This window comes from Paracoccus sp. S4493 (genome assembly GCF_000967735.1).
Taxonomy (GTDB): Bacteria; Pseudomonadota; Alphaproteobacteria; order Rhodobacterales; family Rhodobacteraceae; genus Paracoccus; species Paracoccus marcusii.
Map to the genome: position 1 here is coordinate 1 of NZ_JXYF01000040.1, position 54,673 is coordinate 54,673.

Genomic DNA, 54,673 nt, shown 5'->3' on the forward strand with positions numbered 1-54,673 from the left:
GGGAATGGGGAGCACCTCAGCCATCTCTTGCGTAGAACAGTCCCAAAACCCGACACCCTGATACTGGCCTGCCACGTAAGAAAGCTTCAGCCCGGTCTCATCAAGAATAAATCTCGGTTCAGGAGCTTCGGGTATCTGATCAGGGCAGGCATCTACATTATTCGAAAAATCCAAGACCCAGTCATTACCGTAGGAGTAGCAATCCCGGCTTCTCTCAGGGGAGGCTTTCCAGCCAATTGATGGCTCAGGACCGCTTAACAACACTACTTCAGTCTCGCGGCCATCATTCTTAACGCAAATTGCCCAACTCGCCTCACCGCGAGCTTGCATCGTGACTAATTCTCCAGGGACGAGAACAGCCAGTTTCTTAACTTCACCGCATCCAACAATTTTCATAATTCCACCTGTGCAAATGTCTGCATCTATCAACATTGGCGGGGGTGATGCTGTCAATCGTGATCTTTGGACGACGAACAGCCTGCCACACTTTTGAAGTGAAAAGTGCTTCAAGACCAAGCTGGCGGCGCTGTCGATATGCGGGTGTTCTGTATCTTCCCGGAACTACTCGCGTGCTGCCATTTTATTTGCGAAGCCGAACAGCGCCTCGGATAGATCAACAAATTCGACACCTGCTTCCATCAACTGAGTAGTATTGTAAAAGTTACAACCTTCGAGCATCTTTAGTTCGGAATTCCACGTTAGGTCGCCAAGAGATGCTACCTTACCCAGCCTGGCAAAACACCCAGCTTGTGAATGCGTTGTAGACGTATGAATTTCCGCCACTTCGCCGTGCGCTAGATCATTTCTTACATCTATCGCGGCCGACACTCGAGCAGATAGCACCGACCATTCTTTGCCATTATTGATCGTCGTACTGCTATTCAAAAGCTTTTTGATACGAGAAAATTTACCACCTGCAGAGCTGGTTTTCCAATAGTCTTGGATCGCTTCCCGGACCTCTTTCTCCTCAATGAAAATTGAGACGCTCAATAAGCCCTGTTCGACGCCAGAAAATGATGAGACGGCGAAGCCATAAGCGGCATAAATAGGTTCGAGCCGCTGAAAGATGGCTACTTTCCCCCGCTGCATGGGGGTTAGGTTGTTCGGAATATAGACGGTTCCAGTCACAGGTCATATCCGATCTCAAGAAGAGCAAAGCGCTAGCTGGTTGCAGTCTCTTTGCCGCGTCTTTCCTGGAGATAGATGCGAACCATCTCAGGTCGGGAAGGCTCGGGACTTATCTTGGCTCGCTCCGTGTCGATCCAAGCGAGAAGGTCAGGTTGTAACCGAACACCGACCAGCGTTCCGGTGACAGGCGGCCGTTTTGCAATTTTCATGTTATCACGAGTTGACGCGTCCATGTCGCCGTGTTAACACGAAGGCGGGCCAAATGGAAGGTGAGATTTCCATTCAGCCCTAACCGCAACCCGATCTTTGAAGGAGATCGAGCATGGCTAATCATTGCCATAACACTACCGGCTTGCCTGTCAAATCCCTCAGAAAAATTGCTGGCCTGCCGTGCGGTACCCGCGACCGCCTGGCCCTTTTTGCTGAGTGGACGGGCGCCCCTGTTTTTGATCCCGCACAAGTCGTCGAGAAGACTGAGGATGGCGATACTTTCTCGACCGAGTTCCTGGCCTATTGCTGCGCCACCGGCCTGTCGCTGGACTGGGTGTGGCTTGGTGACGAGCGCAGCCTTGTGATGGGCGCATTCCATGCCGCGCAAGGGGGTGCAGCATGACTGTTAAAACTCTCGACCAGATGCAATTTGATGCAGACCGTCTGGCCCGTCTTCTTGATGCTACTGCAACATGGCATGGCGAGGATCGTGATAAGGCTGTTACGGGCGCACTCCTATCGATCGCCGAAGACATTGCGGTGAGGCTCAATAGCGATCTGGAGAAGGCATCTCTGCTTGATTATGTCGAGCGGGCGCCTGTGATCGGCGGTGCAGCATGAAAACCGAACGCGATTACCGGGACGAGATTGACCGGATTGGCGAGGTCCTGGGTGATGTCGAGTTGCTGGTTTCGGCGCTGTCTGTCGTAGCTGACCAGCTGCAGAACATGTCGGCCCATGGGGAGATGCACACTCTACGGAATGCCGTGGTCGGGATCAGCCGTGCGCTCGATCGTGAGATCCATCGGTGGGATCAACCCTAAGCCTGCGTTGCAGTCCGTAACGGGCCTTATGATTCCGAATCCGTCGCATCAAGTCTCACGCAATCGCTTTTCCCATGATGGGTAGCCTGATGGGGCGGATACGGCCACTCCAACAATAAGGAGCAAAATCAATGATATATAAGGGTGAATGGCGGAGACGAAGGGATTCGAACCCTCGAGACCCTTTCGGGCCTGCACCCTTAGCAGGGGTGTGCCTTCGACCACTCGGCCACGTCTCCGCCGACCCGTATATGGATGTCGCCAAGGGGGGGCAAGGGGCTTTCTGGCCCCTTTTTGCAGATCGCCGCGCGGCGCCTTCCAAGGGTTCGACGGCGCCGGGACGTGGCACGCGACAGTTCGTCCTCTTGGAACTGGGGCTGGAACCCGGAAGGCATTGACGCGATAGTCGGATGACGCAACCGGATGGCAGGACATGACCGAAATCTCTCGTCGCAAGTCGGATCACCTGCGCATCGTCACCGAAGGCCGCGGGGCGCAGGACCGGCTGGACAGTGGGTTCGACCAGGTCCGGTTCATACATCAGGCGCTGCCCGATCTGGACATGGATGCTGTCGATACGGGAACGCGGTTCCTGGGGCGCAGCCTGGGGGCGCCGCTGCTGATCTCGGCCATGACCGGCGGTCCAGAGGAGGCGGAACGCATCAACCTGCACATCGCCGAGGCCTGTGCCCATCACCGCATTGCCCTGTCCGTCGGATCGCAGCGCATCGCGGTCGAGGCGGGCGGCAATGGCGGCCTGGGCGCCAGCCTGCGGGCACGGGCGCCGCAGATTCCGATCTTGGGCAATATCGGCGCGGTCCAGCTGAACTATGGTTTTGGCGTGGCGCAGGCGCAGCGTGCGGTGGACATGATCCAGGCCGACGCGCTGATCCTGCACCTGAACCCGCTGCAGGAGGCGATCCAGGAAGGTGGCGACCGCAATTTTGCGGCCCTGCTGCCACGGATCGAGGAACTTGCCACCAGCCTGCCGGTCCCCCTGGGCGTCAAGGAGGTCGGTGCGGGGCTGTCGGCGCCCGTGGCGCGCCGTCTGATCGACGCGGGCGTGACGATCCTGGACGTCGCCGGCGCCGGCGGCACCAGCTGGGCGCGTGTCGAGGCCGAACGCGGTCCCGACCGCCTGCAGGCGCTGGCGGCACCGTTCCACGACTGGGGCATTCCCACGACCGCGTCGCTGCGCGCCATCGCGCCGATGATGGGTCCGGACCGGGTTCTGATCGGATCGGGCGGGGTGCGTCACGGGCTGGACGTCGCGCGGGCCATCCGCCTTGGCGCGGACCTCGTGGGGCAGGCGGCCCGCGCTCTGCCCGCCGCGCGTCACAGCGCCGAGGCCCTGTCCGATCACCTGTCCGACGTGGTGACCCAGCTGCGCATCGCGATGTTCTGCACGGGATCGGCCGACCTTGCGGCGCTGCGCCGCGCGCCTTTGCTGGTGCTTGGGCCGGGTGGCCAATGGTCGCAAGCAACGGGGATGGAAACCAGCGATGCGGGACTGTAGTCTGCGCGGATCGCCGGTCCGGGGGACAAGATGAGCGCACATGCCCTGCCCAAGGCAGATCTGACCGCCACAAGCCTGATCGTCTCGGGCGGCATCATCGCCGCGTGGCTGGCCCTGCATGTGCATGCGCTGTGGTTTCTGGACGCGGCGGCGCATCCCATCCTGGCGGTCGCGAATTTCTTGGGGCTGACCTGGCTGTCGGTCGGTCTGTTCATCATCGCGCATGACGCGATGCATGGGTCGGTCGTGCCGGGGCGCCCGCGCGCCAATGCGGCGATGGGCCAGCTTGTCCTGTGGCTGTATGCCGGATTTTCGTGGCGCAAGATGATCGTCAAGCACATGGCCCATCATCGCCATGCCGGAACCGACGACGACCCAGATTTCGACCATGGCGGCCCGGTCCGCTGGTACGCCCGCTTCATCGGCACCTATTTCGGCTGGCGCGAGGGGCTGCTGCTGCCCGTCATCGTGACGGTCTATGCGCTGATCCTGGGGGATCGCTGGATGTACGTGGTCTTCTGGCCGTTGCCGTCGATCCTGGCGTCGATCCAGCTGTTCGTGTTCGGCACCTGGCTGCCGCACCGCCCCGGCCACGACGCGTTCCCGGACCGCCATAATGCGCGGTCGTCGCGGATCAGCGACCCCGTGTCGCTGCTGACCTGCTTTCATTTTGGCGGTTATCATCACGAACACCACCTGCACCCGACGGTGCCTTGGTGGCGCCTGCCCAGCACCCGCACCAAGGGGGACACCGCATGACCAATTTCCTGATCGTCGTCGCCACCGTGCTGGTGATGGAGTTGACGGCCTATTCCGTCCACCGCTGGATCATGCACGGCCCCCTGGGCTGGGGCTGGCACAAGTCCCACCACGAGGAACACGACCACGCGCTGGAAAAGAACGACCTGTACGGCCTGGTCTTTGCGGTGATCGCCACGGTGCTGTTCACGGTGGGCTGGATCTGGGCACCGGTCCTGTGGTGGATCGCCTTGGGCATGACCGTCTATGGGCTGATCTATTTCGTCCTGCATGACGGGCTGGTGCATCAGCGCTGGCCGTTCCGCTATGTCCCGCGCAAGGGCTATGCCCGCCGCCTGTATCAGGCCCACCGCCTGCACCATGCGGTCGAGGGGCGCGACCATTGCGTCAGCTTCGGCTTCATCTATGCGCCCCCGGTCGACAAGCTGAAGCAGGACCTTAAGACGTCGGGCGTGCTGCGGGCCGAGGCGCAGGAGCGCACGTGACCCATGACGTGCTGCTGGCAGGGGCGGGCCTTGCGAACGGGCTGATCGCCCTGTCGCTGCGCGCGGCGCGGCCCGACCTGCGCGTGCTGTTGCTGGACCATGCCGCGGGACCGTCAGACGGCCACACCTGGTCCTGCCACGACCCCGACCTGTCGCCGAACTGGCTGGCGCGGCTGAAGCCCCTGCGCCGCGCCAACTGGCCCGACCAGGAGGTGCGCTTTCCCCGCCATGCTCGGCGACTGGCCACCGGTTACGGGTCGCTGGACGGGGCGGCGCTGGCGGATGCGGTGGTCCGGTCGGGCGCCGAGATCCGCTGGAACTGCGACATCGCCCTGCTGGATGCGCAGGGGGCGACACTGTCCTGCGGCACCCGGATCGAGGCGGGCGCGGTCCTGGACGGGCGGGGCGCGCAGCCGTCGCGGCATCTGACCGTGGGTTTCCAGAAATTCGTGGGCGTCGAGATCGAGACCGACCGCCACCACGGCGTGCCCCGCCCGATGATCATGGACGCGACCGTCACCCAGCAGGACGGGTACCGATTCATCTATCTGCTGCCCTTCTCTCCGACGCGCATCCTGATCGAGGACACGCGCTATTCCGATGGCGGCGATCTGGACGACGACGCGCTGGCGGCGGCGTCCCACGACTATGCCCGCCAGCAGGGCTGGACCGGGGCCGAGGTCCGGCGCGAACGCGGCATCCTGCCCATTGCGCTGGCCCATGACGCGGCGGGCTTCTGGGCCGATCACGCGGCGGGGCCCGTTCCCGTGGGACTGCGCGCGGGGTTCTTTCACCCGGTCACCGGCTATTCGCTGCCCTATGCGGCGCAGGTGGCGGACGTGGTGGCGGGCCTATCCGGGCCGCCCGGCACCGACGCGCTGCGCGGCGCCATCCGCGATTACGCGATCGACCGGGCGCGCCGCGACCGCTTTCTGCGCCTTTTGAACCGGATGCTGTTCCGCGGCTGCGCGCCCGACCGGCGCTATACCCTGCTGCAGCGGTTCTACCGCATGCCGCATGGACTGATCGAACGGTTCTATGCCGGCCGGCTGAGCTTGGCGGATCAGCTGCGCATCGTGACCGGCAAGCCTCCCATTCCCCTTGGCACGGCCATCCGCTGCCTGCCCGAACGTCCCCTGCTGAAGGAAAACGCATGAACGCCCATTCGCCCGCGGCCAAGACCGCCATCGTGATCGGCGCAGGCTTTGGCGGGCTGGCCCTGGCCATCCGCCTGCAGTCCGCGGGCATCGCCACCACCCTGGTCGAGGCTCGGGACAAGACCGGCGGGCGCGCCTATGTCTGGCACGATCAGGGCCATGTCTTCGACGCGGGCCCGACCGTCATCACCGACCCCGATGCGCTCAAGGAGCTGTGGGCGCTGACCGGGCAGGACATGGCGCGCGACGTGACGCTGATGCCGGTGTCGCCCTTCTATCGACTGATGTGGCCGGGCGGGAAGGTCTTCGATTACGTGAACGAGGCCGATCAGCTGGAACGCCAGATCGCCCAGTTCAACCCGGACGACCTGGAGGGATACCGCCGCTTCCGTGATTACGCTGAGGAGGTGTACCAGGAGGGCTACGTCAAGCTGGGCACCGTGCCCTTCCTCAAGCTGGGCCAGATGCTCAAGGCCGCGCCCGCGCTGATGAAGCTTGAGGCCTACAAGTCGGTCCATGCCAAGGTCGCGACCTTCATCAAGGACCCCTATCTGCGGCAGGCGTTTTCGTATCACACGCTGCTGGTGGGCGGGAATCCCTTCTCGACCAGCTCGATCTATGCGCTGATCCACGCGCTGGAGCGGCGCGGCGGGGTCTGGTTCGCCAAGGGCGGCACCAACCAGCTGGTCGCAGGCATGGTCGCGCTGTTCGAACGGCTTGGTGGTCAGATGATGCTGAACGCCAAGGTCGCCCGGATCGAGACCGAGGGCGCGCGGACCACGGGCGTCACCCTGGCGGACGGGCGGTCTTTGAGGGCCGACATGGTCGCCAGCAACGGCGACGTCATGCACAACTATCGTGACCTGCTGGGCCACACGGCCCGCGGGCAGAGCCGCGCGAAATCGCTGGACCGCAAGCGCTGGTCCATGTCGCTCTTCGTGCTGCATTTCGGTCTGCGCGAGGCGCCCAAGGACATCGCGCATCACACCATACTGTTCGGCCCCCGCTACAAGGAGCTGGTCAACGAGATCTTCAAGGGGCCCAAACTGGCCGAGGATTTCTCGCTGTACCTGCATTCGCCCTGCACGACCGATCCGGACATGGCGCCTCCGGGCATGTCCACGCATTACGTGCTGGCCCCGGTGCCGCATCTGGGCCGCGCCGAGATCGATTGGGCGGTCGAGGGGCCGCGCTATGCCGACCGCATCCTGGCGTCCCTTGAGGAGCGGCTGATCCCGAACCTGCGCGCCAACCTGACCACCACGCGCATCTTCACGCCCGCCGATTTCGCCAGTGAACTGAACGCCCATCACGGCAGCGCCTTCTCGGTCGAGCCGATCCTGACGCAATCCGCGTGGTTCCGGCCGCACAACCGCGACAAGACGATCCGCAACTTCTATCTGGTCGGCGCGGGCACCCATCCGGGCGCGGGCATTCCGGGCGTCGTGGGCTCGGCCAAGGCCACGGCCCAGGTGATGCTGTCCGACCTGGCAGGCGCATGAGCGATCTGGTCCTGACCTCGACCGAGGCGATCACCCAAGGGTCGCAAAGCTTTGCCACGGCGGCCAAGCTGATGCCGCCGGGCATCCGCGACGACACGGTGATGCTGTATGCCTGGTGCCGCCACGCGGATGACGTGATCGACGGTCAGGCCTTGGGCAGCCGCCCCGAGGCGGTGAACGACCCGCAGGCGCGGCTGGACGGCCTGCGCGCCGACACGCTGGCGGCGTTGCAGGGCGACGGTCCGGTGACCCCGCCCTTTGCCGCGCTGCGCGCGGTGGCGCGGAGGCATGATTTCCCGCAGGCCTGGCCCATGGACCTGATCGAAGGCTTCGCGATGGATGTCGAGGCGCACGACTATCGCACGCTGGATGACGTGCTGGAATATTCCTATCACGTTGCAGGCATCGTCGGCGTGATGATGGCCCGCGTGATGGGCGTGCGCGACGACCCTGTCCTGGACCGCGCCTGCGACCTGGGGCTGGCGTTCCAGCTGACCAACATCGCGCGCGACGTGATCGACGATGCGCGCATCGGGCGGTGCTATCTGCCGGGGGACTGGCTGGACCAGGCGGGCGCGCGGGTCGACGGGCCGGTGCCGTCGCCGGAGCTGTACACCGTGATCCTGCGGCTGCTGGATGCGGCTGAACCCTATTACGCGTCGGCGCGGGTGGGTCTGGCGGATCTGCCGCCGCGCTGCGCCTGGTCCATCGCCGCCGCGTTGCGCATCTATCGCGCCATCGGGCTGCGCATCCGCAAGGGCGGGCCGCAGGCCTATCGCCAGCGGATCAGCACGTCCAAGGCCGCCAAGATCGGCCTGCTGGGCATCGGGGGCTGGGATGTCGCGCGATCACGCCTGCCGGGGGCGGGCGGGTCGCGACAGGGCCTCTGGACCCGGCCGCATCACGTCTAGGCGCGCGCGGCGTAGGGCAGAACCCGTTCCAGCAGGGCCGCGATTTCCGGAGCCTGAAGGCGCTTGCTGCGCAGCATCGCGTCCAGTTGGGCGCGGCTGGCCTCGTAATGACGGGACACGTTCTGCAGGTCTGACACGGCCAGAAGGCCGCGCCGCGGGCCGGGGGCCGCCGCATCGCGACCGGTATCCTTGCCAAGCGCCGCCTGGTCGCCCACGACGTCCAGCAGGTCGTCATAGGACTGGAACACCCGGCCCAGCTGACGGCCAAAGTCGATCATCTGGGTCTGCTCCTCGGCGTCGAACTCCTTGATCACGGCCAGCATCTCCAGCCCGGCGATGAACAGCACTCCGGTCTTCAGGTCCTGTTCCTGTTCGACCCCCGCGCCGTTCTTGGCCGCGTGCAGGTCCAGGTCCTGGCCGGCGCACAGGCCCTGCGGCCCCAGGGACCGCGACAGGATCCGCACCAGCTGCGCCCGCACCGTGCCCGACGCGCCGCGCGCACCGGCCAGCAAGGCCATCGCCTCGGTGATCAGGGCGATGCCGCCCAGCACGGCGCGGCTTTCGCCATGCGCCACATGGGTCGCGGGCTGGCCGCGGCGCAGCCCGGCATCGTCCATGCAGGGCAGGTCGTCGAAGATCAGCGATGCGGCATGCACCATCTCGACCGCGCAGGCGGCGTCGACGATCGTGTCGCAGACCCCGCCCGAGGCCTCTGCCGCAAGCAGCATCAGCATGCCGCGGAAACGCTTGCCCGACGACAGCGCGCCATGGCTCATGGCCGCGCCGAGCGGCTGCGACACGGCACCGAATCCCTGGGCGATCTCCTCAAGTCTGGTCTGCAGAAGGGTGGCGTGGATCGGGTTGACGTCTCGTCTCATCAGTGCCTTCGCGCTTGGGTTCTGACCTGGCGGGAAGGTCAGGCCGGGGCGGCACCCCGTGACCCGTCATCCACCGTCAACAGTCCCCATGTTGGAACGGTTCACGCCCGATTGCGAGCCTTTTCGACGGCGACGCGGGGTCGCGCGGCAATTTGTCCAACAAGGTCAGTGGACCGCCGCGCCGATGGCCGCGCGCAGCCAGGCATCCTTGGCCGGAAACACCCGCGCCGCATCGTGATCGGCCAGGATCGTCCGGCGCGCGGCGCGGCGCAGGTCGGCCGCGTCACCCGGATTGTCAAGCACCCAGGCCATCGCGTCCGCGACCTCGTCCGCGTCGTCCATGTCGACGATCAGGCCGTTCTCCATGTCGCGGACCAGTTCGCGCACCGGGGCGGTGTTCGATCCGATCACCAGGCATCCGGTGGCCATCGCCTCGGACAGGGACCAGGAGGTGACGAAGGGCTCGGTGAAATAGACATGCGCGTGTGAGGCCTGCAGCGTGCGGACATATTCATCGCGCGGGCGCATGGCGTTCACGTGGATGCGGCGGTGATCCAGGTCCAGCTGGTCGATCATCCGCAGCCACCAGCTGTCGCCGCGCGCCAGCGGTCGGCCATAGGACACGCTGTCATTGGCCAGGATCACCGTGTCGAAGTCGTCACGCTGCGCCTGCAGGCGGGCGACGCCGCGCAGGAATTGCGGAAAGCCGCGCAAGGGCTCCATCCCGCGGGTGGCATAGGTGATCACGGGGCGGTCGGCGGGCAGGCGCAGCCAGTCGAAATCGATGCGCGCCTGCGGGTCGGGGCGGTGCAGGTCGCAATCCACCCCATCTGGCATCACGGTGATCTGGCGGCGCAGGACCGGAGGAAAGCGGCTGGCCTGGAACAGCGTCGGGCACCAGCTGGCATCGGCCAGGTCGAATTCGCCGGTGATCGGCAGGTTGCGCATCCGGTCCGAGATCATCACCGCCAGGTCGGCGGGCTTTTCCGCCCGGCGCTTGTCCCAGTTGCGGTCGGTGTAATACCATTCATGATAGGCGACATAGGTGCAGTCGGGCCAGACCAGCTTGACCCCCAGCCCCACGCCCCAGCCCGCATGGGCCACCACGACGTCGGGGACATAGCCTTCGGAATGGCGCATGCGGAACATCAGCTCGGTCGCGCCCCGGCAGTTCTGCGCGGCGTGGTCCAGGATGTGACGCGGATCGCCCGTGGGGATCGTGGTGTCGCGCAGCGCGAATCGGCGGGTGCAGATGCCGTCATGGGCAGGGTCGGCGTCGATGCCGCCATGCATGAAGGTGACGTCCCAGCCCTGGCCCGCCAGCCAACGGCCCAGGAACTCGAACTGGCCGGGGCCGGACAGGTGCAGAAACAGGATGCGCGGCCGCTGCGCCACGGATGTCGCGACCGTCATGACCGGGGAACCGTCTGCCAACCCGTGCAGCCCGCCGCCAGTAGCGGCTGCTGATCGGTGCGGTTCACGATGGCCTGCACGCGGGCATGGGCGACGCCCAGGTCCAGCCGCGCCTTGGTCGCGACCAGGAACGTCGCATCGCCGTCCATGACCGCGTGGACCGCGGGAAACGCCGCCTGCAGCAGGTCGCGGATCGCGGGCAGGGGGCCCGTTCCATGGATCAGCAGGACGCCGCCGTCGCCCGACAGGCGCCGCCCGGCGTGGCGGATGCGCGCCAGCGCGTCCGCACCATGCAGCCAGTCCTCATCCGCCCTGGCGACGATCGCATCCAGCCGCGGCGCATCGGGTGCCGCATCCGACAGCTGCGCTGGCCGGAACGCCGCGCCAAGGTCAAGCGCCTGCATCGCCGCTAGGGGCCAGCCCGCCGCGGGGTGATGCACCGTCAGGCCGGGCACCAGGGCCAGCACCGCAATGGTCAGCGGCAGATGCGCCGGCCCTGTCACCATCACGTGCCGCAGGGCCGATGTCGCGCAGAGCAGCCCAAGGCAGCGACGCGCCCAACCCTCGACCGGCATGGCCGGGTTCAGCGCGTCGATCATGCCCAGGGGGGTGCCGTCGTCGTCCAGCACCTGCACCCGGCGGTCATCCAGCATGCGCAGCGCCGCCCCATCCAGGCGGTGCAGGCCGTGATTGATCGCCCGCGCGCGGGCCCGGACCGGGGCGTCGGTCGCCCGCAGCCAGGCGCGGTGGAAGGGCGTGACCCAGGAAAACGCGTCGCGGTTGTCCAGCAGCTCGACCGCCTGCTGGACAGCGATGGCCAGCGGACCGTCCAGGTCCAAAGACAAGGGCAGGCCGCCGGGCTGCGTCCCGGTAAGGGTCACGCGCCGCGCACGCCAGGCATGGCGCTGGACGGGGCCGGTCTGGAGCCGCGTCTCGGCACGGTTCAGGTGCAGGTCAGACAGTGACGACAGGCGGGGGTTCAGCACGTGGATCAGGTCCGCCCCCCGCCGCAGGGCCAGCAGGCGCACCGGCACGCCAAGGGCGGGGGCACAGACGCATCCGTCGCCGCTGCCCGTCAGCGCATCGCCCAGCAGGCGCATCGCGACACCGGTCAGCGGATCGTCGGCCCGCGCCTCTGCCGGGCGCAGACCAAGTCTGGGGTCATCATGGGTCAGCTGCGCGGTCATCGTGGGGCCCGCGCGGACATTACAGCCGACTAAAGAAGGCGCCGCCCAGGGGCGTGGCGCCATCCGCGGTCAGCAGCGCGTCCATCCGCGGAACGGCGACGCCAAGACCCAGGGCAACCTGGATGCCCCGGACCCCGCGCGGCGCGGACCAGCCGCGCACGGCCAGCATCACCCGCTGCCAGACGGCGGACCCGGTGGCGGTGTCGCGGATGTCGCTGCGCAGATGCGCCGTGTGGATCACCGTGATCCAGCTGGCGGAATGGGTCCGCATCGGTTCGAACGCGAACAGCGCAAAGGCCACCGGCTCGGCCTCCAGCGATACGACGACGGCACCGTGATAACCGCTGTCGTCATGGACCTGTGCCAGCAGGCGCTCCACCTGCGGCTGGTCGAAGGGCAGGTCCGCGAACAGGCTTTCCCGGTGCATCTGTCGGGCCAACGGCACGATCAGGTCGGGCCGGGCCGCGTGCCTGCCGACGGTGACATCGGTGCGGCGCAGCAGGGCGGGGGGCAGGTCGGTATGGAGTGTCATGATCCCAAGCGGCCCAGCCTTGCCGTTGCCGACATGCTGGGCCTGTCCAATGACCGCAGGCCGGTCCTTACGAATACAGCGGGCGGTCGTTGCGGACGTGGCGGGCGGCCAGCGAGCGTCCTTCGCGACCCTTCAGGAACGGGATGGCCGGATCGGTCTCGGTCATCGCCTCGAAATCGGGGAAGATCGCGCGCAGTTCGGACAGCTGGTCCTGGCTGAGAAAAGTCAGCGCCTGACGCCCGGGGAACAGGCTTTCGGCCTCGATCCCCTCGACCGACAGGATCTGGTGGTCTGCGAACATCAGGTGCAGGTACTGGACGCTGCGGGCGTCGCCGTCCACGTCGATGCCGTTCACGCCGATCAGCTGCTTGACCGCGACCAGCACCTCGGGGGCGCCGAACATCGTCTCGGCGATGGCCGAGCGGATGACGACGCGGTGCTGGGGCGAAAAGCGGATGTCGCGCAGGGGCAGACCGTTGCCGAAGGCGCCGGCCGGCACCAGGATCGGCAGCAGCTTGGGGTTCCCCGCCAGATCGACCGCGTCCAGCCTGCGCGAACCGATCCAGGCCAGCGCCTTGGGGCCGTTGCGGGTGATGACCGTGTCGCCCTGGCGCAGGGTCTCGATCGGAACCGCGCCGCGGGGGGTGTCGATCAGCGTGCCGGCGGTGAAGCAGACCGCGTTGATCGCCTCGAAATTGGCAAAGCCCGACCGCGATGCCACCGTCGATCCGTCGCGAAGCGTCATCGTCCCATAGGAGACCGTGCCCTGCAGGATGCGCGGATAGGCCAGGATCGAGCCGATGTCGCTGTCGCTGTAGACGTTGGTGACCAGGTCGGCCTTGCCGTCGCCGTCGGTGTCCATGGTGACGTTGCCGCTGGACAACGTCAGGGTCCAGTCCCCGCGCAGGTTCAGCGTGTCCTGACCCTTGCCGCCGTCCAGTTTGGCGCCGCTGCGCATCTTGTCGGCATCCGACAGGCTGTGGTCCGGCTTCATGTCGAACCACAGGACGTCGTCGCCCTTCCCAAGGTCCACGCGCGCGCCGAACGACTGCTCCAGCTTCAGCGTGTCGTCGCCGTCGCCGGTAGAGATCGTCTCGAAGGTGGTGCGCGACAGATGGGCCATGTCGTCACCGGTGCCCATGTCAACCTGGCCGAAGGCGACGCGGGCGCCCTGGCCGGACAGGTTTCCGCCCTCCAGCGTGTCGTCGCCGCCCTTCATGCTGATGTCGTACACGCTGCGGTTGTCGCCCGGCTCGGTTTGCCGGCTGAACGCCCAGTCCGACAACGTGACGTTCTGGGTTCCCTCCGAGGAGTTGCCCTGAAGAATGGTCGCGCCATCGCCATCATAGCTGCCAAAGATCGTGGCCATGACAGTCATCCCTCTTGAAAACGATTCTTGTTAACCCTGTTTCAATGGCGTTACGCCCGCACCCCGGCGGTTGTCAACAAAATCCACGCGCCCGCACCGCGTGGGCGCGTTTTTCACGACCCGCGTCGCACATCGTGCAACTAATTGATTAACCTATGAACTTTCCGGTTCACATTGCACGTTGTGCAGGGCCGGTCAGGGCTGATCCGACGCGGGGGCCGGAGGCCGGCGTCCGCGTCGAATCTGCAACTGGAGGCTGTAAATTTGTGCGCTGTTAACTGTTTATTTATGGGTCAGCGGAACAGCAGCACGGATCTGCGGGAATCGATCAGCATGCGCGTGGTGACCGATCCGATGATCAACCGGCGGATACGGCTGTGCCCATAGGCCCCCATGACCAGCAGGTCGTGATCCTGCTGTTCGATCCGCGCGATCAGCGCGCTGTCGGCGCTGCCGTCCAGCAGTTCGGCGCGGGCATCGCGGCCGGCGGCGCGCAGGCGCAGGATCGCCTCCTCCAGCTGGACCTGCGCCTCGCGGTTGGCCGGGGCGGCCATCGCCACCTCGATCCGCAGCCCGTCGAAGACCGGGCTGGAGGTCACGTGATCGACCGCCTTCATCGCCGAGGCCCCGCCGTCAAAGGCCAGCATCACGCTGGCGATGGGGCGGAAGGCGCGGGCGGCGACCAGGACCGGCACCTTGGCCGCGCGGACCACGCGTTCAAGGTTCGATCCGGGATGGTCGGCCGCGAAATCGGCGGCCTCTCCGCGCTTGCCGATCACGATCAGGGCGGGGCCTGCGGCCTTGCCGGTCGCATGGGCGATCAGGTCGCCCTGCTCCAGGCGCGTCTCGACCCGCGCGGCGCCGGCGCCCAGGGTCAGGTTGCGCGCATCCTCCAGCAGGGCGCGGCCCTGCGCGTTCGCCAGGCGCGCGCGCTGTTCGTCAAGGCTTGCCAGCTCGTCCAGCAGGGCGCTGCGCGCGCCAAGGCGGATCGTGCCGGACAGGTCCTGCGACGGGGCGGGGGACCTGCGGCCCAGGACGTGCAGCAGCTCGACCGGCATGCCGCTGCGCGCCGCAAGCCAGCCCGCATGTTCGCACACCGAGGCCGCGTAGACCGAGCCGTCCACCAGGGCGATGATCTTGTCGTTCATGTACCGTCTCCCCCTCTAATGCGCCGTCAGCTTGTCCAGGGCGCCGGGCTTGTCATGGATGGCAAGCCGGTCGACCAGCGTCTCAGAGGCGGCGTTCATGCCGATCAGCTGCACCTGCGCGCCGTCGCGCCGGAACTTTAGGATCGCCATGTCCAGCGCCTGCACCGAACTGATGTCCCAGATATGCGCCCCTCTGACGTCGATGGTGACATGATCCAGCGGTTCTGCAAAGTCGAACGCGGCCATGAAGTCCTCGACCGAGGCATAGAACATCTGCCCCTCGACGACATAGGTCCGGCTGCGGCCGTCCGCCGACAGGGTCGAGGTCACGCGGAACAGCTGTGCGATCTTGGCGGCGAAGAAGATCCCCGACAGCAGCACGCCCACCAGCACCCCGATGGCCAGGTTGTGGGTCCAGACGACCGTGGCGACGGTTGCCAGCATCACCACCGACGACGAGCGCGGATGGATGCGCAGGTTGGCCAGCGACGACCAGCTGAAGGTGCCGATGGACACCATGATCATGATCGCGACCAGCGCCGGCATGGGGATGCGGCTGACCAGATCGCCCAGACCCACCACCAGGATCAGCAGCGCCACCCCGGCGGTGAAGGACGACAGCCGACCCCGCCCGCCGGATTTGACGTTGATCATCGACTGTCCGATCATGGCGCAGCCCGCCATGCCCCCGATGAAGCCGGTGGCGGTGTTGGCCAGGCCCTGGCCGATGCATTCCTGGTTGCGGTTGCTGCGCGTGTCGGTCAGCTCGTCCACCAGGTTCTGGGTCATCAGGCTTTCCAGCAGGCCCACGATGGCGACCGCGATGGAATAGGGCAGGATGATCTGCAGCGTCTCCAGCGTCAGCGGGATGTCGGGGATCAGGAACATCGGTAGCGTGTCGGGCAGCGCGCCCATGTCGCCCACCGTACGCACGTCCCATCCGAAGGTCATCGCAAGCCCGGTCAGCACGACGATGGTGACCAGCGGCGACGGGATCGCCTTGGTGATGCGCGGGAACAGGTAGATGATCGCCAGCGACGCCGCGACCAGCACGTAGGTGAACCAGGTCACGCCGGGTGCGGACAGGTCCAGTTCGGGCAGCTGCGCCATGAAGATCAGGATCGCCAGCGCGTTCACGAACCCGGTCATCACCGATTTCGAGACAAAGCGCATGAAGCGTCCCAGACCGGCCAGGCCACAGCCGATCTGGATCAGGCCGGCCAGCACGGTGGCCGCCAGCAGGTATTCAAGCCCGTGATCGCGCACCAGCGTGATCATCAGCACCGCCGTCGCCGCCGTCGCGGCCGAGATCATGCCGGGACGCCCCCCGGTGATCGCGGTGATGACCGCGATCGAGAAGCTGGCATACAGCCCCACCTTGGGGTCCACGCCCGCGATGATGGAAAAGGCGATGGCCTCGGGGATCAGCGCCAGGGCCACGACAAGGCCCGAAAGCAGGTCGGGCCTGATGTTGCCCAGCCATTCGTTCTTGTAGGTCGTCAGTGAAAACATGTGTCATCCGTTCCTGACCGGGCCGTCGTGGCCTGCGGTCCGACAGTCAAGTGTCAAGGTTCGAATTGTCCGGCGGATCGGCGGCCGGAAGAGCCACCCGGAATCTCACCGGGTCCATGCACGTGTCGGGCTGATAGCCGCAAAGAGGCCGCTGGCGCAACCCCCTTGCGGTCGGGGGGCCTCAGCCGCGGGTGCGCAGCAGGCCCATGATGTCCTTGGTCCGCTCCAGGATCGGCATGGCGACGGCCGCCGCGCGGTCGGACCCGTCGGCCAGGATCGCATCGATCTGGGCGGGGTCGGCCATGTATTCGGACATGCGCCGGGTGATGGGCGACAGCGCCTCGACCGCGACCTCGGCCAAAGCGGGCTTGAACGCGCCGAAGCCCTGACCCTCGAACCGGGCCAGGACCTGGTCGGGGGTCTCGTCCGTCAGGGCGGCATAGATGTTGATCAGGTTGCGCGCCTCGGGGCGGTCCTTCAGACCGTCCATCTGGCCGGGCAGGGGGTCGGCATCGGTGCGCGCCTTGCGGATCTTCTGGGCGATGGTGTCGGCGTCGTCGGTCAGGTTGATGCGGCTGGCATCCGACGGATCGGATTTCGACATCTTCTTGGAGCCGTCGCGCAGGGACATGACCTTGGTGGCGACACCTTCGATCAGCGGTTCGGTGATCGGGAAATGGGTGACGCCGTAATCATGGTTGAACTTGGCCGCGATGTCGCGGGTCAGTTCCAGGTGCTGCTTCTGATCCTCTCCGACGGGCACGGCGGTCGCCTGATAGGTCAGGATGTCGGCCGCCATCAGCGCCGGATAGGCCAGAAGGCCCAAGCTGACGTTCTCGGCGTTCTTGCCGGCCTTGTCCTTGAACTGGGTCATCCGGTACATCCAGCCCACGCGCGCGACCGTGTTGAACAGCCACGCCATCTCGGCATGGGCGCTGACCTGGGACTGGTTGAACAGGATCGACTGCGCGGGGTCCACGCCCGACGCCATGAAGGCCGCCGCCGCCTCGCGCGTGCGCGACAGCAGGATCTGGGGGTCCTGCCAGACGGTGATCGCGTGCAGGTCGACGATGCAGTAGATCGTCTGCGCGTCCGGGCCCTGCAGGGCCGCGAACCGCTTGAGCGCGCCAAGGTAGTTGCCAAGCGTCAGCCCGCCCGACGGCTGGATGCCGGAAAAGATGCGCGGGCGGAACTGGGCGTTGATCGGGTCGGACATGAGCGGCCTGCCTTGGAATTTCCTGCCCGCTGGCTTAGCGGTTGACCAGTGCCTTCGCAACCCAAGGAAACCCCATGCGATCAAGCCTGCCTGAATCGCCGCTGAACCCGCTGCCGCCCGTGATCTGGCTGCTGACCGTGCCCGTCATCGCCTCCGAGGCGGTCTTTGCCCTGGGCGGCGCGGGCCTGATCGGCGGGGCCGAGGGCGTGGGCCTGCGCCTGTCCGCGATCCGCATGGCGGCGTTTCCGCCCGAACTGGCACAGCGGGCCTGGACGTTGGGGGCGTTCGATCTGGAACAGATGTACCGGTTCCTCAGCTTCGTGTTCATCCATGTCAACGCCATGCATGCGCTGTTCGTCGTGGTCTTCACGCTGGCTTTGGGGAACATGGTCGCGCAGAACTTCCGCCCCTGGGCGGTGCTGGCGCTGTATTTCGGGTCGGCCATCGGCGGTGCGCTGGTCTATGCCGCGATCATCCAGGCGGTGGGCGCGCGGTCCGCGCCGCTGATCGGCGGCTATCCGGCGGTCTATGGGCTGGTGGGGGCGTTCACCTTCCTGATCTGGACGCGGCTGGCGGCAGAGAACGCGAACCGGATGCGGGCCTTCACGCTGATCGGCATGCTGCTGCTGTTCCAGCTGGTCTTCGGCCTGATCTTCGGCGGCGCGGGCCTGGGCTGGATCGCCGAGATCGCGGGCTTTGGGTTCGGGTTCGCGCTGTCCTTCGTGCTGGTCGACGGGGGCATGGCCCGCGCGCTGGCGCAGCTGCGCCAGCGTTAACCGCGCCGGACGGCGGCGCGCAGCTCCGACGGGCGATAGCCGACGATGACAAAGGCCAGCGCGAAATAAAGCGCGGCGCCGCCAAAGACCAGGATCGCCAGCCCCGCGCCGCGACCCAGGCCCGCGGCTTCCAGCCAGCCGCGGGTCGCCCACAGGACGGCGGCCATCAGCGCCGATGCCAGCAGGATGCGCGGGAACGACCGGCGCAGGCGCGCATCGGCGCGCGCCGCCTGACCCATCGACCGGGTGCCCCACCACAGCTGCGCCACCATGATCCAGGCCGCGATGGTCGTGCCAAGCGCCGCCGCCAGGAACCCGAAGATCGGCATCAGGCCAAAGGCCGCGATGGCGTTCACCACCATCGAGATCAGGGCAAAGCGGAACGGGGTCCTGGTATCTTCGCGCGCGAAATACAGCGGCTGCAGGATCTTCTGCAGCACGAAGGCGGGTAGGCCGAAGGCATAGACGATCAGCGCCGCCGCCGTCTGCTGCGTGTCGAAGGCGGTGAAGGCGCCGCGTTCGAACAGCGTGCTGACCATCGGTTCCGCGATCACCGCGATCGCGAAGGCCGAGGGCAGCGTCAGGAACAGCCCGAACTCCGTGGCGCGGGAATAGGCCGACTGGCCGCCCGCGTGATCCTCGGCCCGGATGCGGCGGGCCAGTTCGGGCAGCAGGACGACCGCGACCGCCGCGCCCACCACGCCTAGAGGCAGCTGGTACAGCCGGTCGGAATAGGACAGCCAGGCGATCGCGCCCTCGAACCGGGATCCGACCTGGCGGCCGACCAGCAGGTTGATCTGCACGACGCCGCCCGCGAAGGCCGCGGGCAGGGCCACCGCGATCAGGCGGCGCATGTCGGGCGTCAGGCGCGGGCGGTGCGGCCAGAACGTGTATCCGGTCCGCCGCGCGTCCCACCAGACCAGCGCCAGCTGCGCGACGCCGGTGACGGGCGTGGCCCAGGCCAGGGTCAGGCCCAGGTCCCATCCCTGCCAGCGCCCCAGTCCCATCGCCACGATGAACAGCAGGTTCAGCAGCACCGGCGCCGCCGCCGCCGCCGTAAAGCGGCCGTTCGCGTTCAAGACGCCAGAGATCATCGAGGCCATCGAGATCAGCAGGATATAGGGGAACGTGATCCGCCCGTATTCGACCGCCAGGTCGAACCGTTCATCGCCCGCGAACCCCGACGCCATCAGCCAGACCAGCCCCGGCATGAAGATCATCGCCACCGCTGACAGCGCCAGCACCGTCATGAACAGTCCCGAGAACGCCTCGCGCGCGAAACGCTGCGCGTCGGCCGGATCGTCCAGCTTCTTCGAGAACATCGGAATGAAGGCGGTGTTGAACGCGCCCTCGGCGAAGAAGCGGCGGAACATGTTGGGCAGGGACAGCGCGATCAGGAACGCCTCGGCCACGGCGCCGGTGCCCAGCCAGGCGGCCATCAGGATGTCGCGCACGAAGCCCGACGCGCGCGAGATCAGCGTCCATAGCCCAACGGAGAGGAACCCCCGCACCAATCCGGATTTCATGCCTGTTCCGCCTCGGCCCGTTTCACGCCGTCGGCGATCGCCGTGCGCAGTTTCTTTTCCAGCCCGTCACGTTTCGCGGGGCTGTGCAGCTTCAGGCCGAACATGTCCTTGACGTAGAAGCTGTCGACCACCTGCGCCCCATAGGTCGCAATGACGGCGCTGACAATCTGGATGTGGTTCGCGGCCAGCGTCCGCGTCAGGTCGTACAGCAGGCCAGGGCGGTCGCGGGTGTCGACCTCGATGATGGTATAGATGTCGCTGCCTTCGTTGTCGAAGGTGATGTGGGTCGGGAACTTGAACTCTCGGTTGCGCTTTTTCGGCTTGTCCCGGCTGGCAAAGGCCTCGCGGGCGACGATCTCTCCGGCCAGGGTGCGCAGGATGGTCTGGCGCAGGCGGGGCAGGCGATCCTCGGCAAAGGGATGCCCCTCCGCGTCCTGGACCCAGAAGACCGCCGTCGCATAGCCGTCCCGCGTGGTATAGGTCCGCGCATCGACCACGTTCGCCCCGGTCAGCGTCAGCGCCCCGGCCAGCCGCGAGAAGATGCCCGGATGGTCCGACAGCACGAAGGCCGCGCGGGTCGCATCCCGGTCGGGATCGGCGCGCAGATCGATGCGGATCTCGTCCGCGCCCAGGCCGGACAGAAGGTCGGCAAAGACGGCCTGGGTCTGGGTCTGCAGGCCCGACCAATAGGCGTCGTAATGGCGCCCCAGTTCGGCGCGGATGGTGCGGGCGTCCCAACCCTTGGCGATCAGCAGGTGGCGCAGCGAGCGTTTCGCCTCGGTCTGGCGACGGTCGCGGTTCAGCTCCTCCAGCCCGTTCTCCAGCGCGGCCGCGGTCTCCTGGTGCAGCTGGCGCAGCAGCGCGGCCTTCCAGTTGTTCCAGGTGCCCGGGCCCACGCCGCGGATGTCGCAGACGGTCAGCACCAGAAGCATGTCCAGCCGCTTGCGGGTCTTCACCGCCTTGGCAAAGTCGCGCAGCGTGCGCGGGTCGCTGATGTCGCGTTTCTGCGCCACGTCGGACATCAGCAGGTGATGGCGCACCAGCCATTCGACCGTGTCGATGTCGTCCTGGGCAAAGCCGAAGCGCGCCGCGATCCGCCGCGCGATACGCGCCCCCAGGATCGAATGATCCTCGGGGCGGCCCTTGCCGATGTCGTGCAGCAGCGTCGCCAGGTACAGCACCCGCCGGTTCACGCCGGCCTGGATGATCTCCGAGGACAGCGGAAGGTCCTCAGGATGTTCGCCGCGCTCGATCTCGGCCAGGGCGGCGACGCATTGGATGGAATGTTCGTCTACGGTATAGTGGTGATACAGGTTGAACTGCATCATCGCGACGACGGGTTCGAATTCCGGGATGAAGGCGGCCAGCACGCCCAGTTCGTTCATGCGCCGCAGCGCGCGTTCGGGGTTCCCGTGCCGCAGCAGCAGGTCCATGAAGATGCGGATCGCCTCGGGGTCGGACTGCACCTTGTCGTCGATGCGGTCCAGGTTCGCGGCCACCAGGCGCAGCGCCTCGGGGTGGATCAGCACGCCGGTGCGCAGGGCCTCCTCGAACAGGCGCAGGATGTTCAGCGGGTCGGCCAGAAAGGTCGCCTCGGTTTCATAGGACAGGCGACCCTGCTGATCGACGAAACCCGCGCGCATCTTGCGCCGCCGACGAAAGATGCGGCCCAGGAAGGGTGCTGCGCGGACATGGCGGGTCTCCAGTTCCGTCAGGAAGACGCGGGTCAGCTCTCCGACGCGGGTGGCGTGGCGGAAATAGTCCTGCATGAAGTACTCGACCGCGCGTCGGGCGGTGGTGTCGACATAGCCCATGCGCCGCGCCACCTCGACCTGCATGTCAAAGGACAGCACGTCCGACGGCCGCCCCGCGATCAGGTGCAGGTGGCTGCGCACCGCCCACAGGAAATCCTCGGCCTGCCAGAAGGCCAGATGCTCGTCGCGGGTGAAGACGCCCAGATCGACCAGCTCGACCGCCCGGTCGACGCGGTGGATGTATTTCGCGATCCAGTACAGCGTCTGCAGGTCGCGCAGGCCGCCCTTGCCCTCCTTGACGTTGGGTTCCAGAACATAGCGCTGGCCGCCCTGACGGGTGTGGCGCGCGGCGCGTTCCTCCAGCTTGGCCTCGATGAATTCGGGGATGGTCCGCTCGAACAGCTCCGCCCACAGGCGGGTGCGCAGCTCCTCGGCCAGGGGGGCGTGGCCCGTGACCAGGCGGTGTTCCACCAGCGAGGTGCGGATCGTCATGTCCGCCGCACCAAGGCGCAGGCAGTCGTCCACGCTGCGGATCGAATGGCCGATCTTCAGCTTCAGGTCCCACAGCATGTACAGCATCGATTCGACGACGCTTTCCGCCCAGGGGGTGATCTTCCACGGGGTTAGGAACAGCAGGTCCACGTCGGAGGAGGGCGCCATCTCGGCCCGGCCATAGCCGCCGACGGCCAGCACGGCCAGGCGCTGCGTCTCGGACGAGGACTGCTGGGGGTGCAGGCGCGTCGTGGCCACGTGGTGGACCGCGGTGACCAGCGCATCCGTCATCATGGCGATGGCACGCACCGTCTCGCGCGCGGCGCGGGGATGGGTGGCAAAGGCGGCCTCGATCGCCTCCATCGTCACGGATCGCGTCAGGGCCAGCATCGCCACGGTCTGCGCGCGGATCTGGCGGGGGTCGGTGGTTCCCGCCAGCTGCCGGTCCAGGCGGGCCAGCAGCTGGTCGGTGTCCAGGTCGGGTCGGGCCGCGACGATGGTCATCGGTCGGTGCGTCCGGCCCCGGTCACGACCCCAGCCCGCGCGAATTGCGCGGTGCGGGGTCCAGCACGACCAGCTGGCCGCCGCGGATGGTGGCGACCGCCAGGCCACGCTGAACGGTGCCATCGCGCTGCAAGCGGAAGACGCCGCCCACGCCGTTGAAGCCCGCCCGCTGCGTCAGGCCCGTGGTGGTCAGCGCGTTGCGCTGTCCATTGCGCACCAGCGAGGAGATCGCCGCGACCCCGTCATAGGCCAGCGAGGCCAGCTGATGGGGCGCCTCGCCATAGGCACCGGCATAGCGGGCCTCGAACTGGCGCTGCAGGGTCTGGTCGGGGATCGCGAACCACCCCTCGGCCAGCTGCGGCATGCCGAGGCGCGACGAGGGTTGGTCCCACCGGGTCAGGCCGATCATCTGCGTGCCGGGCGACCGCACGCCCGCCGCCGCCAGCTGTTCGGTCAGATAGGGCAGGACGGCCTGGTTGTTGGCGGTCATGAAGACCGCGTCGATCGACCCCGACGTCGCGGCCTGGGTGATGCGGGGCACCACGCCGTCGACCCCGGTGATCGAGACCGGGTGGTCGACCCGACCCGCCATGCGGGCGCCGTTGCGGGCGATCGCGGCCTCGATCGCGCGGCCGCCCAGCTGGCCCGCCACGTCGTTCTCGGCCACGACCAGCAGGTTGCGCTTGTTCTGCGTCATTCCGTACCCGACGAGGCGGTCGGCCACGTTCTCGAAGCTGTTGCCCAGGATGAAGACGTTGCCGCCCGCGACTTGGGTGTTGTTGGAAAATGTCAACACGTTGATGTTGCGCGCCTTCATGGCGTTGCCCACCGCGTTGGCGCCGTCGGCGAACAGCGGGCCCAGCACGATCTGCGCGCCCGCCTCGGCGGCGGCGTTGGCCTGGGCCACCGCGCTTTCGGTCGATGCGCCGCTGTCATAGACGCGCAGGTCGATGGTCGCGCCCTGGGCGTCGGCCGCGGCCATGCGGGCCGCGTTCTTCAGGCTGCGGGCCAGCCACTCCAGGTCGTCCGACCCGGTCCCGCCCGGCGCCAGCAGCGCCACGCGCACCGGTTCGGACGGGTCGATCAGGGGGCCCGTCTCGGGGCCGCTGGCCTGCGTGGTTCCGCCGGTCGGCTCGCACGCGGCCAGAAACAGGGCCGATACCACCGTCGCCGCTTTCAAAAGGACATGGCGCAGACCCGCAGGCCGGGTTGTGGCGAAGGCTGACATGTGAAACTTCCCTGCTTTATGTTATGACGCGCGCGGATGGCGGCAGCCTATGTCCTGTCTTTGCAATTGGCAATCAGCGCCGGCCCCGTGCGGGCCGGAACCGGAGGCAGGATGACCGACCGCCGCGACCCCCCGAACCATGGGCAGAACCCCAGGCCGAACCCTATGCCGAACTCTGGGCAGGACCCCGCCCGCCGCCTGGCCGCGCATGTCGAGGCCGCGCGCCTGGACCCCGGCCTGTACCTGGTCGCGACCCCCATCGGGGCGGCCCGCGACATCACGCTGCGCGCGCTGGACGTGCTGAACAGCGCCGACATGCTGGCGGCCGAGGACACGCGCGTGCTGCGCCATCTTCTGGACATCCACGGCGTGCCGCTGCGCGGGCGGCGCATCCTGTCCTATCACGACCACAACGGCGACCGGGCGCGTCCCGCGCTGCTGGCGGCGCTGTCGGACGGGGCCAGCGTGGCGTACTGTTCCGATGCGGGCACGCCGCTGGTGGCCGATCCCGGCTATCGGCTGGCGCTGGACGCGGCAGAGGCCGGGGCGCGGGTCCATGCGCTGCCGGGGCCATCCTCGGCGCTGGCGGCCCTGACGCTGGCGGGGCTGCCTAGCGACCGGTTCCTGTTTCTGGGCTTTCCGCCGCCCACCCAGTCCGCGCGCCAGACCTGGCTGCGCCGCTGGATGGCGGTCGATTCGACGCTGATCCTGTTCGAGAGCCCGCGCCGCGTGTCCCGCACGCTGGAGGATCTGGCCCTGATCGACCCCACCCGCATCACCGTCGTCGCGCGCGAGCTGACCAAGAAGTTCGAGGAGGTGATCCGCGGCACCGCCGCCGACCTGTCCGCCGATCCGCGCATGGCCACGCTGAAGGGCGAGGTGGTGATGGTCCTTGACCGCCCCTCCGCCGTGGAGATGGACGAGGACCGCGTGCGCGCCGTCCTGACTGCGCATATGCGCACCATGTCCGTCAAGGACGCCGCCCGCGAGGCCGCGCAGGAACTGGGCCTGCCGCGCCGCGACGTCTATCAGCTGGCGCTTGGGCTGGCGGATCGTGACTGAGCCGGGCGGCAGGCGCGCGGGCCGGGGCCGCACCGCCGACCTGTCCGGCCGCCTGGCCGAGGAGAGCGTCCTGCGCCTCTATCACCAGCGCGGCGCGCAGGTTCTGGCCACGCGCTGGCGCGGGCAGGGGGCCGAAATCGACCTGATCGTGCAGGACGGTCCCGACCTGGTCTTCGTCGAGGTCAAGGCGTCGCGCAGCCATGCCGACGCCGCCCTGCACCTGCTGCCCGCGCAGATGCGCCGGATCACCCAAGCCGCGCTGGAATATTGCGACCGACAGGGCCTGGGCGAGGTTTCCATGCGCTTCGACGTGGCGTTGGTGGATGCCACCGGTCGGGTGGAACTGATCCCCAATGCCTTCGGCGAGGTCTGAGGCAGGCTTGCATCCGCCCCGGCGGCGGGCCACAACTTGTCCGAAATTCAGGAGGGCCCCATGAGCCTGTATGTCGCCTTGCAGATGGACCCGATCGAGGATGTCTCGATCCACGCCGACAGCACCTTCCGCATCGGCCTGGAGGCCGAGGCCCGCGGCCACCGGCTGTTCCAGTACACCGTCGATCAGCTGCGCTATGACGAAGGGCGCATCGTCGTGCGCGGCCGCCCCGTCACCCTGCGCCGGACCGAAGGCGACCACGTCACCTTCGGCGACTGGACCGAGGTCGAGGCCGGCGATTTCGACGTGATCTGGCTGCGCCAGGACCCGCCCTTCGACATGGGTTACGTGACCTCGACCCATCTGCTGGACCGGGTGCATCCCCAGACGCTGGTGGTCAACGACCCGTTCTGGGTCCGGAACTGCCCCGAAAAGCTGATGGTGCTGGATTTTCCCGACCTGACGCCGCCCACCATGATCGCCCGCGACCCCGCTGCCTTCAAGGCGTTCCGGGCGCGCCACGGAGAGATCATCGTCAAGCCGCTTTACGGCAATGGCGGGGCGGGGGTGTTCCATCTGAAGCCCGGCGACCCGAACCTGTCGGCCCTGCTGGAGACCTTCGCGGGCATCAACCGCGAACCCATGATCGCGCAGAAATACCTGCCCGCCGTGGTCAAGGGCGACAAGCGCATCATCCTGGTCGACGGCGAACCCGTGGGCGCCATCAACCGCGTCCCGCAGGAGGGCGAGGCCCGGTCGAACATGCATGTCGGCGGGCGCGCCGAGAAGATCGGCCTGACCGAGCGCGAATTCGAGATCTGCACCCGCATCGCCCCCGTGCTGCGCGAGAAGGGCCTGATCTTCACCGGCATCGACGTCATCGACGGCTGGCTGACCGAGATCAACGTGACCTCTCCCACCGGCATCCAGGAGCTGGAGCGGTTCGACGGTATCAATGCCGCCGAGGCCATCTGGGAGGCGATCGAGCGGCGCGTGGCCGCCAAGGGCTAACCCCCCGCGACGAAGGGCAGGCGATAGCTGATCGCCTCGGCCAGGTGGCGGGTCAGGACATGGTCCGACCCGTCCAGATCGGCGATGGTGCGCGCGCTGCGCAGGATGCGGTGATAACCGCGCGCCGTCAGGCCCAGCCTTTCCGACGCCTTCAGGATCAGCGCGCGCCCGTCCGCATCGGGCGCGGCGATCGCGTCCAGCAACGGCGGCGGCGCATCGGCATTCACCGTCACGCCGGGATGGTCGCGAAACCGCTTTGCCTGGATTGCGCGGGCCGCCGCGACGCGGGCCGCCACCGTCGCGGACGTGTCGCCCGCCGGCAGGTCCAGGTCGGTCAGGCTGACGCCCGGCACCTCCAGCCGCAGATCGAACCGGTCCATCAGCGGCCCGGAGATCTTGCCCAGATAGCTGTCGCCGCAGACCGGCGCGCGCGAACAGGCCCGGCCCGGATCGGCCAGATAGCCGCAGCGGCACGGGTTGGCCGCCGCGATCAGGAGGAACCGGCTGGGATAGCGGATATGCGCGTTGGCGCGGCTGACGAAGACCTCGCCTGTCTCGACCGGCTGGCGCAGGCTTTCCAGCACCTTGCGGTCGAATTCCGGCAGCTCGTCCAGAAACAGCACGCCGTTATGGGCCAGGCTGATCTCTCCCGGCTTGGCCTTGGGGCCGCCGCCGACGATGGCCGGGGATGACGCGGTGTGGTGCGGGCTTTGAAAGGGCGCGCGGCGCGAGATCTGGCCGTTCTTCAGCAGCCCCGCCACCGAATGCACCATCGAGGTCTCCAGCGCCTCGCGTGCGGTCAGGGGTGGCATCAGGCCGGGAAGGCGTGCCGACAGCATGGATTTGCCCGCGCCGGGGGGACCGACCATCAGCAGATGATGACGCCCCGCGGCGGCGATCTCCAGCGCGCGTTTGGCGCGTTCCTGGCCGCGGACATCGGACAGGCACGGGGGCTGGGGACCGTCGACGACCTGGCCGGGGCGGGCCGGCGCGATGGGCGCGCGGTCGGTCAGGTGATCGACCACGGCGCGCAGCGTGTCGGCGGCCAGAACGGGAACCTGTTCGATCCACGCGGCCTCGGCGCCGCAGGCGCGCGGACAGATCAGCGCGCGGTCGTCATCCGCGGCCGCGACGGCGGCAGGCAGCGCGCCCGCGACCGCGACCAGCCGCCCGTCCAGCGCCAGCTCGCCCAGTGCCACGCAGCGGGCCAGTTCCTCCCGGGGCACGATGTCCAGCGCGGCCAGCACGGCCAGCGCGATGGGCAGGTCGAAATGCGACCCCTCCTTGGGCAGATCGGCAGGCGACAGGTTCACGGTCAGCCGCTTGTTCGGCAGCGCGATGGCCAGCGCGCCAAAGGCCGCACGGACGCGTTCCTTGGCCTCGCTGACGGCCTTGTCGGGCAGACCCACGATGGAGAAGCCGGGCAGGCCTGCCGCCACGGCGCATTGCACCTCGACCAGGCGGGCCTCGATGCCTTCGAAGGCCACGGAATAGGCGATGGCGACCATGTTACCCCTCGGTTGTCCCGGAATGGTTAACGGCAGCGGGCTTAAGGAAGCGTTAACGGGCGCGCTTTCCTTGCGGCAGCGGCGCCGCGTCGCTATCTGGGGCGCAGGACCGATGGGGGTGGCGCATGCAGGGCAGGCGGATATTGCTGATCGTGGGCGGCGGGATCGCGGCCTTCAAGGCGCCGGCGCTGATCCGGCTGCTGCGCGCGGCGGGCGCGTCGGTGACGCCGGTGCTGACAGCTGCGGGCGCGCAGTTCACCACGCCCATGACCCTGTCCGTGCTGGCCGGAGAGCCGGTGCACGACACGCTTTGGGATCAGGGTGCCGAGGCCGAGATCGGCCATATCCAGCTGTCGCGGCAGGCCGATCTGGTCGTCGTGGCCCCGGCTACGGCCGATCTGATGGCCAAGATGGCCCAGGGATCGGCGAATGATCTGGCATCCACCCTGCTGCTGGCGACGGACAAGCGCGTCCTGATCGCACCGGCGATGAACGTGCGGATGTGGCACCACCTCGCGACACAGCGCAACCTGGCCACGCTGCGGGGCGACGGCGTGCTTTTCGTTGGCCCGGACGACGGCGACATGGCCTGCGGCGAATACGGCGCGGGCCGCATGGCCGAACCCGAGGCGATCGTGGTCGCGATCCGTGCGGCCCTGACCGATGGGCCGCTGACGGGGCGGCATGTGATCGTGACGTCCGGTCCCACGCATGAGCCGATCGACCCGGTGCGCTATATCGCCAACCGCTCCAGCGGGGCGCAGGGGGCGGCGATCGCCGCGGCGCTGCGCGATCTGGGCGCGCGGGTCAGCTTCGTGACCGGCCCCGCATCCGTGCCGGCGCCGCAGGGCGTCGACGTGATCGCGGTGGAAACGGCGCAGCAGATGCGGGATGCGGTCGCGGCCGCGCTGCCCGCCGATGCGGCAGTGATGGCGGCGGCGGTGGCCGATTGGCGCGTGCTGAACGGCAGCGACCAGAAGATCAAGAAGACCGGCGACATGCCGACGCTGCAGATGGCCGAGAACCCGGACATCCTGGCCTGGATCAGTCGCGATGCGCGCCGTCCGCGCCTGGTCGTGGGGTTTGCGGCGGAAACGCAGGACGTGACCGCCCATGCGACCGCGAAGCGGCTGCGCAAGGGCTGCGACTGGATCGTGGCGAACGATGTCAGCCCCGCCACGGGCATCATGGGCGGCAGCCACAACACCGTCACGCTGATCACCGAAACCGGGGCCGAGGACTGGCCGCGGATGGACAAGCATGCCGTGGCGGCCCGGTTGGCCGCGCGGATCGCAGAGGTATTGGCATGAGAACCTATCTGGACTGGAACGCCACCACCCCGCTGCGCCCCGAGGTCAAGGCCGCCATCACCGAGGCGCTGGAAATCTCTGGCAACCCGTCATCGGTCCATACCGAGGGGCGGGCCGCCAAGATGGCGCTGGAACGCGCCCGAGAGCAGGTGGCCGTGGCCCTGGGCGCAGACGGGGCCGACGTGGTCTTCACCGCCGGCGCGACCGAGGCCGCGGCGATGGTCCTGGGACAGGGCGGGTTCCACTGCGCCCCCGTGGAACACAGCGCCGTCAAGGTCTGGTGCGAGGCGGACCTTGCCGTTGACGGCGACGGCATCGTCACCGTGACCGACCCCGCACGAACCAGCCTGCAGCTGGCCAACAACGAGACCGGCGTGATGCAGGACCTGCCGCAGGGGCTGCATTCCAGCGACCTGACACAGGCCTTCGGCAAGGTGCCCATGGCGTTCAACTGGCTTGGCGTGACGGCAGGCTTCGTCAGCGCGCACAAGCTGGGCGGGCCGAAGGGAATCGGTGCGCTGATCCTGAAGAAAGGCACCGACCTGCCTCCGCTGATCAAGGGCGGCGGGCAGGAGCAGGGGCGCCGTGCGGGGACCGAGAACCTGATCGGCATCCTGGCCTTTGCCGCCGCCGCCACGGCCGCGCAGCGTGATCTGGACGGCGGGCTGTGGGACGCGGTCCGCGAGCGGCGCGACGCGCTGGAGGCGCGGATCTGCGACATCGCGCCCGGCGCGGTGATCGTCGGAAAGGCCGTGCAGCGCTTGCCGAACACGACATGCCTTCTTACATCGGGGTGGAAGGGCGAAACCCAGGTCATGCAGATGGATCTGGCAGGGTTCGCGATCTCGGCCGGCTCGGCCTGTTCATCGGGCAAGGTCCGGGCCAGCGGCGCCCTGCAGGCGATGGGGTTCGACGATCAGCTTGCGCAATCGGCGATCCGGATCTCGATAAGCCCCGCTGTTGGGGACGATCAGATCAACCGATTTGCGGATGCCTGGGAAAAGGCGTATTCACGCTGGCGCGACAGGAATGGACCGACCGCGGCCATTTGAGGAAAAGGACTGAAGGATGACGGACATCACCGATCTTGACGTGCGCGAAGGCGTAGACCGGGAAACGGTCGAGACTGTCCAGAACATGGGCAGCTACAAATACGGCTGGAACACCGAGATCGAGATGGACTATGCGCCCAAGGGCGTGAACGAGGATATCGTCCGTCTGATCTCGGCCAAGAACCAGGAACCGGAATGGATGACCGAATGGCGGCTGGAAGCCTATCGCCGCTGGGTCACCATGGCAGAGCCGAAATGGGCGATGCTGAACTATCCCGAGATCGACTATCAGGACCAGTACTACTATGCGCGTCCCAAGAGCATGGAGGAGAAGCCCAAGTCGCTGGACGACGTGGACCCCAAGCTGCTGGCGACCTATGACAAGCTGGGCATCCCGCTGCGCGAGCAGATGATCCTGGCGGGCGTCGAAGGCGCCGAGGATGCACCCGCCGAGGGTCGCCGCGTGGCCGTTGACGCCGTCTTCGACAGCGTCAGCCTGGGCACGACCTTCAAGGACGAACTGGCCAAGGCCGGGGTGATCTTCTGTTCGATCAGCGAGGCGATCCGCGAGCATCCCGAGCTGGTGCGCAAGTACCTGGGATCGGTCGTGCCGCAGTCGGACAACTATTTCGCGACGCTGAACAGCGCCGTGTTCTCGGATGGCAGCTTCGTCTACATCCCGCCCGGCGTGAAGTGCCCGATGGAACTGTCGACCTATTTCCGCATCAATGCGGAGAACACCGGCCAGTTCGAACGGACCCTGATCATCGCCGACAAGGGCGCCCATGTCAGCTATCTGGAAGGCTGCACCGCGCCCAAGCGCGACACCAACCAGCTGCATGCGGCCGTCGTTGAGCTGGTCATCCTCGAGGATGCCGAGATCAAGTACTCGACCGTCCAGAACTGGTTCCCCGGCGACGAGGACGGCAAGGGCGGCATCTACAACTTCGTCACCAAGCGCGCCGATTGCCGCGGCGACCGGGCCAAGGTGATGTGGACGCAGGTCGAGACCGGATCGGCGATCACCTGGAAGTACCCGTCCTGCATCCTGCGCGGCAATGAGAGCCAAGGCGAGTTCTATTCGATCGCCATCGCCAACAACTGGCAGCAGGCCGATACCGGCACCAAGATGATCCACCTGGGCAAGAACACGCGCTCGCGGATCGTGTCCAAGGGGATTTCGGCAGGGCAGGCGCAGAATACCTATCGCGGGCTGGTCACCATGCACCCGCGCGCCACGAACAGCCGCAACTATACCCAGTGCGACAGCCTGCTGATCGGCGACAAGTGCGGGGCGCATACCGTGCCCTATATCGAGGTCAAGAACAGCAGCAGCCGCGTGGAACACGAGGCGACGACCAGCAAGGTCGACGACGACCAGCTGTTCTATTGCCGGTCGCGCGGGATGGACGAGGAAGAGGCCGTGGCGCTGGTCGTCAACGGGTTCTGCCGCGAGGTCCTGCAGGCCCTGCCCATGGAATTCGCCATGGAGGCGCAGGCGCTGGTCGCGATCTCGCTGGAAGGCTCGGTGGGCTGATCGATCCGGCCGGGCATTGCTGCCCGGCCACCATAGATGCGGCGCCCCGGTGGCGCCTTTGCCGTTTGAGGGAAATATGCTGAAAATCAACAACCTGCACGTCAAACTTGAGGACGAGGACAAGCAGATCCTGAAGGGTCTGACGCTGGAGGTTCCGGCCGGAGAGGTCCATGCGATCATGGGCCCGAACGGGTCGGGCAAATCCACGCTGTCCTATGTCCTGTCGGGCCGCGACGGCTATGAGGTCACCGACGGCAGCGCCACGCTGGACGGCGAGAGCCTGCTGGACATGGAACCCGAGGAGCGTGCGGCCGCGGGCCTGTTCCTGGCGTTCCAGTACCCGGTCGAGATTCCGGGCGTCGGCAACATGACGTTCCTGCGCACCGCCGTGAACGCGCAGCGCAAGGCGCGCGGCGAGGCCGAGCTGACCGCGGGCGAGTTCCTGAAGGTCGTGCGCGCCAAGGCGGCAGAGCTGCAGATCAGCCCCGACATGCTGAAGCGCCCCGTCAATGTCGGCTTTTCGGGCGGCGAGAAGAAGCGCAACGAGATCCTGCAGATGGCCATGCTGGAGCCCCGCATGTGCATCATGGACGAGACCGATTCAGGTCTGGACGTCGATGCGATGCGCCTTGTCAGCGACGGTGTGAACGCCCTGCGCAGCGAAGGCCGCAGCTTTCTGGTCATCACCCATTATCAGCGCCTGCTGAACCACATCCAGCCGGACGTCGTGCACATCATGTCCAACGGCCGGATCATCAAGTCGGGCGGCCCCGAACTGGCGCTGGAAGTCGAAGAGAACGGCTATGGCGACCTCTTGGCGGAGGCCGGCTGATGTCCGAATCCGCCGTTCAGGAAATCCAGACCCCGCAGGTCACCGGCGCGCCCAAGCCCGCCAATGCGCTGGATGCGCGGCTGGCCGCGACCACGCTGCCCACGGGTGGGTTCACCGCCGCCGCGCGCGCCGATGCGCTGGCACGGCTGCGCGCCATGGGCCTGCCGGGCCCGCGTGACGAATACTGGCGCTATACCGACCCGCGCCCGTTCAACGCGCCCGAGCCGCAGGCGCTGGCTATTGATACGGGCCCGGAATCGCCGCTGTTCACCGCGCGTGACAAGCTGACGTTGGTCTTTGTCGACGGCGCGTTCGACGCCGCGGCATCCGACGACCTGTCGCTGGAAGGGATCGAGATCACCACCCTGGCGCAGGCCGACCGGGCGGGCGATCATTGGTCGGCCGATCTGTACGGGACGCTGGAGCTGGCGGGTCAGACCCCGGTCAAGCGCCCCTTCGCGGCGCTGAACACCGCCGTGGCGGCCGACGGTCTGCTGATCCGCGTGACTGGCAAGCCTTCGCGTCCGGTGCATGTGTTGCATCGCCGCGGGTCGGACGCTGCGGATGCCGTCTGGCATCACGTGATCCGGGTCGAATCGGGTGCCGAACTGACGCTGCTGGAAAGCGGCATGGTCGGCGCGCGGTCGAACGGTATGATCGAGGTCGATCTGCTGCCGGGCGCCGCGCTGCACCACATCGCGGCCAAGCGCGCCATCGATCCCAAGGTCGGCCTGTCGCACCTGTTCGCCCGCGTGGGCGAGGGTGCGGTGCTGAAGAGTTTCGCGCTGGTCGTGAACGGCACCACCATGCGCCACGAGGCCGTCGTGGACATGGTCGGCGACGATGCGGTGGCACATGTCGCCGCGGCGGTGCTGGGCGACGGCGATGTCGGTCCGTTCCACCACGACGACACCGTCTTCGTGACCCATGGCGCGCTGCGCGGCGAAAGCCGGCAGGTGTTCAAGAAGGTCCTGAAGAACGGGGCGACCGGCGTGTTCCAGGGCAAGATCCTGGTCAAGAACGGCGCACAGAAGACCGACGGCTATCAGATCAGCCAGGCCCTGCTGCTGGACGAGGCCAGCCAGTTCCTGGCAAAGCCCGAGCTTGAGATCTATGCCGACGACGTCAAGTGTTCGCACGGGTCCACGACGGGCGCGATCGACCAGGGTGCGTTGTTCTACCTGCGCTCTCGCGGGGTGCCCTATGACCGGGCGATCGTGTTCCTGGTGCTATCGTTCCTGGCCGACGCCCTGGCCGAGGTCGAGGACGAGAGCCTGCGCGAAGAGATCAACGAACGGCTGGATGCGTGGCTGACCGACCGCCCGAACGGATGACCGGTCCGCGCGGCGGGATGGTGCTGCGCGTGCTGGAAAGCTGGTGGGCCCCGCGCCGCGTGGTGCGGGGCCTGTCCGCCATGCCCGACAGCACGCTGCTGGTCGTGCTGATGCTGGCCATGCTGATCACGCTGGTCGGTCAGGCGCCGGGCCTGTCGCGTGCGGCGCAACTGGACCCGTCGATCCCGCTGGACGCGCGGATCGGGGGTGCGGCCCTTGGCACCATGTTCATGATGCCGCTGGTGGCCTATGCCGTGGCAGGGCTGACCGGGCTTCTCAGCCGGGCGACCCCGTGGCGGCTGGACCCGCGCCACGCGCGGCTGGCGCTGTTCTGGGCGCTGCTGGCGGTGGCGCCCGCGACGCTGTTGGGCGGGATGGTGGCGGGGCTGATCGGCCCGTCCCCCGCGCTGACCCTGACCCGCACCGTGGCGGGCGCGGGATTCCTGTTCATCTGGGGCGCCGGGATCGCGGCGCTGGCGAGACGCAAATGACCTTCGACGACTTCAAGGCGCTGACGCGCCAGACCCTGCGCAATCCTGAACAGGCGGCCCGCTGGTTGATCGACCAGGGCTGGCCGATGCAGGTGCGCTGGATGGCACTGGTGCTGGCGGTGTCGCTGTCGGGGCTGCTGGCCTATGCCTCGACCCTGCTGTTCCCGCTGCCTGCGGACGAGGGTGCGGCGGTCTTTTCGATCAGCCGGCAGCCGCTGGTCCTGGCCGGGATGCAGCTGGTCGCGATCGTGGTGGGCGCGGGCCTGATGGCCGGGGTCGGGCGCATGTTCGGCGGCCATGGCCGGTTCGAGGACGCGCTGCTGCTGACCGTCTGGATCGAGGTGATGCTGCTGATCGTGCAGCTGGCCCAGATCGTGCTGTCGCTGGCCCTGCCGGCGCTGGCGGGGATACTGGGGATCATCGCGGTCGCGCTGTTCTTGTGGCTGACGGTGCAGTTCACCAAGGCCCTGCACGGCTTCACCAGCGGCCCCAAGGTGCTGCTGGTCATGTTCGGCACTCTGCTGGTCATGGGATTCGTGCTGTCGTTCTTCATGGCCGCGCTTGGCCTCATGCCGGAGATGCCGCAATGAGCTTTGACGTCAACGCCGTCCGTGCCGATTTTCCGATCCTGTCGACGACGGTCAACGGGCGCCCGCTGGTCTATCTGGACAGCGGCGCCAGCGCGCAAAAGCCGCGCGTCGTGATCGACGCCATCACCCGCGCCTATGAAGGCGAATACGCCAATGTCCATCGCGGCCTGCATTACCTGTCGAACCTTGCGACCGACAATTACGAACGCGTCCGCGGGATCATCGCACGGTTCCTGAACGCGCCCGCGGTCGACGAGGTGATCTTCACCAGCGGCTCGACCGAGGCGCTGAACCTGGTCAGCTATGCCTGGGCCGCCCCGCGCCTGCAGGCCGGCGACGAGATCGTGCTGTCGCTGCTGGAACATCACGCCAATATCGTGCCTTGGCATTTCCTGCGCGAACGCCAGGGCGTCGTGCTGAAATGGGTCGAACCCGATGCGGATGGCAGCCTGCCGCCGGAAAAGGTGCTGGCCGCCATCACGCCGCGCACGCGGATGCTGGCGCTGACGCATATGTCGAACGTGACCGGGACGGTCGTGGACATCGCGGCGATCCGCCGCGGCACCGACCTGCCGATAGTCGTGGACGGGTCGCAGGCTGCGGTCCACATGCCGGTGGACCTGTCGACGCTTGGCGCCGACTTCTATTGCATCACGGGGCACAAGCTTTATGGTCCCTCCGGCTCGGGCGCGATCTGGATCCGCGCCGACCGCCAGGCCGAGATGCGGCCCTTCCTGGGCGGCGGCGACATGATCCGCACCGTCAGCCGCGACGCCGTCACCTATAACGACCCGCCCCTGCGGTTCGAGGCGGGCACGCCCGGCATCGTCAACCAGATCGGACTGGGCGCCGCGCTGGAATACATGATGTCCCTGGGGATGGAGAACATCGCCGCCCATGAGCGCGCGCTGCGCGATCATGCCCGCGACCGCCTGCGCGCGCTGAACTGGCTGCAGGTGCAGGGCGATGCGCCGGGCAAGGGCGCGATCTTCTCCATGACGATGGACGGGGCGCACGCGCATGACATCTCGACCATCCTGGACAAGAAGGGAATCGCGGTCCGTGCGGGCAGCCATTGCGCCATGCCCCTGATGGAGCATCTGGGAATCAATGCCAGCGCCCGTGCCAGCTTTGGGATGTACAACACGCAGGCAGATGTGGACGCGCTGGTCGAAGGATTGATCTTCTGCCGCGAGCTTTTCGCCTGATTCTTGCAAAGATTTCGAGGGGCGTCGAAGAATGCCCGATAAATCTTGCCGGATGGCGGGAATGTCTGCATCCCTGACCCATTATCAGCGATGGGGGCGGGAATGGCCGAGGTTCTGGTTCTGGGTGCGGGTATGGTGGGCGTCAGCACCGGTCTGGCGCTGCAGGCGCGCGGGCATGACGTCACCATCATCGAACGCGGCGTACCGGGGCGCGAGACCAGCTATGGCAATGCCGGCCTGATCCAGACCGAAGCGGTCGAGCCATATGCCATGCCGCTGTCGCCCGGCGCGCTGTTCCAGATCGCCCTGGGGCGCGGCTATGACGTGAAATGGACGCCGCAGGGCCTGCTGTCGCAACTGGGCGCGGTGGCCACCTATGCGTGGAATTCGCGGCCTGCCGCGCACAGGCGGGCATCGGTGACCTGGGGCAAGCTGATCCGCCAGTCGACCGACCGTCACGGCCCGCTGATCGCGGCGGCGGGCGCCGACAACATCATCCGCCGCAACGGCTATATCGAGATCCACCGCACCCCCGCCAAGATGGAGGCCGCCCGCAAGACCGCCGAACGTTTCGCGACCGAGTTCGGCGTGCAGGCGCGGCTGATGAGCGGGGCCGACCTGCGCGCCATGGAGCCCGCGATCCGCATCGAGGTCGAGGGCGCGACCCACTGGTCCGACAGCTGGAACTGCGCGGATCCGGGCGGCCTGGTCGCCAGCTATGCGGCGCTGTTCCAGAAGCGGGGCGGGCGCGTCGTGAACGGCGATGCCGGTGACCTGCACCGCCATGGCGCGGGCTGGCGCGCCGACGAGGTCGAGGCGGAACATGCCGTCATCGCGCTTGGACCCTGGTCGCCGATGCTGACGCAGCGCTTTGGCCTCAAGGTGCCGATGGTGTTCAAGCGCGGCTATCACAAGCATTATCACATGGAGCTGCCGCCCCACCACCCGATCGCCGATTTCGGCAATTCGGTCGTGCTGTCGCCCATGCGCCGCGGTCTGCGCATCGCCACCGCGGCCGAGCTGACGCCCCATCCGCGCCTGTCGCCGCCGCAGCTGAAGCATGGCGAGAAGGCCGCGCGCGAGCTGTTCGACATCGGGGCGGCGGTCGAGGCCGAACCCTGGACCGGACGGCGCCCCTGCATGCCCGACATGCTGCCCGTGGTGGGCCGCGTGCCGGACCAGCCGAACCTGTGGGCGCATTTCGGTCACGGTCACCAGGGCTTTACCCTGGGCCCGGTCACGGCCGAAATCCTGGCGGATGAGCTGTCGGGCGGCGAAGGCTGGGCGGAACTTCAGCCGGGGCGTCTGAAACGCGGTTGAAACCGGGCGGCTGCCATCACATCTTGAGGGCAACTCCGAACGGATCAGGAACCTCATGGGTCACAACAACACCAACGCGCCCGTGATGCGCGTGCTCGAAGTGACCCGCCCCAAGCTGGAGGGCGGGAAACGCTTTGCATTGAAAAGCGAATTCGAACCGGCGGGCGATCAGCCCACGGCCATCGCCGAACTGGTGGCGGGCGTCGGCGCCGGAGAGCGCGACCAGGTGCTGCTGGGGGCCACGGGCACGGGCAAGACCTTCACCATGGCCAAGATCATTGAGGAGACGCAGCGTCCCGCGATCATCTTGGCGCCCAACAAGACGCTGGCGGCCCAGCTTTACGGCGAGTTCAAGGGATTCTTCCCCGACAACGCGGTCGAATACTTCGTCAGCTACTACGACTACTATCAGCCCGAGGCCTATGTGGCCCGCAGCGATACCTATATCGAGAAGGAATCGCAGATCAACGAGGCCATCGACCGGATGCGCCACAGCGCCACGCGGGCGTTGCTGGAACGTGATGACGTGATCATCGTGGCCTCGGTCAGCTGCATCTATGGCATCGGTTCGGTCGAGACCTATTCGGCCATGACCCAGGATATGGTTGTGGGCGAAAGCTATGACCAGCGCGAGTTCCTGGGCCAGCTGGTCGCGCAGCAGTACAAGCGGCTGGACACCAGCTTTCAGCGTGGCAGCTTTCGCGTGCGCGGCGATCTGGTCGAGGTCTGGCCCGCCCACCTTGAGGACCGCGCCTGGCGGTTCGACTTCTTCGGCAACGAGCTGGAGGCGATCACCGAGTTCGATCCGCTGACCGGGGTCAAGACCGACAGCTTCAAGCAGATCCGCATCTATGCCAGCAGCCACTATGTGACGCCGCGCCCGACGCTGCAGCAGGCGATCAAGGGCATCAAGCAGGAATTGGCGATGCGCCTGAAGCAGCTGACCGAGGAGGGCAAGCTGTTGGAGGCGCAACGCCTTGAGCAGCGCACCGCCTTTGACATCGAAATGCTTGAGGCGACCGGCGTCTGCAACGGCATCGAGAATTACAGCCGCTATCTGACCGGGCGCGCGCCCGGAGAGCCGCCCCCCACGCTGTTCGAGTTCATCCCCGACAACGCGATCGTCTTTGCCGACGAAAGCCACGTGTCGGTTCCGCAGATCGGCGGCATGTACCGGGGCGACTTCCGGCGCAAGTTCACCTTGGCGGAACACGGCTTCCGCCTGCCGTCCTGCATGGACAACCGCCCGCTGAAATTCGAGGAATGGGACGCGATGCGGCCCCAGTCCGTGTTCGTTTCGGCCACGCCTGCGCAGTGGGAGATGGACCAGACCGGCGGCGTCTTCACCGAACAGATCATCCGCCCGACGGGCCTTCTGGACCCCAAGATCGAGATCCGCCCGGTCGAGATGCAGGTCGACGACCTGCTGGACGAGGTGCGCCGCGTGACCGCGGCAGGTTACCGCACGCTGGTCACCACGCTGACCAAGCGCATGGCCGAGGATCTGACCGAATACCTGCACGAGCAGGGCATCAAGATCCGCTACATGCACAGCGACATCGACACGATCGAGCGGATCGAGATCCTGCGCGACCTGCGGTTGGGCGCGTTCGACGTGCTGGTGGGCATCAACCTGCTGCGCGAGGGGTTGGACATTCCCGAATGCGGGCTGGTGGCCATTCTGGACGCCGACAAGGAAGGCTTCCTGCGGTCCGAGACGTCGCTGATCCAGACCATCGGCCGGGCGGCGCGAAATTCCGAAGGGCGGGTCATCATGTATGCCGACCGGATCACCGGCAGCATGGAACGCGCCATGGCCGAAACCGAACGGCGTCGCGCCAAGCAGATGGCCTATAACGAGGAGCACGGCATCACGCCCCAGACGGTCCGCAAGAACGTCGAGGATGTGCTGGCTGGCCTGTGGCAGGGCGACACCGACCAGTCGCGCGTGACCACGAAGGTGGACAAGCCGCTGATCGGCGCGAACCTGGCCGCCCATCTGGACGCGATGCGCACCCAGATGCGCAAGGCCGCAGAGAACCTGGAGTTCGAGGAGGCCGCGCGCCTGCGCGACGAGGTCAAGCGGCTGGAGGCAGTGGACCTGGCGATCTCGGACGATCCGATGGCGCGGCAGTCGGTGATCGAGGAGGCGGCCGAGGCCGCCGTCAAGTCATCGGGCCGTTCGACCGCCGGACGGGCCGGTCAGCGGGGCGGCAACAAGCGGTCCAAGCGCGGCCGCTAGCTGCATTCCACCCGGGCGATCCAGCCCTTGGCGTCCAGGAACATGGTCAGGCGCGCGGGATTGTAGTCGCGCGTCATGACGCCCTGGTTGTGCACCTCGCGCTTGCGCAGGTTGGGCGGCAGGCGGACCTCTCCGATGTTGCGTCCGACCAAGGCCTGGTGCTGGGAGAGGTCGCACTGGCGCGCGGGAACGTCATAGGGGCTGCCGGCGCAGGCGCCCAGGGTCAGCATCAGCAGCGACGCGTAAAGGACAGGGTGGCGAAAGGGGGTCATGATCACGTCTCTCTCATGTAACAACGGCGTGTTGGAATGCCAACGTAGGCCATGTTCAGTTGTTCCGGTGGCAAGATGATGAAACATACGGTTTGGGTGGCGATGGTGGCATTCTGGCCCGCCGTCGCGTAATCCTCGACGGGCGAGGAATGGGCCGAACTGCGCGACCGCACCGTGGCGGAATGCACCCGCCTGGCGCAGGACGCGGCGCCCGACGCGGAATTGTCCGTGACCCCGAACGAATTCGGCACCGAGACCCACGCGCTGGCACTGGTCGTCGCGACGCTGCCGGACCTTCCGTCGGAACTGTCGGTCTGCCTGTTGGACAAGCAGACCGGCGCGGCGCAGCTGAGCGTTCCGTTCCAGGATCTGCCCGATACCCTGCAGCCCTGACCCGCGTCGGCATGACCGGGGCAGGGGGCTTGATCCGCCGCCCGGATTTGGCGATACAGCGGACAGTCAATCCGAAGGATCACCCATGCCCGTGCGCATCTATCAGCCCGCCCGCACCGCGATGCAGTCCGGTACCGCCAAAACCAAGGGCTGGGTGCTGGAATTCCCGCCCGCCGACGCGCGCGAGGTCGATCCGCTGATGGGCTGGACCAGCAGCGGCGATACCCAAAGCCAGGTCCGCCTGCGCTTCGACACCCGGAAGCAGGCCGAGGATTACGCCCGCGATCATGGACTGGAATTCGTGGTGCAGGAACCGCACCGCCGCGGCACGAACATCCGCCCCCGCGGCTATGGCGAGAATTTCGCCACCGACCGCCGCGAGCCCTGGAGCCACTGAGGCCGCATCCGCCATCGACACAAATCTTTGCTGACCGCCCCCGGGCGGTCATCTGCATTTGAGGGATATTCCATGACCGTCACGCATCTCGTCACCCATTCCGGCGGCTTTCACGCCGATGAGGTCCTGTCCACGGTCATTCTGACCCGGCTGCACCCGCAGGCGCGGATCATGCGGACGCGCGACGCCGACTGGATCACGCCTGCGGAAGGGCGGATCATCTATGACGTGGGCCGCGATTTCGATGCCGCGCGCATGATCTTCGATCACCATCAGAAATCTCCTCCGCTGCGCGACGAGGGCCAGCCCTACAGTTCCTTTGGACTGATTTGGCGGCAGTTCGGGCGCGACTACCTGGCCGCGCTGCAGGTGCCCGAAGCAGATCTCGGGGCGATCCATGCGGCGATTGACGTCGACCTGGTGCTGCCCATCGACCTGGTCGACAACGGCGCGCTGTCGCCGACGGGGCCCCTGGCCGATCTGTCCCTGCCGATGCTGCTGGAGAGCCTCAAGCCCGTCTTCGATGACCGCAGCCCCGACGCCGACGACCGTGCCTTTGGCGGTGCGGTCGCGATCGCCCGCGCCTTCGTCGAGGCGGCCGTGGCCCGCAAGGCCGCAAAGTATCGCGCCGAGGCCGTCGTGATGGCAGCCATTGCCGCCGCGGGCGACGGCCGGGTGCTGGAACTGCCGATGGGGATGCCGTTTCGCTCCGCCATCACCGCGGCGGGGGCGGACCATCTGCTGTTCGTGATCCATCCGCGGGACACGGACTGGGCGTTAACCGGCATCCGCCGCGATGCGGACGGGTTCGCCCTGCGCGCAGACCTGCCGGCAGCCTGGGCCGGCCTGACCGATTGCGCCTTCGAGGCTGCATCGGGCGTTCCCGGGGCGCGCTTCTGTCACAATGCCCGCTTTATCGCCGTGGCCGCCGATCGCGACGCCGCTTTGCGTCTTGCCGACCTGGCGGTGGCGGCAAGCGACGTGTGACGGCTGACAGCCGGAGCCATCGGACAGCCCTGCGGTCAGGCGACTACAGGGCACGGGATAGAATGCGCAAGCTGCCGACGTGAATACATTGCAGTCATCATCGAAGTTTGGGGAATGTTGTGCCGTCTGCCGGGCACCTGTGTGTTCAACCAAACCTACTCAAGAACTTAGAGAGGTCTGGCTCCGGCGGTAGGGATCGAACCTACGACCAATTGATTAACAGTCAACTGCTCTACCGCTGAGCTACGCCGGAACACGGGGCGGATATAGCAACCTCGGTCAGGGGCGTCCAGTGGCGTTCTGGGGTTTTTTGTCATCCGGTCGAAAAAACCGTTTCGATCGTCAAAACGCCGGGAAAATCAACGGCTCCGATCTGAGACAGGGCGATCAAATGGGCCAGGACGTTGCGCGTGGCGATGGGAAGGACCGGTTTGGGCACCGCATAGATACGGCGCGCGAGGCCCGCCGCGGAATCGGGGCGGACCCGCAGGGCGGCCAGGATCTGGGACGTGCGGTCGCGGCGATGCCGCGCCAGTTCCGCGATCCGGTCCAGCGGGGCCGTGATCGCGGACCCGTGTGTCGGCAGCAGGACGCGCGGCGACAGTGCCGCCAGCCGTTCCAGCGAGCGGAAGTATTCCGCCAAGTCTCCATCGGGCGGAGAGATTAGAGTCGAGGACCAGCCCATCACCAGGTCGCCGCAGAAGATCCGGTCACCCCATTGGAACGACAGGTGCCCCGCCGCATGACCGGGCGTGTGCCACGCAGTCAGCGACCAGTCTGGCGTGGTGATCACCTCTTGGTCACGCAGGTGGCGGTCGGGCGCGAAGGCGTGGTCCAGCCCCTCGCCCCCGCCAAGACCCTCCAGCACCAGGCGGGACATCAGCGGCGACCGCCCTGCCAGCGCATCGCCGAAGGCCAGCACCGGGGCGCCGGTCAGGCGGGACAGGCGTGCGGCTCCAGCGCTGTGGTCGCGATGCGCGTGCGTGATCAGGATATGGCTGATGCGGCCGCGGCCGGCGCGGGCGACGGCGTCGATATGGGCGGGATCGTCGGGGCCGGGGTCGATCACCGCGACATGGCTGTCGCCCAGCAGGAAGGTGGTCGTGCCCGGCCCGGTCAGGGGGGACGGATTCGGGGCCAGGATCTGCAGCGGCTCTTTCGCAGTTGAGGTCATGGGGCTAGCCTAGCGCGCAACGCAGGAGGCCGCCATGTCGAACAATGCCGACGCCACGCAGATGCGCAAGCTGGTCCCGCGGGGCCTCTATGCGCGCGCGGCGCTGATCCTGTTCCTGCCGGTCGTGGTGGTGACGACTGTGGTCAGCGTGATGTTCCTGCAGCGCCATTTCGAGGGCGTGACCCGGCAGATGACCGCCAGCATGTCGCACGAGCTGACCTTCGTCGCGCAACTGATCGACAGTGCCGCGACGCCCGATGCGGCGCGGCGCGCCGGGGTGTCCGTGGCGCGCCCGCTGGAGCTGGAACTGGCGCTGCTGGTCGATCCGCCTACCGAGGATCGGCGGCTGTTCTACGATTTTTCGGGACGGGTGGTGACCGAGGTGCTGCGCGACGCGCTGCCGCAGGTGATCTCGGTCGATCTGGCTAGCAGCGACCGGCGGGTGTCGGTGGCGCTGGACGGGCCGCACGGACCCTATGCGCTGAGCTTCGAGCGGCGGCGGGTCAGCGCGTCGAACCCGCACCAGCTGCTGGTGCTGATGGTGTTCACGTCGGTCCTGATGACGGGGATCGCGATGATCTTCCTGCGCAATCAGCTGCGGCCAATCCGGCGGCTGGCCTATGCGGCCGAGGAATACGGCAAGGGGCGGATCGTGCCCTATCGCCCGTCCGGGGCGGTCGAGCTGCGCAGCGCGGGCACCGCGTTCCTGGACATGCGCAACCGGCTGGAGCGCCAGAACGACCAGCGCAAGCTGATGATGTCTGGAATCAGCCACGACCTGCGCACGCCGCTGACGCGGATGAAGCTGGGGCTGTCGATGATCGGGCCGGACATGCCGCCTGAGCCCGGTGACATCAGCGCGATGGAGGCCGATATCGCGGAGATGAACCGCATGGTCGACGGCTTTCTGGACTATGCCCGCGACGACGCGCAGGACAGCGCGCCCCAGCCCATCGCCGCCGCGGGTTTCCTGGAGGGCCTGGTCGCGGACGCGCAACGCGCCGGCCAGCAGGCCAGCCTGGTCCAGTTCGAGGGCGATCGGGACGGGTTGGCCACCTTCCGCCCCGACATGCTGCGCCGCGCGCTGGAGAACCTGATCGGCAACGCGGTGCGTTACGGCAGCCGGGCCGAAATGGACGCCTCGCTTGGCCCGCGCAGCCTGCGGATCGGGATCGAGGATGACGGCCCCGGCATCCCGGAGGACAGCCTGGACGCGGCCATGCGGCCCTTTACCCGGCTGGATCCGTCGCGGCGCAGGAACAGCGCGCAGGGGGCCGGGCTGGGCCTGGCCATCGCTGCGGACGTGGCGCGCGCGCATGGCGGGCAGCTGCGGCTTGGCCGCGGCCCGCGTCTGGGCGGTCTGCGGGCAGAGATCGTCATTCCGCGCTGACGAAATAGGTGGCATTGTTGCGGTCATATTGAACGCGGGGGGCGACACCCCTAGATTGATCGCATGCAGAGGCCGCGCGTCGCCATGACGGGGCCGCGGCTTCGGGCAGAAAGGACATACCATGACGGAATTCACCACCCAGACCTATCCGGTGCTGCCCCTGCGGGATATCGTCGTCTTCCCGCACATGATCGTTCCCCTGTTCGTCGGACGCGAGAAATCGGTCCGCGCGCTGGAGGCCGTGATGGAATCGGACAGCCCGATCCTGCTGGCCGCCCAGAAGGACGCGGCCATCGACGAGCCGACCGAGGAGGGCATCTTCCGCGCCGGTGTTCTGGCCAATGTGCTGCAGTTGCTCAAGCTGCCGGACGGCACCGTGAAGGTGCTGGTCGAGGGCCGCGAGCGTGTCGAGATCACCGACTTCGTGCCCCATGACGACCATTTCATGGCCGAGGCCCGCGTCCTGGACGAGACGATGGGCGACGAGGCCACGGTGGCCGCACTGGTGCGCACCGTGACCGAGGAGTTCGAGCGTTACGTCAAGGTCCGCAAGAACATCCCCGAGGAGGTCGTGACCGCCGTGTCCGAGGCGTCCGAGCCCGGCAAGCTGGCCGACCTTGTCGCCGGACACATGGGCATCGACCTGGAGCGCAAGCAGGACCTGCTGGACACGCTGGAGGTCGCGGCACGCCTTGAGAAGATCTATGGCCACATGCAGGGAGAGATGTCTGTCCTGCAGGTCGAGAAGAAGATCAAGTCGCGCGTCAAGACCCAGATGGAGAAGACACAGCGCGAATACTATCTGAACGAGCAGATGAAGGCGATCCAGAAGGAGCTGGGCGACGGCGAGGACGGCCAGAACGAGTTGGCCGAGCTGGAGCAGAAGATCGCCGCCACCAAGTTCAGCAAGGAGGCCCGCGACAAGGCCGACAGCGAGCTGAAGAAGCTGAAGTCGATGTCACCCATGTCGGCCGAGGCGACCGTCAGCCGCAACTACCTGGACTGGCTGCTGTCGCTGCCCTGGGGTGTCAAGTCGCGCACCCGCAAGGATCTTGGCCGCGCCGAGGCGATCTTGGACGCGGACCACTATGGTCTGGACAAGGTCAAGGAGCGGATCGTCGAGTATCTGGCCGTGCAGGCCCGCAGCCAGAAGCTGAAGGGCCCGATCCTGACGCTGGTCGGTCCTCCGGGCGTGGGCAAGACCTCGCTTGGACGGTCCATCGCCAAGGCGACGGGGCGCGAGTTCATCCGCATCAGCCTTGGCGGCGTGCGCGACGAGAGCGAGATCCGCGGTCATCGCCGGACCTATATCGGGTCCATGCCGGGCAAGATCATTCAGGCGCTGAAGAAGGCCAAGACGACCAACCCGCTGATCCTTTTGGATGAGATCGACAAGATGGGCCAGGATTTCCGGGGCGATCCGGCATCCGCTATGCTGGAGGTGCTGGATCCGGAACAGAACTCGACCTTCGTGGACCACTATCTTGAGGTGGAATACGATCTGTCGAACGTGATGTTCGTGACCACGGCAAACAGCTACAACATGCCGGGCCCGCTTCTGGACCGCATGGAGATCATCAGCCTGTCGGGCTATACCGAGGATGAAAAGCGAGAGATCGCCAAGGGCCACCTGCTGTCCAAGCAGATCGCCGCGAACGGTCTGCGCAAGGGCGAGTTCAGCGTCACCGACGAGGCACTGATCCACATGATCCGGTATTACACCCGCGAGGCCGGGGTGCGTTCGCTGGAGCGCGAGATTGCCAAGCTGGCCCGCAAGGCCGTGACCGAGATCCTGAAGGGCAAGGTCAAGTCGGTCGAGGTGACGCCGGAGAAGGTCGAGGAATACCTCGGCGTGCGCCGCCACCGCTATGGCCTGGCCGAGAAGGAGGACCAGGTCGGCGTGGTGACAGGTCTTGCCTGGACCTCGGTCGGGGGCGATCTGCTACAGATCGAGGCGTTGCGTCTGCCGGGCAAGGGTCGCGTCAAGACCACCGGCAAACTGGGCGAGGTGATGAAGGAATCGATCGACGCGGCGTCCAGCTTCGTGCGCTCGATCGCGCCGGATATCGGGGTCAGGCCCCCGGAGTTCGACAAGCGCGACATCCACGTCCACGTCCCCGAGGGCGCCACGCCCAAGGATGGTCCGTCGGCGGGCATCGCCATGGTAACCTCGGTCGTGTCGGTCATGACCGGAATTGCGGTCCGCAAGGACATCGCCATGACCGGCGAGGTGACGCTGCGCGGCAATGTGCTGGCCATTGGCGGGCTGAAGGAGAAGCTGCTGGCGGCCCTGCGTGGCGGCATCAAGACGGTGCTGATCCCGCAGGACAATGAAAAGGATCTGGTCGAGATCCCGGACAACGTCAAACAGGGGTTGACCATCATTCCGGTCAGCAACGTCCGCGAGGTTCTGCGCCACGCCCTGGTGCGCCAACCCAAGGCCATCGAATGGGACGAGGCCGCCGAAGAGGCGGCCGAGGCCGCGCGGCTAGCCAACCATCGCGGCAGCGATGGACAGGGCAGCGCCGTCGCTCACTGACAGGGAGAGGGCCGGGGCGATCCCCGGCCCTTTTTCCATGGCGCGGGCGGGCGTTAACAAAGATTGACGCAACGTCAAATCGCGCTAGGCTGATCCCATCATTGCCTGACGGGGGGGACAGCAATGCCAGCCGAAATCATCGGGGCCGACGGCCCGACGCCCGTGCTGCACGATCCGCATGTGGCGATCGTCGTTCAGAAGCGAGACTTCATCGACCGGGTCGTGGCCGCGACGGGCGCCCGGCGCACCGATGCGCGCCCGATCATCGAGGCGACGCTGGCGCAGCTTGGCATCGTCCTGTCCGCCGGGCACACCCTGGCGGTGCCGCCCCTGGGGCGGGCGCGAATCAATCTGGAGCGTGACGCCCGCGGCGGCGATGTCATCACGCTGCGGCTGCGCCGCCGTGCCCCCCACCGGCCTGATGGCGTGGAAAACAGCTAGGCGAAACGCGCATCGCCCTCTTGCAACCGGCTGCGGCTGGCGGTAATGACCAGCCCGACGGGTGATTAGCTCAGTGGTAGAGCGCTTCGTTCACATCGAAGATGTCAGGGGTTCAAATCCCTTATCACCCACCATTCCTCCCCAGTAATTGCTAGCCAAAACGCCAATCCACACCGGCTTTACGAAGTGCCCCCCGGTTCATTGAACCTACTTTTGCGCGCGCAGCTGGACGAAATCCAGCACCTCTGCGGCATCCGCCAGGTGCTCCGGCGCGAATCGTCCGTAAGTCGAGTAGGTAATCGCGGCATTGCTGTGACCTAGATACTGGGCGACCCGTTCCATCGGCACGCCGCTTGAAACCATTGCCACGGCCGCACTGTGCCGGATCGTGTGAAGCGTCACGTCTTTCAGTCCAGCTCGCGTGACTGCGCCCTCGAAACCCTTGCGCATGCTGGCGATCCTTTCCCCGCCCCATTCCACGACGTAATCCGACAGCGCTGCGGCCTGGGCGGTCTGCAGTGCTGCCATGAGGCCACGGTTGATGGGCACGATTGCTCGGCCTTTCCGCGTCCGCGCATCGTCTAGGCGAAGGTTGATGACGCCACGCTCCAGGTCCACCCGATCCCAAGTCAGATCGAGGATTGCGCCAACCCGGCCAGCAGTCGCGAAAAGCAGGTGAATGGCCAGCGCAATGTGCGGCGCTTCAGTGCTGTCGATCAGCAGCTGAATTTCGTCCTTCCGCAAAAATCGCTCTTTGGGCGTCGGCTTTGCAGGTCGCTCGATGTACGGCGCTGCATCGATGATCCGTGCGCGTTCGGCGAAGGTCATGGCGCTGCGCAGGTGGCCAAGCTCGGTATGAACCGATCCCTGCGAGATGCCCTTGTCCATTCGCATCCTAGCGTACGATCGGCACAGGTCGGTGGTGATCTGGTCTGGCCGGTAGTGCCCGAAATGGGCCAGGACGGCCTTCCCGGTATAGCCCATGGTCTTAGCCGTCGGGCGGTCGCCCAGATCCCTGACATACTCCGCCCATATCGCCGACACGTTCATCCCAGCCTGAGATTGGACGAAATGATGTGCGCGGTAGACGTCTATCGCTTCTGCTTCGGCTTCCGCTCGGGTGCGTGCCGCAAGTTTATGCCGAACTCGTTTGCCTTCGGTGCCGGTCCAGTAGACGCAATATCCGCCGCGAAGTCTTCCGATGCTGATGTCTGGCACGCTTCAAATTCCTCAACTACATCTGCCGGGATACGGTACAGTTTTCCAAACCGGAAATGCTTCAGGTCGCCAGCAGCGCAACGCTTCCGCACTGCATTTGCGCTTACGCCCCATCGCTCGGCAAGGGTTTCGGGCGAGTAGGGCCCGCGGATCGTCTCGTGGCGTCCCATCACTTCTCCTTCTCAATCGACTTATTGGCTTGCTGGGCCTGCCACGCTGCGAACCGACCGGCGGGACGGATCCGCAGCCCGCCGTCTTTGCCCGGCTCGGCCAGCCCGGCATCCATCAGCTCGGCAGCGGCTTTGCGGTTCTTCGCAGGGTGCTTGCCGGTCTTGTTGAGCCTGGCCAGCAGGTTGTTTGCTTCGGGGCTCATGCGACTCGTTCCTTCTCGCTGACGGCATAGCCGCCCCACTGGTCGGCACTGGCATCCGCCACCCCCTCGAAGGTCCTGCTCCTGATCTTCCAGCGGTCCGGCCCTGGCGGCGCGCGGTGGATCGCGCTCCAGGCCTTCCACTCGTCGCTGCCCCGCTCCGGCTCTAGCAGCACGTTTGTCGCCACTAGCTTCGGCAGGCCACGCAGGTAGAAGCCGGTGGCCTTGTAGGCAGGCTCGCCGAACCAGAACGGCTGGACGATCTGCGGGGCAGGGAGGTCGGCCGGCATACGGTCCCGGGCAAGGTCGTTCATCACCGGGTTCTCGATGGCCACCCGCTCGATCGGCGCCTGCCAGCATGCGGTGAACAGGCTGACACCTTCCTCAAACTCTTCACGCATGCTTTCCCAAGTCCGCCCGTTGGGCAGTTTCTTGGGCTCCGTCCACTTCCCCGGTCCCGACATCCAGTGGCGGCCGGACCGGCACAGGCGCGTGCACGGCGGGTGCATGACGGCCATCAGGTCCCAGCCATCGTCAAGGATGTGGCGCACGTCGCCCCGGATATGGCGGTTGCTGCCGTCCTCGGCCGCAAGGAGATCGCAGGACCAGACGTCGTGGCCGCGTGCCGCGAAGGCTCGGCGCATGACGCCGGAGGTTTCGCAGGCGATCAGAATGCGCATACGTCTGGCCTACGAGAAAAGTGACGAAACAATGACAACTCCAAGACAGAAGCGTTTACGTACTCGAATGGCTTGGTGTTCTCCGGTACTGCGACCGCGCAGGCTAAATTGTAGCTGCTGTTTTCGTTCCGAGGTCGCGATGTCTCACACTCACTCTGTTTCAGTTCCCAGCCAAGTTCTGCGCCGCGTCTTAGGCACTGCTGAACTGCATTGTGACGAGAGCGAAGAAGCGCGCATTCTGAGTGCCTCGGATGCGGTTGAATATGAGCGCCAGCGTGAAGACATCGCTGTGTTGCTAGCCATTTTGGAAGTTGCAGGTGTCGGTGAAGAAGATGACGAGTAAGGCTACTCACTGAGGCATCTTGAGCCTTAGAGCTGCCGATGGCTGAATACATGGTCATGCCGCTTTCCTCTGTGTGTTCATTCGCATCACGGCGCCGGTAAGGGCGTCCAGCTGGCCAGCCTTGATCCATCGCGACACGGTGCCGAGGGGGACGCCCAAGGCCCGGTCCAGTGCTGATTGGGACGGCCATTCCTGCCCGCCAATGCGGACTGGCTTGCCCATGCTGTTGTTCGGTCCGCCCGGCTTTGCGCCAAGCCGATCGAGGTTGCCGTGTCGGTCCAGGTGATAGTTGATCGCGCTCTTGGACCTTTTCGCAGATCGGGCGGCTTCCAGCTGGCTGCTGAATTGCCGGTCGCCGATCAGGCAGGGGTTGCCGACCGGCATCACGCCGCGCCGGCGTCTCTCAGCCCGACACATTTCCCGATTGGCAGTCCGGCATGCGTCGCACCGGCAGCCGCGGGCTTTGTAGGCGTAGATCGTGCCGTGCTTAATGGGTCCGGGACGGGGGCTCACAGCAGAACCTCCTGCCGCCCGTCGACGCGGTCCAGCCAGCGGAAGCCAGGGTCGCCCCGGCCATTGCCGCGCGGATCGCGCCTGTCCCATACGAACCACGCGTTGCGCTGCGGAGCCTGACCTTGCCCGGTGAAATCCAGCTTCCAACGCATCAGGTAGCACCAACTGAATGGATTCTCGTCCAGGAGCTGACCAAGCCCGTTGATCTTGCCTGCGGGCCACTCCCAGCCTAGCAGCAGGGCCAGATAGTCCCAGCCCGGCATGTTCAAGGTATGGCGCAGCCAGCGTCCATGGCCGTCACGCGCTGTGATCTCGCTGAACGGTGGATTCGTGATGATGGCGCCGCCGCGACTGCGCAGGCAGCTGTAGAAGTCGGCGGTCCAGCTGTCGGGGCATCCCCGATCCACCAGGTCGGACGCACAGCAGGGCATGCCCATCGCGCGGATCTCTCGCACCAACGCACCATCGCCGCAGGCCGGCTCCCAGACCGCGCCGCACTCGCGGAGTCGCGCTCCATCGACAGAGAACAGCGCCCGGATCGCCTCGGGCTGGGCGGTGGGATAGAAGTCCTCGGCCCGGCGGGACGCCTCCCGCTTGGGGCGGGGCGACAGGGGGGCATCGGCAAGCAGCGGTGCGCCGGCATCTGCCTTGTTCGCCTGGCCGCTGATCGCCCGGAAATAGCTCTTCGCGGAGGGGGCGTTCATGCTGCCTCCAACTGTTCGATGTTGCCACGCTGGACCGTGAAGGTAATCGCTACTACCCACGGGTTGCTGTCCCACGGCGCGCGGTCGGCGTTCAAGCTGTCCCAGAGGGCTTCGAAGCTGGTCCGGGCGTGGAATGCGACATACTCGCTGTCCAAGCTCTCGACCGGATCAATGCCCTCAGCGATTGCGTCGGTGCCGCTAATGTCCTGCAACCGCTGAACGCGCACGTCGGTCACGGTCAGTGTCAAGCGGCTGGCCCACCGGGGCATGTGGATCGAGGGCCGCCACTTCTGGTCTGCAAACCACTGCCGCGCACGGTCGCTTTCTCGATAGACCGCTTGGACATCTACACGATAAGCGGCCTCCCGGATCTCGGCCATTTCATCGGCGCTTGGGATCGTTTTAGTCGGCCACGCTTCCTCGCCATCCTCAGAGAAGGCAAAGGAGTTCCAGCCCTCTTTGACCCACAGGCGGTCGCTAGGGGCGTAGCCGATCAGGTCGACGTTGCCCGGCAGCAGCAGGAAGTCAGCGCCGAAGATGGCCAGCGCATTGTGTGCGGCCTTCTTGGTGATGACGCGCCGCGTCTGCGTCTTGCGGCCGTCCAAGAGCGCGCGGATCATCGGGCCGGAGAATAGGATAGGGCGATCGGTCATGCCGCCACTCCGTCCATTTCCCAGCCCTCACAAAAGGCTGCGACATCGCCCAGGTGATAGTCCGGCCCGCGCTCGGGGTCGGTCCCCTCGCAAAAGAAGTAGATGCCAATCCTGGTGGCCTTCACCGGCTCGCGGTGGATCAGGTTCGCGTCGGCGGGATGCAGGATGACATCGGCATCCTCGGGGATGTTCTGAAAGTCGTGGCGGAGGGTCATCTCAGTAATCCCCCACGCTGGTGATTACTTCGGTCTCGTCGATGATAATCTTGGTTCCGCAGGCATACATGGAGCGGATCTTCTGCTCGAGGCCATAGCTTCGGCCAATGCGCCGTTGGTCCTTGATGTCCCTGCCGTTGAGGTTGGCAGCGATGATCTGGCCGGTTTCGTGCTTGACCAGGATCCCGATATCAGCCTGGTATTTGGCTCTCTCTTCGTAGTGATTGTCCTCGTCGAGGTAGATCCATGTTGAGCCATAGCTGCCCTTGTCGATGATCACGGTAATGACTTCGCCATAGGCTCCATCGCTCTCGTGCTTCTCCAGCATCTCCTTAGCAATCTGCGAGAGTTTGATCTCCTTGGGAGCCAGGGTAAGCAGCTCTTCCATGTCTTGGGACAGCCGGCCGGCGACCAGCTCGGAGACGTTCGCCTCGATCTGTGCCTTAAGAATATTGGCGACGGTCGATCCATAGTTCGGGAGGTCCAAGTTGTTGACGCGCAGAGCGTCTTCGACGGCCTTCTCGATCAGCTTGCCGGTGTCACTGTAGGAGCGCAGGGCGCGGTCGACGCCCTCGGTCACCAGTTTGGCAACGCGGGTCTCAACCTCTTTCTCGATGTATTCAGGGGTTAGCATGGCGGCCACGGATGCGCTGATGCTGTCGCCCAGGCTTGGGACTTGGCTCATGTCTCGATCCTCGTGATGTTGTGAAAAGGGCGGGCCGGTCAGGGGGAGGGGGACTGACCCGCCAGTTCTCCCCGCGCGCCACAGGCGATGGGCGGCGGGGAATGGGGTCAGGCGCTCTGGCGCATGTTGGCGATGGCAGCCTCGTATTCGGCGCGCTGCTCGGGCGTCATGCTGTCGTCGGCCTCGTCCTCGTCGGGCTGAGGCCGATCAGCGAACGGGTCGTCGTTGGCAGTTTCGGCCTCGCGGTCAGCGGCGGCGGCAAGCTCCTGCAGCTCTGCCAGGATCGCCTTGGCGATGTCGGCCTTCTGCGGGTTCTCCTGCCACCAGGTGCGCATGGCGCTCCGCCCGCGGCGCGCTTGGGTGCGGGCCTCGTCCAGCGCTGCCTTCTGCTCCTGAGCGCTACCTTGGCCCTTCGCCCACTCGGCCATCTTGCGGCCGGTCTCGGCACCCATCGGCTGGCGCGGGTTCAGCAGCGCCTTGAACTGGTCCGCGACCTTAATCTGGTGGACGGGGCAGCCGGGCGCGACCGGGTCCAGGATCACCATCGTGGTCATCTCGAACATCAGGTCCCCATCGGCGGCGGGATCCCACGGCACGTCCTTGCGCCGGGTCTTGGTGGTCCGGGCATTCAGCTTGGTCTTGAAGTCCTGCATCACCGGCTTGGCGCGGGTACAGATGATGATGTTCGTCTTGGCGCGCACGATGCGGTCGATCAGGCGCCGGTACCGCGGCTTGACCTCGGCCCAGGCCAGCTGGCTGCGCTGGTCCTTCTTGCTGTCGTCGCCGCGCGTCAGGCGGTCCAGCGTCGTGGCGTGCAAGTCCAGCACCCCGCCGACGCCTTCCCAGGCATGCGAGAAGCTGTCGAGGATCAGCACCGGCAGCCCTGCCTCCTCGGCGGCGTCGATCACCTCGATCCAACGCTCGGGCCCGAAGCCGACCACGCTGCCCTTGTCGTCCACCGCCGCGAAGTCGAAGTGCATCATCTCGGGGAAGGCCGCCTTGTAGTGCAGCGCGCGGCGGTTTTCCGTATCGACATAGCCGATGGGGGCGCCTGGCTTGCCGGTGACGACCTCGGCGATACCGCGGGCCATCAACAGCGCGGTATACGTCTTGCCCGTGCCCGACCCGCCGCTCAGGCCGATCGACAGGGTCAGGGGATCATTGATCTCGGTAACGGGGATGAAGCGGATCACGCCCATGGGTTCACCTCGTGGTTCTCGGGGGATTGCGCCGCATAGGAGGCGGCAAGGATGTCGCGGCCCGTGTCGCGCTTGATCTGGGCCTCGTGGCTTTCGCGCTCGAGCCAGCGCTCGATCGCCCAGCTGGGCAGGTCGACACGGTGCACGCCGAGCGGATAGCCCGGCCACTGGCCCGCGCGCAGGCACAGGCGCCACATCTCGCGGGCGCGGGCGATCTTCTTGCGGGCGATGAGCAGCGTGTCGGCGCCCAGTTCGACCACGCAGACCTCGTGCGGCGCGCTCTTCTCCTGGAACACGAAGCGGAACACGCGGTCCTCGCCGGTGGCCGCGTGCCAGACCTGGCGGTAATGCTCGGCCTGCACGTCGTAGCCGTAGTTCAGGATGGCCTTCTGACAGGCCTCGGGGCTGGCGTTCTCGCAGGTCTTGAAGTCGTAGATCGGCAGGCGCGCATCCAGCGGCACGTTGTCGATCATCGCGCGGCACCAGACGCCGTCGATCTCGGCAATGGCCACTATCTCGGAGCGGGCGGGGTCCAGGTCAATCTGCAGCGCGGTCAGCTTGTCCTGCGCCTTGGCGCGCATGGCATTGATCTGCGCGACCTCG

Annotated in this window: 56 protein-coding genes, 3 tRNA genes and 1 other annotated feature (1 of these 60 cut by a window edge); of the genes, 31 read left to right on the forward strand and 28 right to left on the reverse strand. The window is 66.6% G+C overall.

What is annotated here, in order from left to right; all coding sequences use genetic code 11:
- The coding region (locus TW83_RS20480; protein WP_157001418.1) for a hypothetical protein at nucleotides 1-396 on the reverse strand (396 nt) is incomplete at its 3' end.
- 165 nt (nucleotides 397-561) lie between these two features.
- The gene (locus TW83_RS20485) at nucleotides 562-1,128 is read right to left on the reverse strand and encodes a hypothetical protein (protein WP_157001420.1); all 567 of its coding nucleotides are present in this window, start codon (nucleotides 1,126-1,128) and stop codon (nucleotides 562-564) included.
- Nucleotides 1,129-1,450: 322 nt separating this feature from the next.
- Between TW83_RS20485 and TW83_RS07815 the strand changes: the two genes are divergently transcribed.
- From TW83_RS07815 to TW83_RS07825, 3 genes are read left to right on the forward strand one after another with little or no spacing between them, the layout of a single operon-like run.
- Nucleotides 1,451-1,741 carry a hypothetical protein gene (locus tag TW83_RS07815; protein ID WP_045982213.1) on the forward strand — a complete coding sequence of 97 codons (291 nt, stop codon included), beginning with the start codon at nucleotides 1,451-1,453 and terminating at the stop codon, nucleotides 1,739-1,741.
- The gene (locus TW83_RS07820; protein ID WP_045982214.1) at nucleotides 1,738-1,959 is read left to right on the forward strand and encodes a hypothetical protein; all 222 of its coding nucleotides are present in this window, start codon (nucleotides 1,738-1,740) and stop codon (nucleotides 1,957-1,959) included. Before TW83_RS07815 ends, TW83_RS07820 begins: the two co-directional genes overlap by 4 nt.
- Nucleotides 1,956-2,162, forward strand: coding sequence for a hypothetical protein (locus TW83_RS07825; RefSeq protein ID WP_045982215.1), 207 nt, complete (start codon nucleotides 1,956-1,958; stop codon nucleotides 2,160-2,162). Before TW83_RS07820 ends, TW83_RS07825 begins: the two co-directional genes overlap by 4 nt.
- Before the next feature lie 149 nt (nucleotides 2,163-2,311).
- Here TW83_RS07825 and TW83_RS07830 read toward each other — a convergent pair.
- Nucleotides 2,312-2,401 (reverse strand) — tRNA-Ser (locus tag TW83_RS07830).
- A gap of 194 nt (nucleotides 2,402-2,595) precedes the next feature.
- Between TW83_RS07830 and fni the strand changes: the two genes are divergently transcribed.
- Genes fni through TW83_RS07860 form a run of 6 tightly spaced genes read left to right on the forward strand, consistent with a single transcriptional unit; the run spans nucleotide 2,596 to nucleotide 8,492 of the window.
- On the forward strand, nucleotides 2,596-3,678 hold the full coding sequence (gene fni, locus TW83_RS07835; RefSeq protein ID WP_045982216.1) for a type 2 isopentenyl-diphosphate Delta-isomerase: 1,083 nt from the start codon (nucleotides 2,596-2,598) through the stop codon (nucleotides 3,676-3,678).
- A 30-nt stretch (nucleotides 3,679-3,708) separates the two neighbouring features.
- Nucleotides 3,709-4,437 (forward strand): fatty acid desaturase, encoded by a 729-nt coding sequence (locus TW83_RS07840; RefSeq protein WP_045982217.1) that lies wholly within the window; start codon nucleotides 3,709-3,711, stop codon nucleotides 4,435-4,437.
- Nucleotides 4,434-4,922 (forward strand): sterol desaturase family protein, encoded by a 489-nt coding sequence (locus TW83_RS07845; RefSeq protein WP_045982218.1) that lies wholly within the window; start codon nucleotides 4,434-4,436, stop codon nucleotides 4,920-4,922. Before TW83_RS07840 ends, TW83_RS07845 begins: the two co-directional genes overlap by 4 nt.
- Nucleotides 4,919-6,079 carry a lycopene beta-cyclase CrtY gene (gene crtY / locus TW83_RS07850; RefSeq protein WP_045982219.1) on the forward strand — a complete coding sequence of 387 codons (1,161 nt, stop codon included), beginning with the start codon at nucleotides 4,919-4,921 and terminating at the stop codon, nucleotides 6,077-6,079. The genes TW83_RS07845 and crtY overlap by 4 nt, the downstream gene beginning before the upstream one ends.
- Entirely contained in the window at nucleotides 6,076-7,581 is a 1,506-nt protein-coding gene (locus tag TW83_RS07855) for a phytoene desaturase (RefSeq protein ID WP_045982220.1), read from the forward strand. The genes crtY and TW83_RS07855 overlap by 4 nt, the downstream gene beginning before the upstream one ends.
- Entirely contained in the window at nucleotides 7,578-8,492 is a 915-nt protein-coding gene (locus TW83_RS07860; RefSeq protein WP_045982221.1) for a phytoene/squalene synthase family protein, read from the forward strand. The genes TW83_RS07855 and TW83_RS07860 overlap by 4 nt, the downstream gene beginning before the upstream one ends.
- Here the strand turns inward: TW83_RS07860 and TW83_RS07865 are convergent.
- The 8 genes from TW83_RS07865 to trpS form a co-directional block, all read right to left on the reverse strand.
- On the reverse strand, nucleotides 8,489-9,370 hold the full coding sequence (locus tag TW83_RS07865; protein ID WP_052714724.1) for a polyprenyl synthetase family protein: 882 nt from the start codon (nucleotides 9,368-9,370) through the stop codon (nucleotides 8,489-8,491). The two genes, TW83_RS07860 and TW83_RS07865, sit on opposite strands and share 4 nt — an antisense overlap.
- Nucleotides 9,371-9,535: 165 nt before the next feature.
- On the reverse strand, nucleotides 9,536-10,783 hold the full coding sequence (locus TW83_RS07870) for a glycosyltransferase family 4 protein (RefSeq protein WP_052714726.1): 1,248 nt from the start codon (nucleotides 10,781-10,783) through the stop codon (nucleotides 9,536-9,538).
- Nucleotides 10,780-11,970, reverse strand: a complete 1,191-nt coding sequence (locus TW83_RS07875; RefSeq protein WP_045982222.1) for a hypothetical protein — start codon at nucleotides 11,968-11,970, stop codon at nucleotides 10,780-10,782. The genes TW83_RS07870 and TW83_RS07875 overlap by 4 nt, the downstream gene beginning before the upstream one ends.
- Before the next feature lie 19 nt (nucleotides 11,971-11,989).
- Complete coding sequence (locus tag TW83_RS07880) at nucleotides 11,990-12,502, reverse strand: hypothetical protein (RefSeq protein ID WP_045982223.1); 513 nt, start codon at nucleotides 12,500-12,502, stop codon at nucleotides 11,990-11,992.
- 67 nt (nucleotides 12,503-12,569) lie between these two features.
- A complete protein-coding gene (locus tag TW83_RS19275) occupies nucleotides 12,570-13,871 on the reverse strand; it encodes a Hint domain-containing protein (protein ID WP_052714728.1) in 1,302 nt (433 codons plus the stop codon).
- 293 nt (nucleotides 13,872-14,164) lie between these two features.
- The gene (locus tag TW83_RS07890) at nucleotides 14,165-15,019 is read right to left on the reverse strand and encodes a universal stress protein (RefSeq protein WP_045982224.1); all 855 of its coding nucleotides are present in this window, start codon (nucleotides 15,017-15,019) and stop codon (nucleotides 14,165-14,167) included.
- 15 nt (nucleotides 15,020-15,034) lie between these two features.
- Entirely contained in the window at nucleotides 15,035-16,531 is a 1,497-nt protein-coding gene (locus TW83_RS07895; protein WP_045982225.1) for a SulP family inorganic anion transporter, read from the reverse strand.
- A gap of 63 nt (nucleotides 16,532-16,594) precedes the next feature.
- Nucleotides 16,595-16,650, reverse strand: a sequence feature (sul1 is cis-regulatory element that is thought to sense ions involved in sulfur or methionine metabolism; They are found in Alphaproteobacteria).
- A gap of 62 nt (nucleotides 16,651-16,712) precedes the next feature.
- A complete protein-coding gene (gene trpS, locus TW83_RS07900; RefSeq protein WP_045982226.1) occupies nucleotides 16,713-17,747 on the reverse strand; it encodes a tryptophan--tRNA ligase in 1,035 nt (344 codons plus the stop codon).
- Nucleotides 17,748-17,821: 74 nt separating this feature from the next.
- Between trpS and TW83_RS07905 the strand changes: the two genes are divergently transcribed.
- Nucleotides 17,822-18,523, forward strand: coding sequence for a rhomboid family intramembrane serine protease (locus TW83_RS07905; protein WP_045982227.1), 702 nt, complete (start codon nucleotides 17,822-17,824; stop codon nucleotides 18,521-18,523).
- Here the strand turns inward: TW83_RS07905 and murJ are convergent.
- From murJ to TW83_RS07920, 3 genes are read right to left on the reverse strand one after another with little or no spacing between them, the layout of a single operon-like run.
- Entirely contained in the window at nucleotides 18,520-20,049 is a 1,530-nt protein-coding gene (gene murJ, locus TW83_RS07910) for a murein biosynthesis integral membrane protein MurJ (RefSeq protein ID WP_045982228.1), read from the reverse strand. The two genes, TW83_RS07905 and murJ, sit on opposite strands and share 4 nt — an antisense overlap.
- On the reverse strand, nucleotides 20,046-22,799 hold the full coding sequence (locus tag TW83_RS07915) for a [protein-PII] uridylyltransferase (RefSeq protein WP_045982229.1): 2,754 nt from the start codon (nucleotides 22,797-22,799) through the stop codon (nucleotides 20,046-20,048). The genes murJ and TW83_RS07915 overlap by 4 nt, the downstream gene beginning before the upstream one ends.
- A gap of 22 nt (nucleotides 22,800-22,821) precedes the next feature.
- Nucleotides 22,822-24,027, reverse strand: coding sequence for a penicillin-binding protein activator (locus TW83_RS07920; RefSeq protein ID WP_045982230.1), 1,206 nt, complete (start codon nucleotides 24,025-24,027; stop codon nucleotides 22,822-22,824).
- Between the two features lie 111 nt (nucleotides 24,028-24,138).
- Between TW83_RS07920 and rsmI the strand changes: the two genes are divergently transcribed.
- Genes rsmI through gshB form a run of 3 tightly spaced genes read left to right on the forward strand, consistent with a single transcriptional unit; the run spans nucleotide 24,139 to nucleotide 26,473 of the window.
- Nucleotides 24,139-25,089 carry a 16S rRNA (cytidine(1402)-2'-O)-methyltransferase gene (rsmI, locus tag TW83_RS07925; RefSeq protein ID WP_239441308.1) on the forward strand — a complete coding sequence of 317 codons (951 nt, stop codon included), beginning with the start codon at nucleotides 24,139-24,141 and terminating at the stop codon, nucleotides 25,087-25,089.
- Nucleotides 25,082-25,462, forward strand: coding sequence for a YraN family protein (locus TW83_RS07930; RefSeq protein ID WP_157001422.1), 381 nt, complete (start codon nucleotides 25,082-25,084; stop codon nucleotides 25,460-25,462). The genes rsmI and TW83_RS07930 overlap by 8 nt, the downstream gene beginning before the upstream one ends.
- A 60-nt stretch (nucleotides 25,463-25,522) precedes the next feature.
- Entirely contained in the window at nucleotides 25,523-26,473 is a 951-nt protein-coding gene (gshB, locus tag TW83_RS07935; RefSeq protein WP_045982231.1) for a glutathione synthase, read from the forward strand.
- Here the strand turns inward: gshB and TW83_RS07940 are convergent.
- A complete protein-coding gene (locus TW83_RS07940; RefSeq protein ID WP_045982232.1) occupies nucleotides 26,470-27,981 on the reverse strand; it encodes a YifB family Mg chelatase-like AAA ATPase in 1,512 nt (503 codons plus the stop codon). The genes gshB and TW83_RS07940 overlap by 4 nt on opposite strands.
- Nucleotides 27,982-28,106: 125 nt before the next feature.
- Here TW83_RS07940 and coaBC point away from each other — a divergent pair, with 125 nt between their 5' ends.
- The 10 genes from coaBC (at nucleotide 28,107) to uvrB (ending at nucleotide 39,897) form a co-directional block, all read left to right on the forward strand.
- Nucleotides 28,107-29,291, forward strand: a complete 1,185-nt coding sequence (gene coaBC, locus TW83_RS07945; protein ID WP_045982233.1) for a bifunctional phosphopantothenoylcysteine decarboxylase/phosphopantothenate--cysteine ligase CoaBC — start codon at nucleotides 28,107-28,109, stop codon at nucleotides 29,289-29,291.
- Complete coding sequence (locus TW83_RS07950) at nucleotides 29,282-30,343, forward strand: cysteine desulfurase family protein (protein WP_204245731.1); 1,062 nt, start codon at nucleotides 29,282-29,284, stop codon at nucleotides 30,341-30,343. Before coaBC ends, TW83_RS07950 begins: the two co-directional genes overlap by 10 nt.
- 16 nt (nucleotides 30,344-30,359) lie before the next feature.
- A complete protein-coding gene (sufB, locus tag TW83_RS07955) occupies nucleotides 30,360-31,880 on the forward strand; it encodes a Fe-S cluster assembly protein SufB (protein ID WP_045982235.1) in 1,521 nt (506 codons plus the stop codon).
- Between the two features lie 76 nt (nucleotides 31,881-31,956).
- A complete protein-coding gene (gene sufC, locus TW83_RS07960; RefSeq protein WP_045982236.1) occupies nucleotides 31,957-32,712 on the forward strand; it encodes a Fe-S cluster assembly ATPase SufC in 756 nt (251 codons plus the stop codon).
- Nucleotides 32,712-34,046, forward strand: a complete 1,335-nt coding sequence (locus TW83_RS07965; protein WP_045982237.1) for a SufD family Fe-S cluster assembly protein — start codon at nucleotides 32,712-32,714, stop codon at nucleotides 34,044-34,046. Before sufC ends, TW83_RS07965 begins: the two co-directional genes overlap by 1 nt.
- Entirely contained in the window at nucleotides 34,019-34,537 is a 519-nt protein-coding gene (locus TW83_RS07970) for a hypothetical protein (RefSeq protein ID WP_231558971.1), read from the forward strand. The genes TW83_RS07965 and TW83_RS07970 overlap by 28 nt, the downstream gene beginning before the upstream one ends.
- The gene (locus tag TW83_RS07975) at nucleotides 34,534-35,127 is read left to right on the forward strand and encodes a Yip1 family protein (RefSeq protein WP_042248264.1); all 594 of its coding nucleotides are present in this window, start codon (nucleotides 34,534-34,536) and stop codon (nucleotides 35,125-35,127) included. The genes TW83_RS07970 and TW83_RS07975 overlap by 4 nt, the downstream gene beginning before the upstream one ends.
- Complete coding sequence (locus TW83_RS07980) at nucleotides 35,124-36,335, forward strand: cysteine desulfurase (protein ID WP_045982238.1); 1,212 nt, start codon at nucleotides 35,124-35,126, stop codon at nucleotides 36,333-36,335. The genes TW83_RS07975 and TW83_RS07980 overlap by 4 nt, the downstream gene beginning before the upstream one ends.
- Before the next feature lie 102 nt (nucleotides 36,336-36,437).
- Entirely contained in the window at nucleotides 36,438-37,655 is a 1,218-nt protein-coding gene (locus TW83_RS07985; RefSeq protein ID WP_045982239.1) for an FAD-dependent oxidoreductase, read from the forward strand.
- A gap of 55 nt (nucleotides 37,656-37,710) precedes the next feature.
- On the forward strand, nucleotides 37,711-39,897 hold the full coding sequence (gene uvrB / locus TW83_RS07990; protein ID WP_045982240.1) for an excinuclease ABC subunit UvrB: 2,187 nt from the start codon (nucleotides 37,711-37,713) through the stop codon (nucleotides 39,895-39,897).
- Here uvrB and TW83_RS07995 read toward each other — a convergent pair.
- The gene (locus tag TW83_RS07995; RefSeq protein ID WP_045982241.1) at nucleotides 39,894-40,175 is read right to left on the reverse strand and encodes an I78 family peptidase inhibitor; all 282 of its coding nucleotides are present in this window, start codon (nucleotides 40,173-40,175) and stop codon (nucleotides 39,894-39,896) included. The two genes, uvrB and TW83_RS07995, sit on opposite strands and share 4 nt — an antisense overlap.
- A gap of 168 nt (nucleotides 40,176-40,343) precedes the next feature.
- Between TW83_RS07995 and TW83_RS08000 the strand changes: the two genes are divergently transcribed.
- The 3 genes from TW83_RS08000 to TW83_RS08010 all read left to right on the forward strand — a co-directional run bounded on the left by TW83_RS08000 (nucleotide 40,344) and on the right by TW83_RS08010 (nucleotide 41,946).
- Entirely contained in the window at nucleotides 40,344-40,562 is a 219-nt protein-coding gene (locus TW83_RS08000; protein WP_045982242.1) for a hypothetical protein, read from the forward strand.
- Nucleotides 40,563-40,647: 85 nt separating this feature from the next.
- Nucleotides 40,648-40,959, forward strand: coding sequence for an ETC complex I subunit (locus TW83_RS08005; RefSeq protein WP_042248244.1), 312 nt, complete (start codon nucleotides 40,648-40,650; stop codon nucleotides 40,957-40,959).
- A 72-nt stretch (nucleotides 40,960-41,031) separates the two neighbouring features.
- Nucleotides 41,032-41,946, forward strand: a complete 915-nt coding sequence (locus TW83_RS08010) for an MYG1 family protein (RefSeq protein WP_045982243.1) — start codon at nucleotides 41,032-41,034, stop codon at nucleotides 41,944-41,946.
- A 178-nt stretch (nucleotides 41,947-42,124) separates the two neighbouring features.
- On the opposite strand, the gene TW83_RS08015 is transcribed toward TW83_RS08010, so the two are convergent.
- A tRNA-Asn gene (locus TW83_RS08015) sits at nucleotides 42,125-42,199 on the reverse strand.
- 60 nt (nucleotides 42,200-42,259) lie between these two features.
- Nucleotides 42,260-43,120 (reverse strand): MBL fold metallo-hydrolase, encoded by an 861-nt coding sequence (locus TW83_RS08020; protein ID WP_045982244.1) that lies wholly within the window; start codon nucleotides 43,118-43,120, stop codon nucleotides 42,260-42,262.
- A 34-nt stretch (nucleotides 43,121-43,154) separates the two neighbouring features.
- Here TW83_RS08020 and TW83_RS08025 point away from each other — a divergent pair, with 34 nt between their 5' ends.
- The 4 genes from TW83_RS08025 (at nucleotide 43,155) to TW83_RS08040 (ending at nucleotide 47,624) form a co-directional block, all read left to right on the forward strand.
- Nucleotides 43,155-44,510: an ATP-binding protein gene (locus tag TW83_RS08025; RefSeq protein ID WP_239441309.1), complete on the forward strand. Its 1,356-nt coding sequence runs from the start codon at nucleotides 43,155-43,157 to the stop codon at nucleotides 44,508-44,510.
- Nucleotides 44,511-44,631: 121 nt separating this feature from the next.
- On the forward strand, nucleotides 44,632-47,049 hold the full coding sequence (gene lon, locus TW83_RS08030) for an endopeptidase La (protein WP_045982245.1): 2,418 nt from the start codon (nucleotides 44,632-44,634) through the stop codon (nucleotides 47,047-47,049).
- A 123-nt stretch (nucleotides 47,050-47,172) separates the two neighbouring features.
- Complete coding sequence (locus TW83_RS08035) at nucleotides 47,173-47,490, forward strand: hypothetical protein (protein ID WP_045982246.1); 318 nt, start codon at nucleotides 47,173-47,175, stop codon at nucleotides 47,488-47,490.
- A gap of 59 nt (nucleotides 47,491-47,549) precedes the next feature.
- Nucleotides 47,550-47,624, forward strand: a tRNA-Val gene (locus tag TW83_RS08040).
- 73 nt (nucleotides 47,625-47,697) lie between these two features.
- Here the strand turns inward: TW83_RS08040 and TW83_RS08045 are convergent.
- The 3 genes from TW83_RS08045 to TW83_RS08055 all read right to left on the reverse strand — a co-directional run bounded on the left by TW83_RS08045 (nucleotide 47,698) and on the right by TW83_RS08055 (nucleotide 49,758).
- Nucleotides 47,698-48,708, reverse strand: coding sequence for a site-specific integrase (locus TW83_RS08045; protein ID WP_045982247.1), 1,011 nt, complete (start codon nucleotides 48,706-48,708; stop codon nucleotides 47,698-47,700).
- 169 nt (nucleotides 48,709-48,877) lie between these two features.
- Complete coding sequence (locus TW83_RS08050; protein ID WP_045982248.1) at nucleotides 48,878-49,081, reverse strand: hypothetical protein; 204 nt, start codon at nucleotides 49,079-49,081, stop codon at nucleotides 48,878-48,880.
- The gene (locus TW83_RS08055) at nucleotides 49,078-49,758 is read right to left on the reverse strand and encodes a hypothetical protein (RefSeq protein ID WP_045982249.1); all 681 of its coding nucleotides are present in this window, start codon (nucleotides 49,756-49,758) and stop codon (nucleotides 49,078-49,080) included. Before TW83_RS08055 ends, TW83_RS08050 begins: the two co-directional genes overlap by 4 nt.
- Before the next feature lie 139 nt (nucleotides 49,759-49,897).
- Here TW83_RS08055 and TW83_RS20495 point away from each other — a divergent pair, with 139 nt between their 5' ends.
- On the forward strand, nucleotides 49,898-50,101 hold the full coding sequence (locus TW83_RS20495; protein WP_139085372.1) for a hypothetical protein: 204 nt from the start codon (nucleotides 49,898-49,900) through the stop codon (nucleotides 50,099-50,101).
- Nucleotides 50,102-50,155: 54 nt separating this feature from the next.
- On the opposite strand, the gene TW83_RS19280 is transcribed toward TW83_RS20495, so the two are convergent.
- The 7 genes from TW83_RS19280 to TW83_RS08090 all read right to left on the reverse strand — a co-directional run.
- Nucleotides 50,156-50,485 carry a hypothetical protein gene (locus tag TW83_RS19280; protein ID WP_052714730.1) on the reverse strand — a complete coding sequence of 110 codons (330 nt, stop codon included), beginning with the start codon at nucleotides 50,483-50,485 and terminating at the stop codon, nucleotides 50,156-50,158.
- 125 nt (nucleotides 50,486-50,610) lie between these two features.
- Nucleotides 50,611-51,318, reverse strand: a complete 708-nt coding sequence (locus TW83_RS08065) for a hypothetical protein (protein ID WP_052714732.1) — start codon at nucleotides 51,316-51,318, stop codon at nucleotides 50,611-50,613.
- Nucleotides 51,315-51,971: a hypothetical protein gene (locus TW83_RS08070; protein ID WP_045982251.1), complete on the reverse strand. Its 657-nt coding sequence runs from the start codon at nucleotides 51,969-51,971 to the stop codon at nucleotides 51,315-51,317. The genes TW83_RS08065 and TW83_RS08070 overlap by 4 nt, the downstream gene beginning before the upstream one ends.
- A complete protein-coding gene (locus tag TW83_RS08075; RefSeq protein WP_045982252.1) occupies nucleotides 51,968-52,186 on the reverse strand; it encodes a hypothetical protein in 219 nt (72 codons plus the stop codon). The genes TW83_RS08070 and TW83_RS08075 overlap by 4 nt, the downstream gene beginning before the upstream one ends.
- A gap of 1 nt (nucleotide 52,187) precedes the next feature.
- A complete protein-coding gene (locus TW83_RS08080; RefSeq protein ID WP_045982253.1) occupies nucleotides 52,188-52,871 on the reverse strand; it encodes a hypothetical protein in 684 nt (227 codons plus the stop codon).
- 107 nt (nucleotides 52,872-52,978) lie between these two features.
- A complete protein-coding gene (locus tag TW83_RS08085) occupies nucleotides 52,979-54,070 on the reverse strand; it encodes an AAA family ATPase (RefSeq protein WP_045982254.1) in 1,092 nt (363 codons plus the stop codon).
- Nucleotides 54,061-54,673: the 3' portion of a PD-(D/E)XK nuclease-like domain-containing protein gene (locus tag TW83_RS08090; protein ID WP_052714734.1), read on the reverse strand. The gene runs 437 nt beyond the window's last position; the window shows 613 of its 1,050 coding nt (coding positions 438-1,050); the start codon falls outside the window, past its right edge; the stop codon is at nucleotides 54,061-54,063. Before TW83_RS08090 ends, TW83_RS08085 begins: the two co-directional genes overlap by 10 nt.

Coding starts and splice junctions, on each gene's coding strand:
- TW83_RS07815 (WP_045982213.1), top strand. CDS start 1,451: ATGGCTAATCATTGCCATAACACTACCGGCTTGCCTGTCAAATCCCTC.
- TW83_RS07820 (WP_045982214.1), top strand. CDS start 1,738: ATGACTGTTAAAACTCTCGACCAGATGCAATTTGATGCAGACCGTCTG.
- TW83_RS07825 (WP_045982215.1), top strand. CDS start 1,956: ATGAAAACCGAACGCGATTACCGGGACGAGATTGACCGGATTGGCGAG.
- fni (WP_045982216.1), top strand. CDS start 2,596: ATGACCGAAATCTCTCGTCGCAAGTCGGATCACCTGCGCATCGTCACC.
- TW83_RS07840 (WP_045982217.1), top strand. CDS start 3,709: ATGAGCGCACATGCCCTGCCCAAGGCAGATCTGACCGCCACAAGCCTG.
- TW83_RS07845 (WP_045982218.1), top strand. CDS start 4,434: ATGACCAATTTCCTGATCGTCGTCGCCACCGTGCTGGTGATGGAGTTG.
- TW83_RS07855 (WP_045982220.1), top strand. CDS start 6,076: ATGAACGCCCATTCGCCCGCGGCCAAGACCGCCATCGTGATCGGCGCA.
- TW83_RS07860 (WP_045982221.1), top strand. CDS start 7,578: ATGAGCGATCTGGTCCTGACCTCGACCGAGGCGATCACCCAAGGGTCG.
- TW83_RS07865 (WP_052714724.1), bottom strand. CDS start 9,370: ATGAGACGAGACGTCAACCCGATCCACGCCACCCTTCTGCAGACCAGA.
- TW83_RS07870 (WP_052714726.1), bottom strand. CDS start 10,783: ATGACGGTCGCGACATCCGTGGCGCAGCGGCCGCGCATCCTGTTTCTG.
- TW83_RS07875 (WP_045982222.1), bottom strand. CDS start 11,970: ATGACCGCGCAGCTGACCCATGATGACCCCAGACTTGGTCTGCGCCCG.
- TW83_RS07880 (WP_045982223.1), bottom strand. CDS start 12,502: ATGACACTCCATACCGACCTGCCCCCCGCCCTGCTGCGCCGCACCGAT.
- TW83_RS19275 (WP_052714728.1), bottom strand. CDS start 13,871: ATGGCCACGATCTTTGGCAGCTATGATGGCGATGGCGCGACCATTCTT.
- TW83_RS07890 (WP_045982224.1), bottom strand. CDS start 15,019: ATGAACGACAAGATCATCGCCCTGGTGGACGGCTCGGTCTACGCGGCC.
- TW83_RS07895 (WP_045982225.1), bottom strand. CDS start 16,531: ATGTTTTCACTGACGACCTACAAGAACGAATGGCTGGGCAACATCAGG.
- trpS (WP_045982226.1), bottom strand. CDS start 17,747: ATGTCCGACCCGATCAACGCCCAGTTCCGCCCGCGCATCTTTTCCGGC.
- TW83_RS07905 (WP_045982227.1), top strand. CDS start 17,822: ATGCGATCAAGCCTGCCTGAATCGCCGCTGAACCCGCTGCCGCCCGTG.
- murJ (WP_045982228.1), bottom strand. CDS start 20,049: ATGAAATCCGGATTGGTGCGGGGGTTCCTCTCCGTTGGGCTATGGACG.
- TW83_RS07915 (WP_045982229.1), bottom strand. CDS start 22,799: ATGACCATCGTCGCGGCCCGACCCGACCTGGACACCGACCAGCTGCTG.
- TW83_RS07920 (WP_045982230.1), bottom strand. CDS start 24,027: ATGTCAGCCTTCGCCACAACCCGGCCTGCGGGTCTGCGCCATGTCCTT.
- rsmI (WP_239441308.1), top strand. CDS start 24,139: ATGACCGACCGCCGCGACCCCCCGAACCATGGGCAGAACCCCAGGCCG.
- gshB (WP_045982231.1), top strand. CDS start 25,523: ATGAGCCTGTATGTCGCCTTGCAGATGGACCCGATCGAGGATGTCTCG.
- TW83_RS07940 (WP_045982232.1), bottom strand. CDS start 27,981: ATGGTCGCCATCGCCTATTCCGTGGCCTTCGAAGGCATCGAGGCCCGC.
- coaBC (WP_045982233.1), top strand. CDS start 28,107: ATGCAGGGCAGGCGGATATTGCTGATCGTGGGCGGCGGGATCGCGGCC.
- sufB (WP_045982235.1), top strand. CDS start 30,360: ATGACGGACATCACCGATCTTGACGTGCGCGAAGGCGTAGACCGGGAA.
- sufC (WP_045982236.1), top strand. CDS start 31,957: ATGCTGAAAATCAACAACCTGCACGTCAAACTTGAGGACGAGGACAAG.
- TW83_RS07965 (WP_045982237.1), top strand. CDS start 32,712: ATGTCCGAATCCGCCGTTCAGGAAATCCAGACCCCGCAGGTCACCGGC.
- TW83_RS07975 (WP_042248264.1), top strand. CDS start 34,534: ATGACCTTCGACGACTTCAAGGCGCTGACGCGCCAGACCCTGCGCAAT.
- TW83_RS07980 (WP_045982238.1), top strand. CDS start 35,124: ATGAGCTTTGACGTCAACGCCGTCCGTGCCGATTTTCCGATCCTGTCG.
- TW83_RS07985 (WP_045982239.1), top strand. CDS start 36,438: ATGGCCGAGGTTCTGGTTCTGGGTGCGGGTATGGTGGGCGTCAGCACC.
- uvrB (WP_045982240.1), top strand. CDS start 37,711: ATGGGTCACAACAACACCAACGCGCCCGTGATGCGCGTGCTCGAAGTG.
- TW83_RS08005 (WP_042248244.1), top strand. CDS start 40,648: ATGCCCGTGCGCATCTATCAGCCCGCCCGCACCGCGATGCAGTCCGGT.
- TW83_RS08010 (WP_045982243.1), top strand. CDS start 41,032: ATGACCGTCACGCATCTCGTCACCCATTCCGGCGGCTTTCACGCCGAT.
- TW83_RS08020 (WP_045982244.1), bottom strand. CDS start 43,120: ATGACCTCAACTGCGAAAGAGCCGCTGCAGATCCTGGCCCCGAATCCG.
- TW83_RS08025 (WP_239441309.1), top strand. CDS start 43,155: ATGTCGAACAATGCCGACGCCACGCAGATGCGCAAGCTGGTCCCGCGG.
- lon (WP_045982245.1), top strand. CDS start 44,632: ATGACGGAATTCACCACCCAGACCTATCCGGTGCTGCCCCTGCGGGAT.
- TW83_RS08035 (WP_045982246.1), top strand. CDS start 47,173: ATGCCAGCCGAAATCATCGGGGCCGACGGCCCGACGCCCGTGCTGCAC.
- TW83_RS08050 (WP_045982248.1), bottom strand. CDS start 49,081: ATGAGCCCCGAAGCAAACAACCTGCTGGCCAGGCTCAACAAGACCGGC.
- TW83_RS08055 (WP_045982249.1), bottom strand. CDS start 49,758: ATGCGCATTCTGATCGCCTGCGAAACCTCCGGCGTCATGCGCCGAGCC.
- TW83_RS20495 (WP_139085372.1), top strand. CDS start 49,898: ATGTCTCACACTCACTCTGTTTCAGTTCCCAGCCAAGTTCTGCGCCGC.
- TW83_RS19280 (WP_052714730.1), bottom strand. CDS start 50,485: ATGCCGGTCGGCAACCCCTGCCTGATCGGCGACCGGCAATTCAGCAGC.
- TW83_RS08065 (WP_052714732.1), bottom strand. CDS start 51,318: ATGAACGCCCCCTCCGCGAAGAGCTATTTCCGGGCGATCAGCGGCCAG.
- TW83_RS08070 (WP_045982251.1), bottom strand. CDS start 51,971: ATGACCGATCGCCCTATCCTATTCTCCGGCCCGATGATCCGCGCGCTC.
- TW83_RS08075 (WP_045982252.1), bottom strand. CDS start 52,186: ATGACCCTCCGCCACGACTTTCAGAACATCCCCGAGGATGCCGATGTC.
- TW83_RS08080 (WP_045982253.1), bottom strand. CDS start 52,871: ATGAGCCAAGTCCCAAGCCTGGGCGACAGCATCAGCGCATCCGTGGCC.
- TW83_RS08085 (WP_045982254.1), bottom strand. CDS start 54,070: ATGGGCGTGATCCGCTTCATCCCCGTTACCGAGATCAATGATCCCCTG.